This is a genomic window from Kitasatospora sp. NPDC058444 (assembly GCF_042721415.1).
Taxonomy (GTDB): domain Bacteria; phylum Actinomycetota; class Actinomycetes; order Streptomycetales; family Streptomycetaceae; genus Kitasatospora.
This window is the reverse complement of sequence record NZ_JBHXLL010000001.1, coordinates 111,356-168,592: the sequence shown is the minus strand read 5'-3', so window position 1 is coordinate 168,592 and position 57,237 is coordinate 111,356. Positions and strand designations below refer to the sequence as shown.

Annotated in this window: 48 protein-coding genes and 1 tRNA gene (2 of these 49 only partly in view); 22 read left to right on the top strand and 27 right to left on the bottom strand. The window is 73.0% G+C overall.

Translation table 11 applies throughout. The annotated features are described in order from the left end of the window. The 7 genes from ACFWP2_RS00800 to ACFWP2_RS00770 all read right to left on the bottom strand — a co-directional run. On the bottom strand, positions 1–2,343 hold the 5' portion of the coding sequence (locus ACFWP2_RS00800; RefSeq protein ID WP_380446839.1) for an ABC transporter permease. Its footprint begins 231 nt before the window's first position; 2,343 of the gene's 2,574 nt are visible here — the first part of the coding sequence; it begins with the start codon at positions 2,341–2,343; its stop codon lies off the left edge, out of view. Further along, positions 2,340–3,095, bottom strand: coding sequence for an ABC transporter ATP-binding protein (locus ACFWP2_RS00795; RefSeq protein WP_380446837.1), 756 nt, complete (start codon positions 3,093–3,095; stop codon positions 2,340–2,342). Before ACFWP2_RS00795 ends, ACFWP2_RS00800 begins: the two co-directional genes overlap by 4 nt. Continuing rightward, on the bottom strand, positions 3,092–3,367 hold the full coding sequence (locus tag ACFWP2_RS00790) for an SHOCT domain-containing protein (RefSeq protein ID WP_380446835.1): 276 nt from the start codon (positions 3,365–3,367) through the stop codon (positions 3,092–3,094). The genes ACFWP2_RS00795 and ACFWP2_RS00790 overlap by 4 nt, the downstream gene beginning before the upstream one ends. 281 nt (positions 3,368–3,648) lie before the next feature. Then, the gene (locus tag ACFWP2_RS00785) at positions 3,649–4,326 is read right to left on the bottom strand and encodes a response regulator (protein WP_380446833.1); all 678 of its coding nucleotides are present in this window, start codon (positions 4,324–4,326) and stop codon (positions 3,649–3,651) included. Continuing rightward, on the bottom strand, positions 4,323–5,591 hold the full coding sequence (locus ACFWP2_RS00780) for a sensor histidine kinase (RefSeq protein ID WP_380446831.1): 1,269 nt from the start codon (positions 5,589–5,591) through the stop codon (positions 4,323–4,325). The genes ACFWP2_RS00785 and ACFWP2_RS00780 overlap by 4 nt, the downstream gene beginning before the upstream one ends. Before the next feature lie 171 nt (positions 5,592–5,762). Continuing rightward, entirely contained in the window at positions 5,763–8,309 is a 2,547-nt protein-coding gene (locus tag ACFWP2_RS00775) for an ATP-dependent Clp protease ATP-binding subunit (protein WP_380446829.1), read from the bottom strand. A 195-nt stretch (positions 8,310–8,504) separates the two neighbouring features. Continuing rightward, complete coding sequence (locus ACFWP2_RS00770; RefSeq protein ID WP_380446827.1) at positions 8,505–9,209, bottom strand: VIT family protein; 705 nt, start codon at positions 9,207–9,209, stop codon at positions 8,505–8,507. 153 nt (positions 9,210–9,362) lie between these two features. Here ACFWP2_RS00770 and ACFWP2_RS00765 point away from each other — a divergent pair, with 153 nt between their 5' ends. Then, positions 9,363–11,063 carry an HNH endonuclease gene (locus tag ACFWP2_RS00765; protein ID WP_380446825.1) on the top strand — a complete coding sequence of 567 codons (1,701 nt, stop codon included), beginning with the start codon at positions 9,363–9,365 and terminating at the stop codon, positions 11,061–11,063. Positions 11,064–11,182: 119 nt separating this feature from the next. Here the strand turns inward: ACFWP2_RS00765 and ACFWP2_RS00760 are convergent, their stop codons facing one another. The 3 genes from ACFWP2_RS00760 to ACFWP2_RS00750 all read right to left on the bottom strand — a co-directional run bounded on the left by ACFWP2_RS00760 (position 11,183) and on the right by ACFWP2_RS00750 (position 13,981). Next, the gene (locus tag ACFWP2_RS00760; protein ID WP_380446822.1) at positions 11,183–12,919 is read right to left on the bottom strand and encodes a DUF262 domain-containing protein; all 1,737 of its coding nucleotides are present in this window, start codon (positions 12,917–12,919) and stop codon (positions 11,183–11,185) included. Positions 12,920–12,936: 17 nt separating this feature from the next. Then, complete coding sequence (locus tag ACFWP2_RS00755; protein ID WP_380446820.1) at positions 12,937–13,695, bottom strand: serine/threonine-protein kinase; 759 nt, start codon at positions 13,693–13,695, stop codon at positions 12,937–12,939. A gap of 211 nt (positions 13,696–13,906) precedes the next feature. Then, a tRNA-Val gene (locus tag ACFWP2_RS00750) sits at positions 13,907–13,981 on the bottom strand. 315 nt (positions 13,982–14,296) lie between these two features. Between ACFWP2_RS00750 and ACFWP2_RS00745 the strand changes: the two genes are divergently transcribed. Continuing rightward, entirely contained in the window at positions 14,297–15,706 is a 1,410-nt protein-coding gene (locus tag ACFWP2_RS00745; RefSeq protein WP_380446818.1) for a hypothetical protein, read from the top strand. 121 nt (positions 15,707–15,827) lie between these two features. Then, positions 15,828–16,046 (top strand): zinc ribbon domain-containing protein, encoded by a 219-nt coding sequence (locus ACFWP2_RS00740; RefSeq protein WP_360340670.1) that lies wholly within the window; start codon positions 15,828–15,830, stop codon positions 16,044–16,046. Between the two features lie 76 nt (positions 16,047–16,122). Here the strand turns inward: ACFWP2_RS00740 and ACFWP2_RS00735 are convergent, their stop codons facing one another. The 3 genes from ACFWP2_RS00735 to ACFWP2_RS00725 form a co-directional block, all read right to left on the bottom strand. Further along, on the bottom strand, positions 16,123–16,956 hold the full coding sequence (locus ACFWP2_RS00735) for an HAD family hydrolase (protein ID WP_380446816.1): 834 nt from the start codon (positions 16,954–16,956) through the stop codon (positions 16,123–16,125). Then, a complete protein-coding gene (locus ACFWP2_RS00730; protein WP_380446814.1) occupies positions 16,956–19,589 on the bottom strand; it encodes a phosphoribosyltransferase in 2,634 nt (877 codons plus the stop codon). The genes ACFWP2_RS00735 and ACFWP2_RS00730 overlap by 1 nt, the downstream gene beginning before the upstream one ends. A 238-nt stretch (positions 19,590–19,827) precedes the next feature. Continuing rightward, on the bottom strand, positions 19,828–21,036 hold the full coding sequence (locus tag ACFWP2_RS00725; protein WP_380446812.1) for an HpcH/HpaI aldolase/citrate lyase family protein: 1,209 nt from the start codon (positions 21,034–21,036) through the stop codon (positions 19,828–19,830). 358 nt (positions 21,037–21,394) lie between these two features. On the opposite strand from ACFWP2_RS00725, the gene ACFWP2_RS00720 reads away from it, so the two are divergent. Then, complete coding sequence (locus tag ACFWP2_RS00720) at positions 21,395–22,591, top strand: TerD family protein (protein WP_380446810.1); 1,197 nt, start codon at positions 21,395–21,397, stop codon at positions 22,589–22,591. Between the two features lie 99 nt (positions 22,592–22,690). Here ACFWP2_RS00720 and ACFWP2_RS00715 read toward each other — a convergent pair whose 3' ends face one another. Further along, complete coding sequence (locus ACFWP2_RS00715; protein WP_380446807.1) at positions 22,691–23,431, bottom strand: Tellurium resistance; 741 nt, start codon at positions 23,429–23,431, stop codon at positions 22,691–22,693. A gap of 341 nt (positions 23,432–23,772) precedes the next feature. Between ACFWP2_RS00715 and ACFWP2_RS00710 the strand changes: the two genes are divergently transcribed. Next, complete coding sequence (locus ACFWP2_RS00710) at positions 23,773–24,960, top strand: DUF2637 domain-containing protein (RefSeq protein ID WP_380446805.1); 1,188 nt, start codon at positions 23,773–23,775, stop codon at positions 24,958–24,960. Between the two features lie 101 nt (positions 24,961–25,061). Here the strand turns inward: ACFWP2_RS00710 and ACFWP2_RS00705 are convergent, their stop codons facing one another. The 5 genes from ACFWP2_RS00705 to ACFWP2_RS00685 form a co-directional block, all read right to left on the bottom strand. Then, positions 25,062–26,156: a DUF475 domain-containing protein gene (locus tag ACFWP2_RS00705; protein ID WP_380446803.1), complete on the bottom strand. Its 1,095-nt coding sequence runs from the start codon at positions 26,154–26,156 to the stop codon at positions 25,062–25,064. Positions 26,157–26,304: 148 nt separating this feature from the next. Continuing rightward, positions 26,305–26,883, bottom strand: coding sequence for a TerD family protein (locus tag ACFWP2_RS00700; protein ID WP_380446801.1), 579 nt, complete (start codon positions 26,881–26,883; stop codon positions 26,305–26,307). 227 nt (positions 26,884–27,110) lie between these two features. After that, a complete protein-coding gene (locus tag ACFWP2_RS00695; protein ID WP_380446799.1) occupies positions 27,111–27,686 on the bottom strand; it encodes a TerD family protein in 576 nt (191 codons plus the stop codon). A gap of 241 nt (positions 27,687–27,927) precedes the next feature. Continuing rightward, a complete protein-coding gene (locus ACFWP2_RS00690; protein ID WP_380446797.1) occupies positions 27,928–28,386 on the bottom strand; it encodes a peroxiredoxin in 459 nt (152 codons plus the stop codon). A 293-nt stretch (positions 28,387–28,679) separates the two neighbouring features. Then, the gene (locus ACFWP2_RS00685) at positions 28,680–29,117 is read right to left on the bottom strand and encodes a DUF3052 domain-containing protein (protein WP_380446794.1); all 438 of its coding nucleotides are present in this window, start codon (positions 29,115–29,117) and stop codon (positions 28,680–28,682) included. A 516-nt stretch (positions 29,118–29,633) separates the two neighbouring features. On the opposite strand from ACFWP2_RS00685, the gene aceE reads away from it, so the two are divergent. After that, positions 29,634–32,384 carry a pyruvate dehydrogenase (acetyl-transferring), homodimeric type gene (gene aceE / locus ACFWP2_RS00680; protein ID WP_380446791.1) on the top strand — a complete coding sequence of 917 codons (2,751 nt, stop codon included), beginning with the start codon at positions 29,634–29,636 and terminating at the stop codon, positions 32,382–32,384. 169 nt (positions 32,385–32,553) lie between these two features. Here aceE and ACFWP2_RS00675 read toward each other — a convergent pair whose 3' ends face one another. Next, on the bottom strand, positions 32,554–34,152 hold the full coding sequence (locus ACFWP2_RS00675) for an MFS transporter (protein ID WP_380446788.1): 1,599 nt from the start codon (positions 34,150–34,152) through the stop codon (positions 32,554–32,556). A gap of 217 nt (positions 34,153–34,369) precedes the next feature. Here ACFWP2_RS00675 and ACFWP2_RS00670 point away from each other — a divergent pair, with 217 nt between their 5' ends. The 7 genes from ACFWP2_RS00670 to ACFWP2_RS00640 all read left to right on the top strand — a co-directional run bounded on the left by ACFWP2_RS00670 (position 34,370) and on the right by ACFWP2_RS00640 (position 41,698). Then, positions 34,370–35,056, top strand: coding sequence for a TetR/AcrR family transcriptional regulator (locus ACFWP2_RS00670; RefSeq protein ID WP_380446786.1), 687 nt, complete (start codon positions 34,370–34,372; stop codon positions 35,054–35,056). Between the two features lie 115 nt (positions 35,057–35,171). Beyond that, positions 35,172–36,485, top strand: coding sequence for a sensor histidine kinase (locus ACFWP2_RS00665; RefSeq protein ID WP_380446784.1), 1,314 nt, complete (start codon positions 35,172–35,174; stop codon positions 36,483–36,485). After that, positions 36,482–37,171, top strand: a complete 690-nt coding sequence (locus ACFWP2_RS00660; RefSeq protein ID WP_380446781.1) for a response regulator — start codon at positions 36,482–36,484, stop codon at positions 37,169–37,171. Before ACFWP2_RS00665 ends, ACFWP2_RS00660 begins: the two co-directional genes overlap by 4 nt. A 180-nt stretch (positions 37,172–37,351) precedes the next feature. Further along, positions 37,352–38,476, top strand: coding sequence for an alpha/beta hydrolase (locus tag ACFWP2_RS00655; RefSeq protein ID WP_380446779.1), 1,125 nt, complete (start codon positions 37,352–37,354; stop codon positions 38,474–38,476). Positions 38,477–38,502: 26 nt separating this feature from the next. Beyond that, positions 38,503–39,825 carry an acyltransferase gene (locus ACFWP2_RS00650; protein ID WP_380446778.1) on the top strand — a complete coding sequence of 441 codons (1,323 nt, stop codon included), beginning with the start codon at positions 38,503–38,505 and terminating at the stop codon, positions 39,823–39,825. 111 nt (positions 39,826–39,936) lie between these two features. Continuing rightward, a complete protein-coding gene (locus ACFWP2_RS00645; RefSeq protein ID WP_380446776.1) occupies positions 39,937–40,272 on the top strand; it encodes an MmcQ/YjbR family DNA-binding protein in 336 nt (111 codons plus the stop codon). Between the two features lie 211 nt (positions 40,273–40,483). Next, positions 40,484–41,698: an alpha/beta hydrolase gene (locus ACFWP2_RS00640; protein ID WP_380446773.1), complete on the top strand. Its 1,215-nt coding sequence runs from the start codon at positions 40,484–40,486 to the stop codon at positions 41,696–41,698. Between the two features lie 33 nt (positions 41,699–41,731). Here the strand turns inward: ACFWP2_RS00640 and ACFWP2_RS00635 are convergent, their stop codons facing one another. Further along, complete coding sequence (locus ACFWP2_RS00635; protein WP_380446771.1) at positions 41,732–42,724, bottom strand: helix-turn-helix transcriptional regulator; 993 nt, start codon at positions 42,722–42,724, stop codon at positions 41,732–41,734. A 101-nt stretch (positions 42,725–42,825) separates the two neighbouring features. Here ACFWP2_RS00635 and ACFWP2_RS00630 point away from each other — a divergent pair, with 101 nt between their 5' ends. After that, positions 42,826–43,401, top strand: a complete 576-nt coding sequence (locus ACFWP2_RS00630) for a TIGR03086 family metal-binding protein (RefSeq protein WP_380446769.1) — start codon at positions 42,826–42,828, stop codon at positions 43,399–43,401. A 98-nt stretch (positions 43,402–43,499) separates the two neighbouring features. Here ACFWP2_RS00630 and ACFWP2_RS00625 read toward each other — a convergent pair whose 3' ends face one another. Beyond that, positions 43,500–44,513 (bottom strand): aldo/keto reductase, encoded by a 1,014-nt coding sequence (locus ACFWP2_RS00625; protein WP_380446766.1) that lies wholly within the window; start codon positions 44,511–44,513, stop codon positions 43,500–43,502. Then, on the bottom strand, positions 44,510–45,013 hold the full coding sequence (locus ACFWP2_RS00620) for a MerR family transcriptional regulator (protein ID WP_380446763.1): 504 nt from the start codon (positions 45,011–45,013) through the stop codon (positions 44,510–44,512). The genes ACFWP2_RS00625 and ACFWP2_RS00620 overlap by 4 nt, the downstream gene beginning before the upstream one ends. Positions 45,014–45,145: 132 nt before the next feature. Here ACFWP2_RS00620 and ACFWP2_RS00615 point away from each other — a divergent pair, with 132 nt between their 5' ends. Continuing rightward, the gene (locus tag ACFWP2_RS00615; protein ID WP_380446760.1) at positions 45,146–45,979 is read left to right on the top strand and encodes a serine hydrolase domain-containing protein; all 834 of its coding nucleotides are present in this window, start codon (positions 45,146–45,148) and stop codon (positions 45,977–45,979) included. Here ACFWP2_RS00615 and ACFWP2_RS00610 read toward each other — a convergent pair. Next, positions 45,976–46,752, bottom strand: a complete 777-nt coding sequence (locus tag ACFWP2_RS00610) for a pirin family protein (protein ID WP_380446758.1) — start codon at positions 46,750–46,752, stop codon at positions 45,976–45,978. The genes ACFWP2_RS00615 and ACFWP2_RS00610 overlap by 4 nt on opposite strands. Before the next feature lie 223 nt (positions 46,753–46,975). Between ACFWP2_RS00610 and ACFWP2_RS00605 the strand changes: the two genes are divergently transcribed. The 5 genes from ACFWP2_RS00605 to fabF all read left to right on the top strand — a co-directional run bounded on the left by ACFWP2_RS00605 (position 46,976) and on the right by fabF (position 52,010). Beyond that, positions 46,976–48,172, top strand: a complete 1,197-nt coding sequence (locus ACFWP2_RS00605; RefSeq protein WP_360340793.1) for a helix-turn-helix domain-containing protein — start codon at positions 46,976–46,978, stop codon at positions 48,170–48,172. A gap of 91 nt (positions 48,173–48,263) precedes the next feature. After that, positions 48,264–49,214 carry an ACP S-malonyltransferase gene (locus ACFWP2_RS00600; protein WP_380446755.1) on the top strand — a complete coding sequence of 317 codons (951 nt, stop codon included), beginning with the start codon at positions 48,264–48,266 and terminating at the stop codon, positions 49,212–49,214. Continuing rightward, positions 49,211–50,242, top strand: coding sequence for a beta-ketoacyl-ACP synthase III (locus ACFWP2_RS00595; RefSeq protein WP_380446752.1), 1,032 nt, complete (start codon positions 49,211–49,213; stop codon positions 50,240–50,242). The genes ACFWP2_RS00600 and ACFWP2_RS00595 overlap by 4 nt, the downstream gene beginning before the upstream one ends. A gap of 75 nt (positions 50,243–50,317) precedes the next feature. Then, positions 50,318–50,557, top strand: coding sequence for an acyl carrier protein (locus tag ACFWP2_RS00590; protein ID WP_224283099.1), 240 nt, complete (start codon positions 50,318–50,320; stop codon positions 50,555–50,557). 187 nt (positions 50,558–50,744) lie between these two features. Further along, the gene (gene fabF / locus ACFWP2_RS00585) at positions 50,745–52,010 is read left to right on the top strand and encodes a beta-ketoacyl-ACP synthase II (RefSeq protein WP_380446750.1); all 1,266 of its coding nucleotides are present in this window, start codon (positions 50,745–50,747) and stop codon (positions 52,008–52,010) included. Between the two features lie 126 nt (positions 52,011–52,136). Here fabF and ACFWP2_RS00580 read toward each other — a convergent pair whose 3' ends face one another. Both ACFWP2_RS00580 and ACFWP2_RS00575 read right to left on the bottom strand, forming a co-directional pair. Next, positions 52,137–52,631: a DUF3145 domain-containing protein gene (locus ACFWP2_RS00580; RefSeq protein WP_380446747.1), complete on the bottom strand. Its 495-nt coding sequence runs from the start codon at positions 52,629–52,631 to the stop codon at positions 52,137–52,139. Between the two features lie 385 nt (positions 52,632–53,016). After that, positions 53,017–54,045: an NADP-dependent oxidoreductase gene (locus ACFWP2_RS00575; RefSeq protein ID WP_380446745.1), complete on the bottom strand. Its 1,029-nt coding sequence runs from the start codon at positions 54,043–54,045 to the stop codon at positions 53,017–53,019. A gap of 156 nt (positions 54,046–54,201) precedes the next feature. On the opposite strand from ACFWP2_RS00575, the gene ACFWP2_RS00570 reads away from it, so the two are divergent. Further along, complete coding sequence (locus tag ACFWP2_RS00570; RefSeq protein ID WP_380446743.1) at positions 54,202–54,666, top strand: MarR family winged helix-turn-helix transcriptional regulator; 465 nt, start codon at positions 54,202–54,204, stop codon at positions 54,664–54,666. 119 nt (positions 54,667–54,785) lie between these two features. Beyond that, a complete protein-coding gene (locus ACFWP2_RS00565) occupies positions 54,786–56,405 on the top strand; it encodes an LCP family protein (RefSeq protein ID WP_380446740.1) in 1,620 nt (539 codons plus the stop codon). 69 nt (positions 56,406–56,474) lie between these two features. On the opposite strand, the gene ACFWP2_RS00560 is transcribed toward ACFWP2_RS00565, so the two are convergent. After that, positions 56,475–57,237, bottom strand: the 3' portion of a protein-coding gene (locus tag ACFWP2_RS00560; protein WP_380446737.1) for a 1-aminocyclopropane-1-carboxylate deaminase/D-cysteine desulfhydrase. The gene runs 149 nt beyond the window's last position; 763 of the gene's 912 nt are visible here — the last part of the coding sequence; the start codon falls outside the window, past its right edge — the gene reads right to left on this strand; it ends in the stop codon at positions 56,475–56,477.

The following is a 57,237-nucleotide window of genomic DNA, read 5'->3' as shown; positions in this document are numbered from 1 at the left end:
CTCCCAGCGCACCATGCCGCGCAGCTGGGCACGGCTTTGACCGACCGCCCGCAGCAGCCCCAGCTCCCTGGTCCGCTCGTGCACCGCCAACGTCAGGGTGTTGGCGATGCCCAGCAGGGCGATCAGCACGGCCAGCGCCAGCAGCGCGTAGACCACCGAGAGCATCGTGTCGACGCCGGAGGCCGCGCTCTTCGCGTACTCGGCGCGGTCCTGCACCTGCGGACTGCCGTACGGGACCAGCGCCCGTTCCACCGCCGCCTTGCCCGCGGCGGCCGGGACGCCGTCGCGCAGCCCGACCGCGACCATGGTGTCCGCGTCCTGCCCCCGGTGCGGGGCCCAGGCCTGCCGGGTCATCAGGTAGTCGCCGGCCAGACTGCCGCCCTCGTACAGGGCCCGGATGGTGAACGGGCCGCTCGCACCGTCGGTGAAGCCCGCGGTGACGGACTGTCCGAGCCGCCAGCCGTGCTGCCGCGCCTCACTGCGGGAGACCGCCAGCCCGTCCGTGCCGAGCGCGGCCAGCGAGCCGTCGACCCGGCCGAGGTCGACGATCCCGGACAGCCGGGCCGGGTCGGTCACGTCCAGCGTCCGGCCGTGCCCGTCGATCCGGGCCACGCCCCGGCCGAGCCCGACGGTCTGCCGCACCTCGGGCAGGCCGGCCAGGGCGTCCGCCACCTTGGGGCTGATCCCACTGCCACCGGCCCCGAACGAGGCGGTGGTGACGGCGAGATCGCCCGCGAAGGACCTGCTCACCGTGGAGTCCAGGGTGGCCTTGATCGAGGCGCCGAAGACGGTGAACAGCGTGACCACCGCGACCCCGATCATCAGGGCGCTCGCGGTGGCCGCCGTCCGGCGCGGGTTGCGGGCCGCGTTGCGCCGGGCGAGCACCCCGGAGACCCCGCGCAGCCTGGGCAGTGGCGCGCCCAGCGTCCGCACCGCGAAGGCCGCGGCGACCGGGCCGAGCACCACCGTGCCGGCCAGTACCGCCACGGCCCCGAGCGCCGTCAGCAGCACGGACGGACCGTCCGTCGCCCCGAGCACGGCCACCGGCACTCCCCCGGCCAGCAGCAGACTGCCGAGCGCCACCCGGACGGCGCCCGAGCGCCCCTGCGCCGCCCCGTCGACCGCGGCCTCCCGCAGGGCCGCGAGCGGGGCCGTCCGCCCGGCCCGGACGGCCGGCAGCAGTGCTGAGCCCACCGCGACCAGCGTGCCGGTCAGCAGCGGCAGCAGGACGGCGGCCGTGCCGATCACCATCCCGCCGGTCGGCAGGGCGAAGCCGAGTGCGGAGAAGAGCGCCTTGAGCCCGGCGGCCACCCCGATCCCGCCCAGCAGCCCGCCCAGCGAGGCCAGCAGGCCGACCGCCAGCGCCTCCGCCAGCGTCGCCCCGAGCACCTGGCCGCGCACCGCGCCGAGCGCCCGCAGCAGCGCGTTCTCCCTGGTCCGCTGGGCCACCACGATGGCGAAGGTGTTGTGGATGGTGAACGTCGCCACCAGCAGCGCGATCCCGGCGAAGACCAGCAGCAGCGTGGTGAACATGGTCAGGAACCGCCCGGACAGCAGCTGGGTGGACTCCTGGGTGGCCGCCGCGCCGGTGATCGCCTGGACACCGGCCGGAAGCTGCGGGGTGATCCGGTCGACCAGCTCCCGCTGGGAGACCCCGCCCGCCCCGCGGACCTGGATCGAGCCGGCCTGCCCCTCGCCCTTGGGCGTGAGGTACCGCTCGGCGTCCGCGAAGGTCATCGCGGTGAAGGTGCTCGGGCCCATGCCGTCCGCGTCCGCCCCGAAGGTGGCGATGCCGACGACGGTGACCGGCACCGGATCGGGGGTGCGCAGCACGGTGGTCGAGCCGATGTGCAGCCCGCCCGCCTTCGCCGCGCCCCGGTTCACCACGACCTCGCCCGGGGCGGCCGGCGCCCGGCCCTCGGCCAGCCGGTACGGATTGAGCCGACCGTCGGTCAGCCAGTTGCCCGCCAGGGTGGGCGGGCCCTGACCGCCGATCGGTCTGCCGTCGTTCCCGATGAGCTGGCCCGCGCCCTGGACGGACGGCTCGGCGGCCGCCACCCCCGGCACGGCGCGCAGCCGGTCGGCGAGCGTCACCGCCACCGGCGCCCGCACCCCGCCGACCGTGCCCGCCGAGTCCAGCACGTCGGCACTGCGGACCACGACGTCGGTGCCGGCGTTGGCGTCGGCGAAGAGGGTGTCGAAGTTGGCCCGCAGGGTGTCGCCGAGCACCATCGTGCCGGTCAGGAAGCTCACCCCGAGCAGGACGGACAGGAGGGTGCCGGCCAGCCGCCGCTTGTGGGCGCGCAGCGAGCGCAGGCTGAGTCGAAGGGGAACGGCGTTCACGACCGCCCCCGTTCGAAGGCCTTCATCCGGTCCAGCACCAGGGCGGAGGTGGGCCGCCGCATCCGGTCCACCAGCCGTCCGTCGGCGAGGAAGAGCGCCTCGTCGGCCCAGCCGGCGGCCGTCGGGTCGTGGGTGACCATGACCACGGCCCGGCCCATCTCGTCCACCGCCCGGCGCAGCAGGCCGAGCACGTCGGCGCCGCTGCGGGAGTCGAGGTTGCCCGTCGGCTCGTCGGCGAAGACCACTCGGGGCCGGCCGGCCAGCGCCCGGGCCACCGCGACCCGCTGCTGCTGGCCGCCGGAGAGCTCGCTCGGCCGGTGCCGCAGCCGGTCGCCGAGACCGACCACGTCGACCAGCGTCTCCAGCCAGGCCTGGTCGGGGGCGGTTCCGGCCAGGTCGAGCGGGAGGGTGATGTTCTCCAGGACGGTGAGCGTGGGCACCAGGTTGAAGGCCTGGAACACGAAGCCGATCCGCTCCCGGCGCAGCAGGGTGAGCCGCCGGTCGTCGAGCGGGCCGAGCTCGGTGCCGCCGATCCAGGCGCTGCCGGCGGTGAGCCTGTCCAGCCCGGCCGCGCAGTGCATCAGGGTGGACTTGCCCGAGCCGGACGGGCCCATGATCGCGGTGAACCGCCCGGCCGGGAACTCCACCGTCACGTGGTCCAGCGCGCGGACCTCGGTGCCGCCGACGCCGTGGATCTTCACGGCGTCGGCGACCCTGGCGGCGGAGCCCCGTACGACGTCCAGGGTGGTCACCTGGCGCCACCTCCCCGGGCGTCGTCCCGCGGCGGCTCGCTGAGCACGGACCGCTTGGCGCGGTACTCCTCGGCGTCGATGTCGCCCTCGGCGTAGCGCCGGCCCAGGACGGCCAGCGGATGCTCGGCCCCGGCCCCGAACCCGCAGCCGTGCCGCCGCCAGACCGTGCGGCGGAGCACCGCGATCACCAGGACCACCACGGCGATCCAGACCAGGGGGATCAGCAGGATCCACGGGCCGGGGCCGTGCCAGTCGGCCAGCTGGGTGTACATGGTGGTTCAACTCCTCGGTGGTGGGCCTCCAGGACCTCGGGTGGTTCCCGAGGTGCCTAGAGCGTCCCGCCGCGAGGTCTCATCACGCGTCCTACCAGCAGCGGCAGTTGGGATACTCCAGGGAGAGTACGGGCCGTCCGCGACACGCCGGACCGGGAGCAGGCCCGCCCGGCGACGGCCCAACCGCGCAGACTGCGCGCCCGTTCAGGGGCCGCACCCGATCTGGAGCCGCGCCGTTCAGGGGACGCACCCGCCCGTCGGTCGCACCCGCCGGGAGCCGGTCAGCCCAGCCAGCCCGGCCGCACCAGCCCCGACTCGTAGGCCAGCACCACCAGTTGCGCCCGGTCCCGCGCGCCGAGCTTCAGCATCGCCCGGCTGACGTGCGTCTTCGCCGTCAGCGGGCTGACCACCAGCCGCCGGGCGATCTCCTCGTTGGACAGCCCCATCCCGACCAGGGCCAACACCTCACGCTCCCGCTCGGTCAGCGTCGAGATGTCCGAGAGCCCCTCCGGCACGGCCTCGGGCGCCTTCGACCGGGCGGCGAACTCGCTGATCAGCCGCCTGGTGACACCCGGCGAGAGCAGCGCGTCCCCCGCGACCGCGACCCGGATCGCCCGCAGCAGGTCGGCCGGCTCGGTGTCCTTGACCAGGAAGCCCGCGGCCCCCGAGCGCAGTGCCTCGAAGACGTACTCGTCCAGCTCGAAGGTGGTCAGCACGACCACCCGCACGGAGGACAGCGCAGGGTCCCCGGCGATCCTCCTGGTCGCCTCCAGCCCGTCCATCCGCGGCATCCGGATGTCCATCAGGACGACGTCCGGCACGAGTTCGCGGGCGAGCCGCAGCGCGGCCTCGCCGTCGTCCGCCTCGCCGACCACCGTGAGGTCGTCCTGGAGGTCCAGCAGGGCCCGGAAGCCCGCCCTGACCAGCAGTTGGTCATCCGCCAGCAGTACCCGAATCAATCGCTCTCCACCTTCGGTGTCGGCAGCTCCGCCCGGACCCGGAAGCCGCCGCCGGGCAGCGGCCCCGCGGCGATGGTGCCACCGAACGCCGCCGCGCGTTCCCGCATCCCGGCCAGCCCGCTGCCCGACCCGCCCGCGTCGCCCAGCACCGCGGGCCCCGGGTCCTCCACCCGGACCACCAGCGCGGCCGGGTCCCTCCAGTCCAGCACCACGACCGCCTGCCGGGCCGCCGAGTGCCGGACCACGTTGGTGAGCGCCTCCTGGACGATCCGGAAGGCGGTGAGGTCGACGGCGGCGGACAGCGCGCGCCGCTCGCCGCGCTCCTGCACCTCCGCCTCCAGGCCCACCCGCCCGGCCTGCTCGGTGAGTTCGTCCAGCCGGTCCAGCCCCGGGGCCGGCCCGCGCGGCGCCGCCCCGGGCCCGCGCAGCGTCGCGAGCACCTGGCGGACCTCGCCGAGCGCCTCCTTGCTGGTCGACTTGATGGTGACCAGCGCGCTGCGGGCCTCCTCCGGCCGACGGTCGAGCAGCGCCAGCGCGACCCCGGCCTGGATGTTGATCAGCGACAGGCTGTGCGCCAGGATGTCGTGCAACTCCCGGGCCATCCTGAGCCGTTCCTCGTTGGCCCGGCGCTCCTCCAGCTGCTGCCGGTAGGCCCGGTGGGCGGCGATCCGCTCGCGCCGGAACCGGACCAGTTCGCCGCCCGCCATCACCAGCAGCAGCCAGGCCAGCAGCCCGAGCTCCTGCAGCCAGACGCTGCCGGACGGAGGTGCCACCCGCTGCCAGCTCTCCGGCAGGACGAAGGTGCCGAGCAGGTGCACCAGGTAGACGCCCCCCACACCGGCCCAGGCCGCCCGGCGGTGCCCGGAGCCGATCGCCACGCAGCAGGCGATCAGCCAGCTCACGAAGGCCGGCCCGTACGGGTAACCGGCGGCCAGGTACCCGGCGGTGACCACCGAGGTACCGGCCACCACCGCGACCGGCCGGCGGTCGCGCAGCACCAGCAGGGCCGGTCCGAGCAGCAGCAGGAGGTAGCCGAAGGCGTCCAGCGGGGCCCGTCCGTGCTGGTTGTGCCCGGCGACCGTCGAACCGACCACCTGGAGCACCGCGACCGCCGCCGCCAGCCCGAGCGGGTAGCCCGCCTTGGCCGCGCGCACCCACGGCGGGCGCCAGGGCGCGGGCGGCTCCTCCGGCGGCTGCTCAGGCGGCTGCTCCGGTGGCCGCTCCGCCGAGGGCGGCCCGGTCGGCGGGGACGTGGGCGGCATCATGCCCACAAGCTAGACCCGAGCCCCGTCCCCACGCGTCCTCCACCAGTGGCGTTCGGGCGTACTCCCGCTGGAGTACGCCCGAACGCGAATGCGCCGAACCCGTATGCGCCGAGCCCGAGCAGGCCCGCACCCGAACAGGCTCAGGCCCGAGCCCACCGGCCCCGGTCGCCGTCAGCCCTCCCCCGCCGCCGCCTCGGCCCGGGCCTTCGCCTCCGCCCCCTCGAAGGTCGCCGACGCCGCCGGCCGCGCCAGCGTGACCACCAGTTCCCCGTCGCTCACGTCCGCGATCAGCGTGTCCCCCTCCCGCACCGAACCGTCCAACAGCAGGTTGGAGATCCGGTTGTCCAGCTCCGACTGGATCGTCCGGCGCAGCGGCCGGGCCCCGAACTCCGGCTGGTAGCCCCGGTTGACCAGGTACTCCTTGGCCGCCTCGGTGACCTCCAGCTCGACGTCCTGGGCCCGCAGCCGGCGCCGGCTGCGCTCCAGCAGCAGGTCCACCACCGAGAGCAGGTCCTTCCGGGTGAGCGCGTGGAAGACGATCACCTCGTCGATCCGGTTGAGGAACTCCGGCCGGAACTGCTGCCGCAGGTCGCGCATCAGGTCGTCACGGATCTCGTCCACGTTTCCCGCGTGGTCGAGGATCCGCTGGGAGCCGATGTTGCTGGTCATGATCACCACGGTGTTGCGGAAGTCGACCGTACGCCCCTGGGAGTCGGTCAGCCGCCCGTCGTCCAGCACCTGGAGCAGCAGGTTGAAGACGTCCGGGTGCGCCTTCTCCACCTCGTCGAAGAGCAGCACGCTGTACGGCTTGCGGCGCACCGCCTCGGTCAGCTGCCCGGCCTCCTCGTAACCGACGTAGCCGGGCGGGGAGCCGACCAGCCGGGAGACGGTGTGCTTCTCCTGGAACTCGCTCATGTCGAAGCGGATCATCCGGTCCGGGTCCCCGAACAGCAGCGCCGCCAGCGCCTTCGCCAGCTCGGTCTTGCCGACTCCGGTCGGCCCGAGGAACAGGAAGGAGCCGGTCGGGCGGTCCGGATCGCCCATCCCGGCCCGGCCGCGGCGCACCGCCTGGGCGACGGCGGTGACCGCCTCGTCCTGGCCGATCACCTTCTCGTGCAGGTGCTCCTCCAGCTTGAGCAGCCTCTCCCTCTCGGTCGCGTTCAGCTCCGCGACCGGGATGCCGGTCCGGGAGGAGAGCACCTGCGCGATGTCGTCGGCCGTCACGTCGACGACCTCCTCGCGGGACTCGGCGATCGCCGCCAGCTCGTCCTCGGTCTGCCGCAGCTCGGTCTTGAGGTTGGCGGCCCGGACGAACTCCTCGTCCGCGACGGCCTCGTCCAGCTCCCGCTTCAGCTTGGTGATCCGGTCCTGCACCCCGGTCGCCGCGGTGGACCCGCTCAGACTGCGCAGCCTGACCCGGGCGCCGGCCTGGTCCAGCAGGTCGATCGCCTTGTCGGGCAGGAAGCGGTCGCTGACGTACCGGTCGGAGAGCGTCGCCGCCGCGTCCAGCGCCTCGTCGGTGAACCGCACCTGGTGGTGCGCCTCGTACGCGTCGCGCAGCCCCTCCAGGATCTCGATCGTCTCGTCGACGCTCGGCTCGGGCACCAGTACCGGCTGGAAGCGGCGCTCCAGCGCGGCGTCCTTCTCCACGTGCTTGCGGTACTCGTCCAGCGTGGTCGCGCCGACCACGCTCAACTCGCCGCGCGCGAGCGCCGGTTTGAGGATGTTGCCGGCGTCCATCGAGCCCTCGCCGCCACCGCCCGCGCCGACCACGGTGTGCAGCTCGTCCAGGAACAGGATCACGCTCTTCTCGGCCGCGGTGACCTCGTCGATCACGTTCTTCAGCCGCTCCTCGAACTCGCCCCGGTACTTGGAACCGGCCACCAGCGCGGTCAGGTCGAGGGTGACCACCCGCTTGTCCTTGAGGCTCTGCGGCACGTCCCCGGAGACGATCCGCTGGGCCAGCCCCTCGACGATCGCGGTCTTGCCGACGCCCGGCTCACCGATCAGCACCGGGTTGTTCTTGGTCCGCCGGGAGAGGATCTCGACGGTCTGCTCGATCTCCTCGGCCCGCCCCACCACCGGGTCCAACCGGCCCGACCGCGCCTCCTCGGTGAGGTCGCGCCCGTACTCGTCCAGCGTCGGCGTCTCGCTCGGACGGGCACCCGTGCTGCTGCGCTCGCCGCCGGTGCCGCGCCCCTCCAGCACCGACTTCAGCGCCTCCTGCGAGGGCGCCGCGTTGCGCAGCGCCACGCCGGCACCCGAGCGCTCCTGGTCGAGCAGCGCGCCGAGGATGTGCTCCGGACCGATGTACGAAGCGCCCACCGCCTGCGAGTGGGCGTGCGCGGCGAGCAGCGCGCGCTTGGCCGAGGGGGTGAGCGCCGGCCGGCCGTCCACGGCGTCGGGTTCGCCCGCGGGCAGGGCCTGCTCCAGGTCCCCGGAGAGCCGGTCCGGGTCGATGCCCGCGCGCTCCAGCATCCGGCGCGAGGGCTCCACCCGGGTGGCCGCCCAGGCCAGGTGCGCGGTGTCGAGGTCGCTGGAGCCGTCCTCGGACGCCCGCTGCGCGGCCATCGCGAGCAGCTCCTGCGAGGACTCGCTGAGCAGCCGCCCGATCGGCACGCGCTGCACGGCGGGCGGGGAGGCCATCGGGCTCATCCCGAAGAACCGGCTGAGCAGGTCGGAGAACGGGTCGTTCGATCCGAACGGGGGCATGGTCACGGCGTTTCACCTCTCCCAAGCGGTTTGCAGCCACACAAACACAGGCCGCAGCACCTCGCCTGTCGAGCCGGCGGGGCCGTCACGCGGAGCGCCAGCGCCTCGCCGCCGCCCGGTCGACCGGCGGCTCGTAGGGCGGCTCGTACGACGCCTCGTACGACCGGGGGTGGAGCCGGCCGTACGACCTGACGTGCACGTTCACCCGGTGACCTGCTCCAGCAGCACACCACCGCTGTACGTCACCGCCATCGCCAGCAGCCCGCCCACGACGTTGCGCATGATCGCCCGACCCGGTCCGGCCCCACCCAGCCGGGCGCTCGTCCAGCCCGACAGGGTCAGCGCGGCCACCACCGCCACCACCGTCACCAGCAGCCGCGACGACTCCGGCGGCAGCAGCACCGCCAGCAGCGGCACCAGCGCGCCCAGCGTGAACGCCGCCGCGCTCGCCAGGGCCGCCTCCCAGGGATTGGTCAACACGTCCGGGTCGATGCCGAGTTCGGTCTGCGCGTGAGCGGCCAGCGCGTCCCGCTCGGTCAGCGCCGTCGCCACCTCCCGGGCCAGGTCGTCCTCCAACCCGCTGCCCCGGTAGTAGTCGGTCAGCTCGTCCAGCTCCCCCTCCGGGTCCTCCGCGAGCTCCCGCCGCTCTTGCGCCAACGCGGCCCGCTCGGTGTCCCGTTGGGTACTGACCGAGACGTACTCGCCGGCCGCCATCGACATCGCCCCCGCCAGCAGCCCGGCCACCCCGGCCGCGAGCAGCGCCGTCCGGGACCCTTCCGCACCCGCCACACCGGTCACGATCCCGGCCGTCGACACCACGCCGTCATTGGCCCCCAGCACGGCCGCGCGCAGCCAGTTCAGGCGCGAGGACAGCTCCGCCCGCGACTCCCCGACCTGCTCAGCCATCCGCCCACCACTCTCAGTGGTCCGCCCGGTCCCCCCGATCCTCGCCCGCCACCCCCGCCCCCGCCACCCGCGGTTCCCCGGGCGGGGTCAACGAGGGGCGGGGGCACCCGATCGATTCGGGGCGGTGTCACCGGGGTGCTCTACCGTTCCCTCATGGAGATCGGTGGCATCACGCGCTCAGGCATCCTGCAAGCGATCGCAGAACACGACCGGCTCGGGGAGGAACTCTTCCGCACCACCTACGGGTACCGCGCCGTTTCCCCTCATCTACTTGTCCACGAGGGCCGCCACTACGACTCCAAGGCCATCGCCGGAGTGGCCCACCTCTTCGACTGCGGCGAGGCGCTCAAGCAGGGCCAGTTCAGTGGCGGTCGGGCGCAGGCGCTGAACTGGCTGGAGCGCGAAGGCTTCGCCCTGTCCGAACCGCCCAAGACCTTCCTCCGGCGCGTCGGGAGCCTCCGACCGACCACGCGCAAGAACGAGCCGGCTTCGCACCGCCCGCTCCTGGTCCTGTGGGCCATCGGTCAAGCACTGGCCGGCGCCCCCCGTGAGCAGCCGTGGAGGGAGACGCGCACCGCGCTCGCCCCGCTCCTGGAGAAGTACGGCAAGGTTCAGGACGGCGCACAGGCCGCCCACGTCCCGTTCGCCGCACTCGTCGGCAATGACCTGTGGGAGATCGAACCGACCGGACTTCACGCCGAGCCTCACGAGGCAGCCGGCCAGCCCAAGCCCCGTCGCCCGACCCTTGACGTGCTCGACCGGCTCAACCCCAAGGCGGGCCTCCCCGAGGCGGACCATCAGCTGATCCTGGCCCAGCCCGAGGTGGCTGCGGAAGCCGCAGCAGGGCTCATCCTGCGGTACTTCTACCCGCTGCCGGAGGGATTCCTGGAAAACCTCGGCCTGAACGGACTCCTCACCAACCGGTGGGCGGACTCCCTCCGGCCACTCATCGGGGAGAAGTTCGAGAAGCGCGAAGCCATCTGGCACTCCTACGGCGGGGAGCGGATGGCCGGCATCGGGAGCCTCGGTGACGGGATCCTCAGCACCTTCTCCAAGGACAAGGGTCCCTACGACGACGGCCGCCTCGTCGACTCCGACTGGATCGCCTACGTCGGCGACGGCCTGAAGGGCGATCAACGACTCGTCGACGGGAACAAGGCCCTGGCGGAGCACCAGACCGCTCAGCGCCCGCTCCGCTACTGGCACAAGCCCGTCGAAGGAGACTTCAGCTTCGAGACCTGGGTCGTGGTCGTCCAGCGTCGACTCCGCTGGGGACAGGGAACAGACAAGGAATGGCGCCGCGAATTCGTCTGGATCCTCGCGCCCGTGCCCTCCCCCCTGCGCGCAACGTGGCCGCACGAGGTCGAGGAAGCGCTGGCCAACGACACCGGGGAGCTCTACGACGAGACGACGGAGTACCGGCCAGGAGACGTCGACCCACATGCTCGGCGCACCGACGAGAGCGCTGCGGAGGCGTACCATCGCCTGACCGCTGCCGCGGAGTCCCACAGCGCCCGGCGGAGAGGGGCCAAGCGCCCGTCCAAGGTCGATCGCCACGTGCGCAACGCGAGTGCCCGGTACGCGGTGATACGCCGCAGCGGCGGCCGCTGCGAGAATCCCCGCTGCGCCGGCCACCCGACGGAGCTCACCACGGCCGGCGAACCGATCCTGCAGGTCGACCACGTCCACGACCTGAGCAAGGGCGGCCCGGACGTACCGTCGAACATGATCGCACTGTGCCCCAACTGCCACGCGCTCAAGACCTACGGGCAGCACCAGGAAAGGCTGCGCCGGGAGCTCAAGAAGACGGCCCGGGACCTCCACAACAAGGCGCTCAAGAACTCGGCCTCCTGAGGACGGCCGACCAACCTCGCCAGGTACAAGGGGCGGTTCGCGAGGATCACCTCGCGAACCGCCCACATCCGGCGGGACGCCGCAGCTTCAGCCGCGGCTGGCACGGCCGTGCCTCGGCCTCAGGGTTCGCCGACGTCCGAATCCATCACGACCGCCTGTCCGGTCACTCCTTCGATCGCCTCCAGCACGAGAGTGAGTCGCTCCTGCAGGAAGTCCGCGTAGTCCGCGCTGCGGAACCCGTACCCCTCCTCCACGTTCACGAGATGCGATTCCAGCGTCTCCAGGAGTCTCCTCTGCGCGGCGGCGTCCTGGGTCTCCACGAATTCGTGGATCGGACGGCTCTTGATGGACCGGCGAGTCTCGCCGTCCACCATGATCCTGTTGAGGATGAGATCCGCACTGAGCTCGCTGGAGTTGTGTTGCAGCCACACCTTCGGGAACGCCTGAACGGTTTCCAACTTCACCGCGGCGGGAGGGAGCTTGGAAACTGCCTGGGCCGACTGGAAGTCCTTGGCCCCGGCCTGGATGAGGAGGGACATCACACCACGGTAGAGCGCCTTTCGATTCGCCCGGGCACTCAGAAGATCGGAGTCGGTGAGGCCGAAGTCCTGCACGGCCTCTGGCTCCTGGGCATCCGGGTTGACCACCCAACCCTTGAGCAGCTTGTAGTCCGCACCGACCTGACTGTTGGCGCCCTGGTCGAAGTTCTCCGTGAAGACAGAACACCAGTAGTACTGGAGCAGTCTCTCCCGCGCCTCAACCTGTTGCTGAGGGCTCAGGGTACGCAGCTCTGACCAGATGGCCGCCATCGGTACGAGCAGCATCCCGTACGGCAACCACTGGAGCGATATCACACCGCACTCGCGCTTGAGCATGTCCAGCACCTCAGCGCTTGCGGCGACGGAATCGTCCCAGAACCGCTTCAGCTCGTCGGACGTCAACTTGCCGAGGATGTCGGCACGCTGAGCCGACCCGCGGGCCCGCAGCGAGATCGATTGGAGGAGGTTGTAGGGATCGATGTCGAATTCGACCAGGATCGGGTAGTCCTCCTGTCCGCGCTCCCACCACTCTCGCAAGCGAGCACCCGACGGATAGAACTTGGCAGTGAGGAGTTCGAACGCCCCGAGCGGTTTCGCCGTCTTGTTGAGGGTCTCGAAGATGTTGCAGACCGCGAGCAGGGACGTGCTCTCCGGGAGGTCAACAACGGGAAATGAATAGGACTCGAGGGGCTGCAGGTATCCCTCGCGTAGCTGATGCAGGGCATCTTCCAAGCGGTCTCGCTGCTCCCCGTCCTCAACCACGGCGCGGGAGAGGGCCCTGAAGGACTTCCTGAGCTCCTGGAAACTCGCGAGGGGAAAGGCCCCGTTCGCCAGCTGCCATTCCTCGTCCAGCGGGTCGAACCTCAACCTGCCGCGGGTGTCGTACGCCACGATAGCGGTTTCGAGTTCCACTTCCTCGAGCGGCCGCAAGGTGTAGTCACTCTCGTCGATGAACGGCCACACCTTGATGAAGAACTGGTACTCGCCCTTCCCGGAGAGCGCGTGGTAGAGCGAGGTCAACCGCTGCTGCCCATCGAGCACGAGCCGGCGTGGATCGACTCCGCTGCTCTCCGGGGCTTCCTCGAAGGGCCTCGAGTCGAACCTGTGGGAGGAACTCTGTTCCCAGGTGAGCAGCGTTCCGGCCGGGTAGCGCAGGATGATGGACTTGATGAGCTCGACGGTCCGCTTCGGCTCCCAGACGAAGCTGCGCTGGAAATTGGGAAGCGCGAGCGTTCCGTCGTGGATCGCGCGGATCAGCGACCCGACAGTCTCGGGATTCGTCTTGAAGACCGGGTCTTCCGTGAACATTGAGGTCATGCCTTCTCCTTGCCTCGTCAGTTGGTGAGCAGTTCAGCCAGGCCGGATCGAAACTCCGCCACGGTCTGCGGGCGGTGCTTCGGGTCCTCCGCAAGGCCCCGATTCAGGAATCCGTGCAGATTCTCCGGGGTCTCATCGATCCGCGCATACGGATAGGGGAGCTTCCAGACGAGGAGGTGAATGAGGATCTTTGTCAAGGAGAATATGTCAGCAGCGAACGTTGCCTCATGCGCATCGTCGTACTGCTCCAGCGCCGCGTAAGCATATGACCCGACGAGATGGTTCTTCTCGGTGATGACCGCACTCTTCGAGTCAATCCGGCGACAAAACCCGAAATCGGACACCACCCATTTTCCGTCGAGTGACAGAATGTTGTTGGGCTTCAGGTCCCTGTGAACCACGCCGTTCTCGTGCGCGTACTCAACCGCGGCCAGCACCTCGTCCATCACCGACGCGACCCAGGACATGGGCTGCCGCGGACCCTCCAGGCACTTCTGCAAGGTCCCGTCGGCCAACGGCATAGCGTACCAGGGCGGAGCCGCATTGGCCGCAGAGGCCAGCACGGGCATGATTCCCGGGTGGCTCAGTCCGCTCTGACTGTCCACTTCACGCAGGAAACGTTTCTTCTGCTTCGCGCGCTCCTCGCGGGTCGAACCCGGCTCGTAGACCAAGTACTTCAGGGCAACGAGGCCCTCACTGCCGCCGACGGCCTCCGCCTTCCAGACCACAGCCTGAGCGCCCTTGTCCAGCGGTGACAGCTTCTTGAACCGTGCCATGCTCGTTCGAAAGCCCCCCATGATCAGCCCTGCCTCAACGACGATCGGGATGGCTCACCCGAAGATCGTCCACCCACCTTGGACCATGCGGAGTGCCGTTGGATAGGCCGATCGGCGCGCTACCCAGCCGAGTCCGACGACGGCAAACGCACATCGATGTCGGCCGGGCATGCCAGAGGCCCCCAGCCGAAATGGCTGGGGGCCTCTGTACTGGTGGGCGCGGACGGTTTCGAACCGCCGACATCTGCTTTGTAAGAGCAGCGCTCTACCACTGAGCTACGCGCCCCCTGTCGTGGCCCGGCGGGCACACGACGAGTGCCTAGGGTACCTGGTCCGGGGGGTGCTGTGGGCCAGGTGCCCGGCGGGGCGCCGGTGAGGGGGTGCGGGTGGCCTGGCGGGCGGCCGGGTGCGGAGGGGGCGGCGGGCGGGCCGCTGGATGGGCGGACGGGGTTCGCGACGACCAGGGGCCGCCGACCGCACGCCGGGTGGGCAGGGGGCTGCCGGGTGGGCGGCGGTGAGGTGGGTGGGGTGGGTGGGGGTGCCGGGTGGGCGGGGGTGCCGGGTGGGTGGGGGTGCCGGGTGGGTGGGGGGATCGGGGAGAATGGGGGCCGGATCAGCGGGTCGGAGCAGGGAGCGCGCAGTGACGGTGGCCGGCGGGAGCGGGCGGGGGCGGCGTCGGGCGGGGAGTGCGCTGGCCGACGCGTTGGTGTTGCCGGTGGTGCTGGCGGGTGCGTTGGGGGCGGTCGGGCTGGCCTCGGCCGGGAGCAGCGGCTGGTGGGGCCGGCGTGGCGGCGGTGAGGGCGGACGGGCCCAGGCCCGGGAGGCCCGGGCGGCGGCCCAGGAGGCGTTCTACGAGCTGGAGGAGACCCAGCGCGAGGTGCAGCTCGCGGTGGAGACGGTCCGCGCGGCCGAGGAGGGCCAGACGGCGCAGCGCGCGCTGGCCGACCTGGCGGCGATCTCCGGCCGGGTCGACCAGGTCACCGTGAACTACCTCGCCGCGCTCGACGCCCACAACCTGGACGGCGAGACCCTGGACGCGGGCACGGCCGCGCAGGCCAAGCGCCAGTTGGAGGACGTGAAGGGCCAGCTGGGCTCCGCCCGGGCGGAGCTGAACGACTTCCTGCGCCGCCTGCAGCCGACCGTCCACCACGCCGAGCAGCAGCTGATGCGGGTCACCCCGGCGGTCGAGCAGGCCAAGCGCGCGCTGCTCGCGGCCACCACCGCGCTGGACGAGGCGCGTGGCGCCGGCCTGCGGGCGGACGACCTGGCGGCCCGGCTGGCCGAACTGGCGCCCGAGCTGGGCCGACTGAACGAGGGCCCGGCCCGGCACGGGGTCGCGGACACCCTGCGGCGCGCGGACGACGTGAAGCACCGCGCCGAGGCGATCGCCGCCGACGCCGGGCAGCTGCCGGAGCGGGCGCGGGAGATCGACCGGCGGGTGGCGAGCCTGCGGACCCGCATCCAGGCACTGGAGACCAAGGCCGCGACGGTCGAGCCCGCCCTGAGCGAGCTGCGCCGCCGGTTCAGCACCGCCTGCTGGCAGGACCTCCAGCGGGTCCCGGACCAGGTCGCGGAGACGGGGCGCGCCGCCGAACGCAAGCTCGCCGAGGCCGCCCGGGCCCGGGACGAGCAGCGCTGGGCGGACGCCACCGCCGCGATCGGGACGGTCCGCGCGCTGCTGGAGACCGCCGACGGCTCGGTGTCCGCGGTGAACGACCGGCTGCGGCAGCTGAACGAGGTGCAGCACGACCCGAACCGGGAGATCGAGCGCGCCCGCTTCGCGATCCGGGACGCGCAGCGGCTGGCGATGGCCGGGCGCAGCGCGCCGGACCCGCGGCACGCCGCCCCGCTGGACGAGGCGGTGGCCCGGCTGGACCGCGCGGTGGCCACGCTGGAGGCGGCCGGCCGGCACCCCGACTACTGGCACTTCCTGACCGAGCTCGCGGCCGTGCGGGACACGGCGGCGCGGGTGATCGAGCTGATCAGGGGGGACCTCGGCGGTCACCGGTGAGGCCGGAGTGCCGGGAGTCAGGGGAACCCTGGTAGCTCCGGGAGCAGCAGTAGCCCCGGGAGCGGCCCGGTAACGCCGGAACCGGCACCCGGCGGCCACCGCCGCTGGGTACCCTGCCGGTATGCCTCGCTACGACTTCCGCTGCCGCTCCTGCGGCGCCACCTTCGAGCTCCGCCGCCCGATGGCCCAGGCCAACGACCCCGCCGTCTGCCCGCAGGGCCACGACGACACCGTGAAGCTGCTGTCCACCGTCGCCGTCACGGGCGGCGCGGCCGCCGCCCAGCAGGCCCCCGCCGCCGGGGGCGGGGGCGGTTGCTGCGGCGGCGGTTGCTGCGGCTGATCAGCGGATGCCGCGGCTGAGCGGCGGTTGCCGCGGTTGATCACCGGCTGCCGCGGCTGATCGGGGCCCGCCCCGGTCAGACCCCGACCGGCAGGGCCGACGCCCCCGCGAGGAACCGCCGGACGATCTCCTCCCCCGCCGTCACCCCCGTCTCCGCCAGGGCGGTGACGCCGGGGGCCGTCCAGCCGCTGTCCGCGAGTTCACCGTGTCCCGGGCGCCAGCCCGCGTCCGCCGCGAGCAGCAGGTCCGCGTCGAGCAGCGAGTCCCCGGCCGCCAGCACCGTGTCGGCGCCGGTGCGCCGGACGACCTCGGCCAGCGCGGCGCTCTTGGTGAGCGGCGCGGGCACGGCGTACACCTTGCGCCCCTGTAGGGAGACCGACCAGCCGCGCTCGGCGCACCAGCCGGTCAGCTCCTCGATCCAGCCCTGCGGCAGCGCGGCGCGTTCGACGACCAGGTAGGCGAACAGCCCGTCGGCGACCTGCCGCTTGTGCGTCCACTCCGGGTCGGCGCACAGGGCGAGCCGCCGGGTCACCTCTTCCAGCGGGGCGGAGCCGGCCGCTATCCGCGCGGTGATCTCGGCCCGCCAGTCGCCGTCCGGCACGCCGTCCACCAGCAGCTGCCCGCCGTTGGCGCAGATCGCGTACGCGGGGACCCAGTCCGGCGTCGGGCCGGGCAGGTTGACCCGCCCGTACTGCTCCGGCGTCCGGGTGGTGGCCGGGACGAAGCAGACCTGCCGCGCGAGTTCGGCGAGCAGCCCGGCGGCCCGCTCGGTCATGAAGGACAGCGGCCGCCCCTGGTACACCTCGACGCAGAGCAGCCGCGGCGCGAGCCGGTCGGGCTCGGCCAGGGCCATCGCCCGTTCGGAGTAGATCAGCGTGCGGTCGAGGTCGCTGGCCACCAGAACATCCATCAGGAATCCCTCCCCGTAGTCACAGTCGCGGCGGGCCCGTCAGCCACGGCACGCCCTTCAGCCCCAGCGGGCCCGTCCATCACGGCATGCCCTTCTGCCCCAGCCGGCCCGTCGGCCACGGCGCCCGCGTCGGCCACGGCGCGCCCGTCGCCCCCGGTCGCCCCGCGGCTGTAGCGGGGGTGGATCAGTCCGACGCAGGTGTACGGCAGGCCGTCCACCTCCTCGACCTCGACCCCGCGCTGGGCGGCGAGCAGCCGGACGTGGTCGAGGTCCGCGCCGGCGCCGCGCCGGGCGAGGATCCGCCAGGGGACGCGCCGCAGCAGCACCCGGGTCGTCTCGCCGACGCCGGGCTTGACCAGGTTGACGTTGTCGATGCCGTACTCGGCGCTGATCCGCTCGACCGCGGCCCAGCCGGCCCAGTCGGGCGTCCGCCGCGGGTCGTCGGCGAGCCGGTCGGCGCCCTCGACCGCCGTGGCGCGGACCTCGCCGAAGCGGGCGGCCACCGCGTCCAGGAAGGCCGCCGAGACGTCGCTCCCGGCCAGTTCGGCGTAGTGCTTGGCGCCGTGGAAGTCGTCCGGTCCGATCAGCCCGGCCCGCAGCACGGTGCGCGAAACCAGCCCGGAGACGGTGGAGTTGAGGCAGGCGGACGGGATCAGGAAGTCGTCCCGGGTGCCGTACGTCCGCACGCAGCGGCCCGGGTCGGCGAGCACCGCGAGGTCCGGGTCGAAGTCGGTGCCGGCCAGCGCGTCGGCCAGTTCGCGGGTGATCGCGCCCTTGCCGGTCCAGCCGTCCACGAACACCACGTCCTGCGCGCGGTGGTGGGCCGCCAGGTACCGCAGCGCGACCGGGTCGATGCCGCGGCCGCGCACGATCGAGACCGCGTAGTGCGGGACGGACAGGCCGTGCGCGAAGGCCAGCCAGCGGCGGATCAGGATGCCGACGGGTGTGCCGGCGCGGGCCAGCGAGGCGAGCACCAGGCCGGGGCCGCGCTCGCGCAGCAGCGTCTCGGCGACGGTGCCGACCGCGAGCGCGATCCGGCCGGCGGAGCCGCGCAGTGCCTGCTGGAACAGCTCCTGGTACTCGGGGCTGGGCTGGTACTCGACCGGCAGCGACTCGGCGTAATGCGCGCCGCCGTTCTGGACGGCCTCCTCGCGCTCCTCGGTGGGGGCTTCGAGTACGACCCCGGAAAGGTCCTTGAGCAGCCAGGCCACCTCCTCGGCCGGGTACGAGGAGAACGCCGGCCCGTACAGCGGCGCGGGCAGCGCACCGGTCCCGGGCAACACAGCACCCGCGGACGACGAAGCAGCCCCGGGCAGCAGCGCAGCACTCCCGGACGACGAAGCAGCCCCGGGCACCGGCCGGTGCGAGGGCAGCACCGCGAGCACCACCCGGTCGGTCACCCCCCGCAGCTGCCCCAGCAGCGCCCGCTCGCCCTCGTGCAGCGCCGGGGTGTCGGCCACGTCGTCGACCACCAGCACCACCGCGTCGAAGCGCCGCGCCGGGTCGCTGCCGGGGGCGACGTTGTACGCGTAGCGCTCGGACGAGCCGCCGTCCCGCGGGTCGTCGTGGGCGGGGAAGGCGAGCCGGGTGCGGATGGCGTAGCCGGGGTCGTCGACCGCCAGGACGGGCGAGCGGGTGGTGGTGGAGAACCGGACGCGGTCGCCGCCGAGCCGCTCGGCGAGGGCGTCGGCCAGGCGCAGCGGCACGTACATCAGCTCCTCGAAGCCGAGCACCAGCACCCGCCGCGCCCCTTCGGGCAGGGCCTCGGCGAGCTGTCCGGCGAGTCGGGGCAGCGCGGCGTCCAGCCGGGCGCGGTCGCGGGCGGTGAAGCCGTGCCGGCCGCCGTCCGGGAGCCCGGCGGGCCAGTCCAGCTCGACCCGGGCCAGCGGCGCGGCGGGGGCCGGCGGTGGCACGTTCCCCGGCGCCGCCTCGGCGATCAGCCGCTCGGCCCGCGCCACGACGTCCTCGGGGAGTTCGACGGCCCCGCTCGCGGTGGCCACCAGGTCCAGCCGGGCGCCGAGTTCGGCGGCGGCCTCGTCGAGCCGGCGGCGGTCGGCGGCGGAGCGCAGGTCCACCAGGGCGACCACCACGTAGTGGCTGCGCGGGTGGCGGGCGTGCAGGTCGCGGATGGTGTTGAGCACCGTCCGGCCGGTGGAGAACTCGTCGTCCACCAGCACCAGCGGTCCGTCCCCGGCGAGGAGTCCGGGGTCGGCCGGGAGCAGCAGGTGCGAGGTGGCGTGCGAGTGCTCCTCCTCGAAGCCGCCGACGGGGGCGAGGCCGGGCACGGGTCGGCGGGTGGAGTGGAGGTAGGGGGCGTCCAGGCCGTCGGCGACGCTGTGGCCGAGGCCGGTGGCCGTCTCCGCGTAACCGAGCACGACGGCACGCGCGGTGGCCTCGGCGCCGAGCAGTTCGCGGACCCGGCGGCCGAGTTCGAGCCCGGTGCCGTGGACCACCGAGGGCCGCTGCGGCACGTGCTTGCCGAGCACGTTGGAGACCAGCAGGTGGGCGCGCTTGGGGTTCCCCGCGCGCAGCGCCAGGCCGACGAGTTCGGGGAGGCGGTCGGAGCCGGTCAGCGCGATCCCGGCCCGGTCGGCGACCCAACGGCCGGTCCACGTCTGCGGTGTTGCTGTCACTGCTGGTCCTGCCTTCGATGGTGCGTTGGTGCGGAGGTGCGTTGGTGCGTTGCTGCAGAGGTGCGTTGGTGCGGAGGTGCGTTGCTGCGGAGGCGCTTCGGTACGGCGCTCGGTGTGCGTTCGGTGCCGGGTACGTCGCCGCTCCGGTCGTGTCCGCGCTCACGGCTCCGTCATATCCGTGTCGGGGGAACCTCCGGGGGAACCGGAGGGAACGGCTCGGGCTCGGCCACGGAAACAGTCAGCCGCACAGGCAGGCCGACAGCAGTTCCGCGAAGCTCACGTCCTCCCGGGCCACCCCGAACACCTCCGCCCGCAGCAGCACCCGCTCCGCCCAGGCCCGGTGCGGCCGGGCCTCGTTCATCTTGTTGGTGTACGCCGAGCGCAGTACCCCGCCGCCGTCCTGCTCCTGCCGGAGGATGTCGCGGGCGTCGCAGTACTCCTCGTGCGTGACCACGGAGAGGGCGTGGACGGCCGGCACATGGCTGGGGTGGATGCAGGTCTTGCCGAGCAGGCCGTTGGCCCGGTCGAGTTCGACCTCCCGGATCAGCCCGTCCAGGTCGTGTTCGATGATCCGCCGGCGGACCTCCTCCCCGGACGCCGTCGGCGCCCCGGCCGCGGCGGAGACGGACGCCCCGGCGAACGGGGTCCGGCGCAGCTGCGGCTTGAACATCCGCTCCTGTACCGGGAAGTACTCCCAGACGGGCCCGGTGACGGTGTACCCGGTGCCGTCCGCCCGGCCGAGCACGTTGACCACGTCCCCGATCACCGCCGCGACCAGCGCCACGTCGTACGCGGTGAGGTCGGGCGAGCGCCGCAGGCCGTACCCGGAGCAGAGGTCGGTGACGCCGAGCCGGACGGCGAGCACCCGCTCGCGGTGGCCGGCGAGCAGTTCGGCGAGGCCGAAGAGCTGGTCCCGCCTGGTCTCCAGGTGGGCGAGTTCGGGCGACTCCAGGACGGGCATGGCGAACAGCCGCCGCCCGGTCGCGGCCTCGGCGGCGGCCAGCGCGGCCAGGTATTCGCCGCCGTTCGCGGGGGTGAACTTCGGCAGCACGAAACCGCTGAGCAGTTCGACGGCCGGTCCGAGCCGCTCGGCCAGGTCGAGGATCTGGGCGGCGGCACGGACCCTGATGAAGAGCAGGGGATGGGACTGTGCACAGGAGGTGAAATCCTTGACCAGGTCGTTCAGCTGCTCGACCAGGTTCCGCTCGCCCGCGTCCACCTCGTGGTCGGCGATCGCGTCCTCCAGGCAGAGCACCATCGACACCACGCCCCGACCAGCGAGTTTGCGGATGTCGGCGGCCAGGGCGGGCCTGGTGGCCGGGCTGTAGAGGGTGCCGCCGAGGGCGGTGGCGAGCACCGTCGGCGCGCTGTCCGCGCTGAACGGGCGCGGCTGCTCCAGGAAGAGCCGGCCGCGTACGTCCTCGGCGAGGTGGCCGAAATGGCGCAAGGTGCTCTCCTCCAGGATGTGGACGGGCCTGCGGCCCGTTGCCGACGACACCCTGGTCAACCGGCCGACCGGGCGCCATGGTTCCCGGGCGCGCCTCCGCCGGGCGCCCCTCCACCGAAACCCCCGGGGACCTTTCGCCCGCCCATCGTACGGACGGGATCCGGCCGGTCCCGGTTCCCCGGCACTGAACTCCCGGAACATCCCGGTCCACTTGGACGATCACGGGCGTGGCACCGGCGAACCCGGGAAACGACGGCGGCAAACCTCGGAAAGCGCAAGTCTTGGCAAAGTCCGAACCGGCACGGACCGGTCCGGTCACGTTGTCCGAAGGGGTGGCGAACAGGCAGGATGGTCGGCTATGACGCACGTGATGGCCAAGGGCGCCAACATCGCACTGCCGGCGGCGGCGGTCCGCGCCGTGCTGCGCTGGAGCGCCACGCCCGGTGCGCCGGACGTGGACGCGTCCGCGCTGCTGCTCGGCGCCACCGGCAAGGTCCGCTCGGACGCCGACTTCGTCTTCTACAACCAGCCCCGCCACCCCTCCGGCCTGGTCCGCCACCTGCCCAAGCAGCAGACCTCCGGCGGCGCCGAGATCATCGACACGGTCGAGGTCGAGCTGGGCAAGCTGCCCGCCGAGGTGGACCGCGTGGTGCTGGCCGGCTCCTCCGAGGGCGGACCGTTCCGCGCGGTGCCGGGGCTTCGCCTGCTGCTCTTCGACGCCACGGCCGGCGAGGGCGCGCCCGCACTCGCCCAGTTCGATATCGACGACGCCGAGAACGTCACCGCGCTGGTCGCGGGCGAGCTGTACCGCCGGTCCGGGACCTGGAAGTTCCGGGCGATCGGCCAGGGCTACACCTCCGGGCTGATCGGCCTCGCCACCGACTTCGGCATCATGGTGGACGACGAGGCGGAGGCCGACCCGGCGCCGGCCCAGGCGCCCGTGTCCACCGCCACCCCGTCCGGCGCGCTCGACCCGCGCGGCCCCGCGATGCCGGACCCGCGCTCGACCACCCCCGAGCCGGGCACCTTCACCCTGGCCCCGGCCGTCCCGCAGTCCCCGCCGGCCCAGCCGCCCACCCAGCCGCCCACCCAGCCGCCCACCCAGCCGCCCACCCAGGCCCCGGCCCAGCCGCCGGCCGCCGGCCCGGCCACCGCACCGGCCCCGGCCGCCACCGCCGCGAGCGCCTCGCCCGCACCGGTGACCCCGCCGCCGCCCACGGCCCCGCCGACCATGCCCCCGCCGCCCACCGCGCCCCCCGGCCACCAGCCCGGGACCGGCTACGGCTACCCCCAGCAGCCCGGCACGGGGTACGGCTACCCCCAGCAGCAGCCCGCGCCCGGCTACGGCCGGCAGCAGCCGGGCGGCTACGGCTACCCCCAGCCGAACCAGCCCGTCCCGCCGCAGCAGCAGCGCCCCGCCGGCTACGGCTACCCGCAGCCCGGCACCGGCCAGCAGCCGCCCGTCCCGCCGCAGCCGCCGACGGCCCAGCCCCCGGCGCCCACCGGCGAGGAGTTCGCGCTGCCCCCGCAGGGCCCGCAGTTCCAGCCCCGCTGACGCCCCCGGCGGGACCGGGAGCACCCGACGGCCCCGGTCCAGGTCCAGGTCCAGGTCCCGGCCCCAGGCCCGTTCCCGCCGCCGACCCGCGGATCGCGGTCAGTCGCTCTTGTACCCGCGCTGCCACTGCATCCCGAAGCCGTACAGCCGGTCGAGGTCCGCCTGGAACCCGTTGACGTACCGCACCTCGCGGCGCACCGTCAGCTGGTTGTCCCCCGCGTTCTCGACCAGCACCACCGCGCAGGAGCGCGCCGCCCGGGCCCGTTCCTCCAGCTTGATCTCGATCCGCGGCCCGGTCTGCGGCACGATCGTGAGCACCGCGTTCGCCTGTTCGAAGGCCGGCGTGCCGTCGTAGATGTAGACGAAGATCAGCAGCCGCTTGAACTTGTCCTTCTTCTCCAGGTTGACGTACATCGTCTCGCCGGACGGCGCCCCGTACTGGTCGTCGCCGCTGAGCTTGATGTACGGCGCGTTCTGGAGGTCGCCGAAGAGCCCGCCGAGCGGCTGCACCACTCCGGTGCTCCCGTCGGAGAGCTCGTACATGCAGGCGAGGTCGAGGTCGACGTTGGTCGGCTCGGTGCCCTGCGGCGAGTCCGGTTCCTGCGGCCGCAGGATGCGCGGGCTGAAGAACCGCTTGACGGAGTCCCGGGCGCTCGGCCGGGGGCCGGCTCCGGCGCTCATCGTCCAGTGCAGGTTGACGTAGAGGTAGCCGGTGGTGGCGGCCGACCCGGTGATCGCGTGCTGCGGGGCCGACTTGGTGAGTATGACCTTGTGCTGACCGCCGGGGTTGTCGAAGGTGTAGCTCTTGTCTCCGCGCAGGTACTCCCAGATCGAGACCATCCAGTCCTCTCCCCCTGCTCCCGCCAGGCGTTCTGACGGTCCGCCGACCAATGATCGGGCATCGGCCCGGCCGTCGGATACCCCGTCCGCCCCCTCCCCTACCCAAATCGGTTCCGACCGGCGGGTCGATTGGCCGGAGGAAGCCGCCCTCCCGTAACATGCCGCCCCTTCGGACGCGATATCGTCTAGCCGCACAGGTGTCCCGTCCGCCCCTGCGCGGGTGCGGCGGACATGCCGTGCGGCGACGAACGAATCGTCAGGCAGTGCCCGCACGGCGGGTCCTGACCGCCTGTGTCGCGCTGTGATCCTGTCCCCTGCGGAAACCCGAGGCCCGACCCGCAATGAACCTGACCTCCATACAGCTGGTCTGGACCGTCGTCGGCGGTGCAGCCCTGCTGTTCGTCGCCGTCCTGATGGCGACGCTGCGTTTCAAGAGCTCGAAGAAGGACGAGTCCGGCGACTCCTGGGAGCGCAGCGAGGAGCGCCGCCGGCGCAAGGAGATGATCTACGGCATCTCCTCGTACACGCTGCTGTTCTGCTGCGCCGGTGTCGCGGCCGCCCTCTCCTTCCACGGCCTGGTCGGCTTCGGCAAGGAGAACCTGGGCCTGTCCGGCGGCTGGGAGTACCTCGTCCCGTTCGGGCTGGACGGCGCCGCGATGTTCTGCTCGGTGCTCGCCGTCCGCGAGGCCAGCCACGGCGACGCCGCGCTCGGCTCGCGCCTGCTGGTCTGGGTGTTCGCGATCGCCTCGGCCTGGTTCAACTGGGTGCACGCCCCGCGCGGCGTGTCCCACGACGGTGCCCCGCAGTTCTTCTCCGGCATGTCGATCTCGGCGGCGATCCTCTTCGACCGGGCGCTGAAGCAGACCCGCAAGGCCGCGCTGCGCGAGCAGGGCCTGGTGCCGCGCCCGCTGCCGCAGATCCGCATCGTCCGCTGGCTGCGCGCCCCGCGCGAGACGTACGCGGCCTGGTCGCTGATGCTGCTGGAGAACGTCCGCAGCCTGGACGAGGCGGTCGAGGAGGTGCGCGAGGAGCGCCAGGCGAAGCTGGACGCCAAGGCCCGCGCCCGTACGGCCGACCGCCGCGAGCGGGCCGAGCTGAAGGCCATCTCCCGCCAGGGCGGCATGCTCGCCCGGACCCGCGGCGGCCGCCAGGTTCCCGCCCTCACGGCTGCCGGAGACGGCCCGAGCGCTACGGAGCCTGCCCTAGCCGCGGGATCCGACGCCACCACCCCGACCTCGCGCCCGTCCGCCGACTCGTTCGAGCCGGCCGCCCTGGACGCCGGCCGCCGCCCCCGCGCCGCCGTCGGCTCCGCGTCCGCGTCCTCCTCGTACGCGTCCTCCTCGTCCTCCTCGTACTCGTCCTCCGCCTACTCGTCCTCGTCCTTCTCGTCGTCCTCCTCCGCGTCCGACACCGGGTCGTCCCGCAGCGGCTCGAGCATCGACCTGACGGCCGACGACGACACGCTGTCGATGCCGAAGCTGGACTCGCTGGAGCGCAAGCTGCGCGCGATCGAGCAGCAGCTCGGCTGACCCCGGCACCCCACGGGTACCACCAGGGACCACATGGAACGGCCGCCCCCGGGATCTCCCGGAGGCGGCCGTTCCGCTGTCCCTGTGGCGCTGTGGCAGGACTACTTGCCGCTGCCGACCAGCTCCGGCTCCTCGTCCGCGCCCTCGCGCCGGTTGCGCAGGATCGACGAGCCGAGCGCCAGCCCGATGAACGCGACGCCGATCAGGCCGGTGACGATCTCCGGGATGTGGTACTTGATCCCGACCAGCAGGATCGCCGCCAGCGCGCCGATCGCGTAGTGCGCGCCGTGCTCCAGGTAGACGTAGTCGTCCAGGGTGCCCTTGCGGACCAGGAAGACGGTCAGCGAGCGGATGTACATCGCGCCGATGCCGAGGCCCAGGGTGATCTGGAAGATGTCGCTGGAGATGGCGAACGCGCCGACCACGCCGTCGAAGGAGAACGAGGCGTCCAGGACCTCCAGGTAGAGGAAGAGGAAGAACGCGGCCTTGCCGCCGACCTGGACGATCGACTTGCCGGCCTTCTCCGCCGCCTCCTCGCGCTCCTCCTCGGCCTCCAGCCCCGACTCGAAGATCGAGGAGAGGCCGTTGACGGCGAGGTAGGTGACCAGGCCGAGGACACCGGCGAGCAGAACGGTTTCCGCGTGCTCCCCGGCGAAGAAGTTGGAGGCGAGCAGCAGGGCGACCAGGGCGACGACGGTGGAGAAGGCCTCCAGCTTGCCGACCTTCTCCAGCGGGCGCTCGATCCAGGCCAGCCAGTTGTGCTCCTTCTCCTCGAGGATGAAGTCGAGGAAGATCATCAGCAGGAAGACGCCGCCGAAGGCCGCGATGGCCGGGTTGGCCGCCTCCAGGTACTGGGCGTAGGTGAGGCCCTCGTAGGTCTTGTCGGAGTGCAGAGCGAGGTCGATGACCGTCGCGGGGCTGAGCTTCGCGGTGAGGCCGACGACCAGCAGCGGGAAGACCAGGCGCATGCCGAAGACCGCGATGAGCACACCGACGGTCAGGAAGATCTTCTGCCAGTACGGGTTCATCCGCTTCAACACCGTGGCGTTGACCACCGCGTTGTCGAACGACAGGGAGATCTCCAGGATGGAGAGGATCAGCACGATGCCGAAGCCTTGGGCTCCCCAGAGCAGTCCGGCCGCGATCAGGCCGATGGCGGTGATCGCGAACGACCAGCCGAATGTGCGGAGGAACACGGGAGTTGGCTACCTTTCGGGTTCTGGCCGTGCCGGGGGCGGCCTCGTCCCCGAGACGTCCTGACCGGGCCTCGGCCCGGTCAGGTCACCCCCGCACTGCCCTCTGTTCTCATGATCGGGTCGGGTGCGACAAGTCCGATTTCCGCCCTTACTGTACGTTCACGCCGAAGTCGAGCGCGATGCCACGCAGGCCGGAGGCGTACCCCTGGCCCACTGCGCGGAACTTCCACTCGCCCGCGTAGCGGTACAGCTCACCGAAGATCATCGCAGTCTCGCTGGACGCGTCCTCGGACAGGTCGTAGCGGGCGATCTCCTGGCCGTCGACCGAGTTGACGACCCGGATGTAGGCGTTGCGGACCTGACCGAAGTTCTGGAGCCGCGCCTCGGCCTCGTAGATCGAGACCGCGAAGATCACCTTGTCGGCCTGCGCCGGGACGAGGTCCAGGTTGACCAGGACCACCTCGTCGTCACCCGATTCGTCGCCGCCGGTGAGGTTGTCGCCCTGGTGCTCCACGGAGCCCTCGGGGCTCTTGAGGTTGTTGTAGAAGACGAAGTACTCGTCACCGAGCACCCGGCCGCCACCACAGATCAGGGCGCTCGCGTCGAGGTCGAACGGGGCGCCCGTGGTCGAGCGGGCGGACCAGCCGAGGCCGATCTGGACCTGCGTCAGGTTCGGCGCGGCCTTGGTGAGCGAGACGTTGCCACCCTTGGCGAGCGTGACCACCATGACGTTCTTCCTCCCTTGCTTCTCCCGGGGCGCCATCCAGGTGTAATCCCCCGCGGCCCCGGCCGACCGGTTCCGGTCGGCTGAACTTCCTGAACTCACATCCTCGCAGCGCGGGGAACCGCCTCGGCACCGGGTCGGACGAAGCCGGGGCGGCCCCGGACCGCGGAGGTCCGGGGCCGCCCCGGGAGAACGGCGCGCAGCCCGCGCCGCAGGGCGCCGGCGGCGGATCAGACGTTGACGCCGAAGTCCTGCGCGATGCCCCGCAGGCCGGAGGCGTAGCCCTGGCCGATGGCGCGGAACTTCCACTCCGCGCCGTTGCGGTAGAGCTCGCCGAAGACCATCGCGGTCTCGGTGGAGGCGTCCTCGGAGAGGTCGTAGCGGGCCAGCTCCGTGTTGTCGGCCTGGTTCACCACGCGGATGAACGCGTTGCGGACCTGGCCGAAGTTCTGGCCGCGGGTCTCGGCGTCGTAGATCGACACCGGGAAGACGATCTTCTCGACGTCCATCGGCACGCCGGCCAGGTTGACCTTGATCGCCTCGTCGTCGCCCTCGCCCTCACCGGTCAGGTTGTCGCCGGTGTGCTCGACCGAGCCGTCCGGGCTCTTCAGGTTGTTGAAGAACACGAAGTTGCCGTCCGAGGCGACCTTGCCCTGGGCGTTGCACAGCAGGGCGCTGGCGTCCAGGTCGAAGTCCGCGCCGGTGGTGGTCCGGACATCCCAGCCCAGGCCGACGAGCACGGCGGTGAGGCCCGGTGCCTCCTTGGTGAGCGAGACGTTGCCGCCCTTGCTGAGGCTGACTCCCACTGGTCCTCCAAGAATCGGGAGGCACGTCCGCGGTGCCCCCGGTGGTGCGGTCCGGGGCGGCGGGAGGCCCATCGGCTCCCGCATCCCACCCCGCCAACGGCCCGAGCGTAGTACGGGGTTCCCGTCCGCACCCCTGATCAGGCCGGACACGGCCCCACGGCACCCGGCCGGCGGGCGCCCGGAGGCCGCCCCGGCACCCTCCGGGGGCGGCCGGGGGCGGCCGGGGGCCCGAGCGGGGTCCTCAGAGCGCCGCGAGGACCTTCAGGTACTCCTGCTCGTCCCGGGCGTCCGGGAGGCCGTTGACGACGCTCCAGCGCACCGTGCCGGCGGTGTCGATCACGAAGGTGCCGCGCAGCGGGCAGCCCCGCTCCTCGTCGAGGACGCCGTAGGCCCGGGTGACCTCGCCGTGCGGCCAGAAGTCGGCCAGCAGCGGGAACTCCAGGCCCTCCCGGTCGGCGAAGACCCGCTGGGAGAACTGCGAGTCGCAGGAGAGGCCGAGCACCTGCACGGTGTCGTTCTGCAGGCCCGCCAGCTCCCGCTGGATCGCGCCCAGCTCGCCGGTGCACACGCCGGTGAAGGCGAACGGGTAGAAGACCAGGACGACGTTCTTCCGGCCCCGGAAGTCGGAGAGCCGGACGGCCTCGCCGTGCTGGTTGTTGAGCTCGAAGTCCGGAGCCGGGGTGCCGACCTCGATGGCCATGGGCGGGACCTTTCTGACGCGACCGCGCCGCGCGGCGGGCGCGGCAGGCCACATCCTCGCATTCGTTTACGGCCGTTCGGCCGAACGGATGAGGAGGGCCGTCACGGTCCCGCCGCGTTCGCCGTCCGCGAACGCCCCGCCGCGACGGCGGACGTGCGACAGACGGGCGGCGGACGTGCGACGGGCGGGCGACAGACGGGCGCCGGACGTGCGGCGAACGGGCGCCGGACGTGCGACGGGCCCCGCCGGAGGGATTCCTCCGACGGGGCCCGGCGCGGGGCTTCAGCGCCCGCTCAGCGCTTGGCGCCCTTCGCCGTGGACTTGGTCGCGAGCCTGGTGGCCGCCCAGTCCTTGACGATGTTGATCGAGCTGGTCTGGGAGAGGCCCGCGGTCTTGGCCGCGTCGTTGATGTCGGAGGCCTCGATGTGGCCGTCCCGCCCGGTCTTGGGCGTCATCAGCCAGATCAGGCCGCCCTCAGCGAGGTACTCCAGCGCGTCGACGAGGGCGTCGGTGAGGTCCCCGTCGTCGTCGCGGTGCCACAGCAGGACGGCGTCGGCGACGTCGTCGTAGTCCTCGTCGACGAGATCCGTCCCGATGATCTCCTCGATGCCCTCGCGGAGGTCCTGGTCAGTGTCTTCGTCGTACCCCAGCTCCTGGACGATCTGGCCCTCTTCGAAGCCGAGACGGGTCGCCGGGTTGGACTTGTCCGCGGGGTCCGCGGTCGCGCTCACGGGAATAACCTCCAGTATTCGGCTCGGCATCCATGCCGAGGCTGTGGCCGTAGTCCACACGGGCGCGGCGGTTCGCGCAAGTACCCGACCCCCGATCCCCTCCAAAGGTTGACGTGTCGCAGCGGGACACGCCGCGCGAGGTGTCGGGAATCACACCGATTTGCCCTTCTCTGCGTGGGACAAGGATGCTTCGGGTGGTCCCGGCCCACAGGCCGTACGCATGCCCGAGATGCGAACGGCATTCGGGTCCGCGCATGCGCGGGCGTAGAGTCTCCTGTTGGCCCTCACCCCGGCCGCCCGCCATCGGGCGGACGGGACACCAGGTCGGACCACCTCTTTTCGTAACACCCGGGGGTGTGCGGAGCGGACGAAGACGCCCGCACCGCACGCCACCAGACCGGACCGTCCACCAGGCGGAACGGTTACCGATCGGTAGAGATGACGGATCTCCGAGCGCGGTAGCACGATGGAGGCGGCGCGACACACCTCAGTTTCGACCGACAGTGAAGGAACAGCGTGGCTTCCGGATCCGATCGCAACCCGATCATCATTGGCGGCCTTCCGAGTCAGGTCCCGGACTTCGATCCCGAGGAGACCGCGGAATGGCTGGAGTCGCTCGATGCGGCCATCGACGAGCGGGGGCGTGAGCGTGCCCGTTACCTGATGCTGCGGCTGATCGAGCGCGCCCGCGAGAAGCGTGTCGCGGTGCCCGAGATGCGCAGCACGGACTACGTCAACACCATCGCGACCAAGGACGAACCGTTCTTCCCCGGCAACGAGGAGATCGAGCGGAAGATCCTCAACGCGACCCGGTGGAACGCGGCCGTCATGGTCTCCCGGGCGCAGCGTCCCGGCATCGGCGTCGGTGGGCACATCGCCACCTTCGCCTCCTCCGCGTCTCTCTACGACGTCGGCTTCAACTACTTCTTCCGCGGCAAGGACGCCGAGGGCGAGTCCGGCGACCAGGTCTTCTTCCAGGGCCACGCCTCCCCCGGCATCTACGCCCGCGCCTTCCTGCTGGACCGACTCACCGAGCAGCAGCTCGACGCGTTCCGCCAAGAGAAGTCGAAGGCCCCGTACGGCCTCTCCAGCTACCCGCACCCGCGGCTGATGCCGGACTTCTGGGAGTTCCCGACCGTCTCGATGGGCCTCGGCCCGCTCGGCGCGATCTACCAGGCCCGGATGAACCGCTACCTGGAGCACCGCGGCATCAAGGACACCTCCGACTCGCAGGTCTACGCCTTCCTCGGCGACGGCGAGATGGACGAGCCCGAGTCGCTCGGCCAGCTGTCCCTGGCCGCCCGCGAGGGCCTGGACAACCTGACCTTCGTGGTCAACTGCAACCTGCAGCGCCTGGACGGCCCGGTCCGCGGCAACGGCAAGATCATCCAGGAGCTGGAGTCCCAGTTCCGGGGCGCCGGCTGGAACGTGATCAAGCTCATCTGGGACCGCAGCTGGGACCCGCTGCTCGCGCAGGACCGCGACGGCGTCCTGGTCAACAAGCTGAACACCACGGTGGACGGCCAGTTCCAGACCTACGCCACCGAGTCCGGCGAGTACATCCGCGAGCACTTCTTCGGCGGCGACCTGCGCCTGCGCGCCATGGTCGAGAACATGTCCGACCAGCAGATCCAGCACCTGGGTCGCGGCGGCCACGACCACAAGAAGATCTACGCGGCGTTCAAGGCGGCCCGCGAGCACAAGGGCCAGCCGACGGTCATCCTCGCCCAGACGGTCAAGGGCTGGACGCTGGGCCCCAACTTCGAGGGCCGCAACGCCACCCACCAGATGAAGAAGCTGACGGTCGAGGACCTGAAGCGCTTCCGCGACCGGCTGCACCTGCCGATCACCGACAAGCAGCTCGAGGACGGCCTCCCGCCGTACTACCACCCGGGCCGCGACTCGGAGGAGATCCAGTACATGCACGACCGCCGGGAGGAGCTGGGCGGCTACGTGCCGACCCGCAAGGTCCGCCCGCGGAAGCTGGAGCTGCCCGGCGACGACGCGTACAAGGCGGTCAAGAAGGGTTCCGGCAACCAGACCATCGCCACCACCATGGCGTTCGTCCGGCTGCTCAAGGACCTCATGCGGGACAAGGGCATCGGCAACCGCTTCGTGCCGATCGCGCCGGACGAGTACCGCACCTTCGGCATGGACTCGCTGTTCCCGTCGGCGAAGATCTACAACCCGCTGGGCCAGACCTACGAGTCGGTCGACCGGGACCTCCTGCTCGCCTACAAGGAGTCGCCGACCGGCCAGATGCTGCACGACGGCATCTCCGAGGCCGGCTGCACCGCCTCGCTGATCGCCGCCGGCTCCTCCTACGCCACCCACGGCGAGCCGCTGATCCCGGTGTACGTCTTCTACTCGATGTTCGGGTTCCAGCGCACCGGCGACCAGTTCTGGCAGATGGCCGACCAGCTGGCCCGCGGCTTCGTGCTGGGCGCCACCGCCGGCCGCACCACGCTGACCGGTGAGGGCCTGCAGCACGCCGACGGCCACTCGCACCTGCTGGCCTCGACCAACCCGGGTGTCGTGGCCTACGACCCGGCGTACGGCTTCGAGATCGCGCACATCGTCCAGGACGGTCTGCGCCGGATGTACGGCTCCAGCGCCGAGCACCCGCACGGCGAGGACGTGTTCTACTACCTCACCGTCTACAACGAGCCGATCAAGATGCCGGCCGAGCCCGAGAACGTGGACGTCGAGGGCATCCTCAAGGGTCTGCACAAGTACGCGCCGGGCACCGCCGGCCAGGTCCCGGCCCAGATCCTCGCCTCCGGCGTGGCCGTGCCGTGGGCCCTGGAGGCCCAGCGCATCCTCGCCGAGGAGTGGAACGTCAAGGCCGACGTCTGGTCCGCGACCTCCTGGAACGAGCTGCGCCGCGACGCGGTGGAGGCCGAGGAGTTCAACCTGCTGCACCCCGAGGAGCAGCAGCGCGTGCCGTACGTCACCCAGAAGCTCCAGGGCTCCGAGGGCCCGGTCGTCGCGGTGTCCGACTGGATGCGCGCCGTTCCGGACCAGATCGCCCGCTGGGTGCCGGGTCAGTACCAGTCGCTGGGTGCCGACGGCTTCGGCTTCGCCGACACCCGTGGCGCGGCCCGTCGCTTCTTCCACATCGACGCGCAGTCGGTCGTCCTGGCGGTGCTCACCGAGCTCGCCAAGCAGGGCAAGATCGACCGCTCGGCGCTGAAGGACGCGATCGACCGCTACCAGCTGCTGGACGTGGCCGCGGCCGACCCGGGCGCCGCCGGCGGCGAGGCCTGATCCGCCCGTAGGCACCGAGGGCCGGACTCCCGTCGGGGGTCCGGCCCTTCGGCGTCCGCGGGAGCCCGCGAGGACGCCGGCGCCGACGCCGGCGGGCACGACGCCCGCCGGGGACAGCACGACGGCCCCGGACTCCGAGGAGTCCGGGGCCGTGGCGTTGCGCGGTCCGTCAGATGTGCACGGCCGGGCCCGCGTCGGTGGTGCCGCGGCGGGTGAGCAGGCCGAGCACGGCGGCGGCGAAGGCCACCACGGCGGCCACCACGAAGGCCAGCGACATGCCGCTCACGAAGGACTCGTGGACGGCGCCGGCCATCGCCTCCACCGCCTGCTGCGGGGTGCCGGCCGGGGCCGGCGGGGCGATGCCGAGCTGGGCGGCCTGCTTGAGGCCCTCGCCCGCCGCGCCCTCGACCGGCGGCAGGCCGGCCCGGGCCCAGTTGCCCGGCAGCGCGTCGCCGACCTTGGCGGCCATCAGCGCGCCCAGCACGGCGGTGCCGAGGCTGCCGCCGACCTGCATCGCGGCCTGCTGGAGGCCGCCGGCCACGCCGGACAGCTCCAGCGGGGCGTTGCCGACGACCACCTCGGTGGCGCCGACCATGACCGGGCTGAGGCCGAGGCCGAGCATGACGAACCAGAGCGACATCACGCCGTTGCCGGAGCCGGTCTCCAGGGTGGACATGCCGAACATCGCGGCGGTGGTGATCAGCATGCCGGCCACGATCGGGACGCGCGGGCCCAGCTTGCCGATCGCGAGGCCGGCCAGCGGCGAGCCGATGATCATCATGCCGGTCATCGGCAGCAGGTGGACACCGGCCTCGACCGGCGTCATCCCGTGCACGTTCTGGAGATAGAAGGTCACGAAGAAGAGCGCGCCGAAGAACGCGAAGGCCATCAGCACCATCAGCAGCACGCCCGCCGACAGCGGCACCGAGCGGAACAGGCTCAGCGGGATCAGCGGCTCGCGGGCCTTGACCTGCCAGAGCGCGAACAGCACCATCAGGACCACCGCGCCGCCCAGGAACAGCAGCGTCCGCCCGTTGCCCCAGCCCCACTCCGGGGCCTTGATGATGCCGAAGACCAGCGCGAACATCCCCACCGAGAGCAGCGCGATGCCGGGCAGGTCGAAGGACTTGGCGGCCTTCTCGGCCCGGACGTCCCTGAGGATCCACACGCCCAGCACCAGCGCGATCAGGCCGACCGGGATGTTGATGAAGAACACCGACTCCCAGTTGACGTGCTCGACCAGCAGGCCGCCGACGATCGGGCCGGCCGCGGTGGAGGCGCCGATCACTCCGCCCCAGATGCCGATCGCCATGTTGAGCTTCTCGGCCGGGAAGGCCCCGCGCAGCAGGCCCAGCGCGGCGGGCTGGAGCAGCGCGCCGAACAGGCCCTGGAGCACCCGGAAGGCGATCACGGTCTGGATGTTGCTGGCGAAGCCGATCGCGGCCGAGGTGGCGGCGAAGCCCGTCGCGCCGACCAGGAAGGTGGTCTTGTGGCCGAAGCGGTCACCGATCTTGCCGGCGGTGATCAGGAAGACCGCCAGGGCCAGCAGGTAGCCGCTGGTGACCCACTGGATCTCGGAGGGCGCCGCGTTCAGCTTCTCCTGGATCACCGGGTTGGCGATGGCGACGATCGTGCCGTCCAGCGCGACCATCATGACGCCGACCGCGACGGTCAGCAGGGTCAGCCAGGGGTGCCCCTTGAGACCGCCCCCCGACGGTGGATTCGGCGGCGCGTCCGCCTCGGAGTTCTTCACGACGGACTGACTCATCTGGGCCCTCCGGGGGCGTGGCTGGGGTGCAGGACTGGGCGTGGCGCCCCGGCCCACCCGTCCCCACAGGTGCCCCGGCCCGACGGGCGCCACCTCGGCAGATTATGTCAGCTGCTGACATTCGGCAAACAGTGACTTCTGGCCATTGCTGACATTTGTCAGAGCGCTAAAATCGTGCTCCCACCAGCCACACCCAGCGCTCCGGAAGGCCCTCGCCATGGCCGCTCACACCCCCCGCACCACCGGCACCCCGGCGGGCCCCGACCGCACGCCCGGACTGCGCGAGCGCAAGAAGCAGCAGACCCGCTACGCCCTGATCCAGGCCGCCCACGTGCTCTTCCTCCGGCAGGGCTTCGCCCACACGACCGTCGACGAGATCGCCTCCGCCGTCGACGTCTCCCAGCGCACCTTCTTCCGCTACTTCGCCAACAAGGACGAGGTCGCGCTCGCCGTGATGGCCGTGGCCGAGGACTACTTCATCGAGTGCCTGCGCCACCGCCCGGCCGAGGAGGCCCCGCTCCAGGCCCTGCGCGCCTCGATCGTCAAGGCCTGGCGCGACCTCGGCAACGAGGAGTGCGGCGGCCCCGGATCGATCCACAGCGCCCTCGAACTCATGCGGATGATCGAGGAGACGCCCCCGCTGCTCGCCGCCCACCTGCGCCGGGTCACCGAACAGGAGCGCCTGGTCGTCCAGGTGCTCGCCGAACGCGAGGGCCTGGACCCGGCCGAGGACCTGCGCCCGGCCGTGCTCGCCGCCGTCTTCGGCAGCCTGCTGCGCTCGGCCCACCTCTCCTGGAGCGCCGAGAACGCGCCGGCCGGCCCCGAGGGCATGGTCGCGGTGATCGAGCGCTACTTCGACCAGCTCGGCCCGGCCCTGGCCGGCCACTGGAGCGGCCCCGCATAGGACCCGGCGGCACGCCCGTGTCATACCGGGGTATCACCCGCTACCCCGGTACCACCCGGAAGTTCGGGCTCCAGTGCGACGCCCCGCGGGCCCCGCCCTCCTAGGCTGACCCGCGATGAACACGCCCGCCAAAGCCGACGCCCCCGGGTTCGCACTGCGCCAACTGCGCGCCCTGCGACACCACCTGACCAGCCCGAGCGAGGACGACACCCCGCTGCTCGGCGACTCCCGCCGGCGCTGGGTGCGCCGGCTCCCGTACGTCGTCGTGATCGCCCTCCAGGCCTCGCTGATCCCCACCGGGATCGCCAACCTGGTCGGCTTCTACGACCTGGTGCTGCCGGTGGCCGCCGCGCTCACCGTCGCCCAGACCACGCCGCTGTTCCTCGCCCTCACCCGGCCGCTGGCCGCCTGGTGGATCAGCGCCGCCGCCCTGGTCACCACCGCCGCCGTCACCGCCCGCCACACGCAGGTGGCGGGCAGTTGGCCGTGGACCGCTCCGATGATCATCGCGTACGTCTTCCTGCTGCTCGCCCTCGCGCTGCGGGAGAGCCGGCCCACCCTGGTCTCGGTCTGGGTCGCCACCGTCCTGCTCACCGCGCTCACCACCACCCTCGGCCTGCCCCGCTCCGGCGACGGCACCACCGTGCTGCTGATCGCGCTCAGCGGCGCCGCGCTGCTGCTCGGCTGGGCCGTCCGGGACCGCGCCGTGGCCCGCCGGCTGCTCACCGAGCAAGAGCAGATCAACGAGGTGGAACGGGAGCGGCGCACCCTGCTGGAGGAACGCGCCCGGATCGCACGGGAGTTGCACGACGTGGTGGCCCACCACATGTCGGTCGTCGCGGTCCAGGCGGCCAGCGCGCCGTACCGGATCGCCGGGGTGCCGGAGGAGGCCGCCGAGGAGTTCACCGCGATCGCCGGCACCGCCCGCGAATCGCTGGCCGAGATGCGCCGGCTGCTCGGCGTGCTGCGCAGCGAGGAGTCCGGTGGGGAGCGGGCGCCCCAGCCCGGGGTGGGCCAACTCGCCCAGCTGGTCGAGACGGTGGGCCGGGCCGGGGTACCGGCCGAGCTGACGGTGGAGCCGGGCCTGGCGGACGGGGTGCCGCAGGCCGTCGGCCTGGTCGCGTACCGGATCGTGCAGGAGGCGCTGGCCAACGTGGTGCGGCACGCCCCCGGTGCGCGGGCCTGGGTGTCGCTGACCGCGGACGGCCCGGAGCTGCTGGTGACGGTGGTCAACGCGCCCCCGCCGGAGCGCGCCGAGTCGCTGGAGGCCTCGGTCGAGGGCACCGGACAGGGGCTGGTCGGAATGCGCGAACGCGTCCGGCTGGTCGATGGCAGGCTGGACACCGGCCCGCTGCCGGACGGCGGCTTCAAGGTGACCGCCGTCCTGCCCCTCGACCGCCCAGACACCCCCCGGGAGACCACCGCATGACCATCCGCGTGATCATCGTCGACGACCAGGCCATGGTGCGCGCGGGCTTCGCGGCCCTGCTCAACGCCCAGAGCGACATCGACGTGGTGGGGGACGCGGCGGACGGCGCCCAGGCCCTGGAGGTCAACGGCCGCACCCACCCGGACCTGGTACTGATGGACGTCCGGATGCCCGTCATGGACGGCCTGGAGGCGGCCCGGCGGCTGCTCGACCCCACCGCCGGCGGCCGGGGAGGGGGCGGCGCCCACCGGCCCAAGGTGCTGATGCTGACCACCTTCGACGTGGACGACTACGTCTACGAGGCGCTGCGCGCCGGGGCCAGCGGCTTCCTGCTCAAGGACGCCCCGCCGGCCGACCTGATCGCCGCGGTCCGGGTGGTCGCGGCCGGCGAGGCGCTGCTCGCCCCCTCGGTGACCCGCCGGCTGATCGAGGACTTCGCCCGCACCCGCCCGGCCAGGCGCCGCGACCCCAAGGTGCGGCTCAACGGCCTGACCCCGCGCGAGACCGAGGTGCTGGAGCTGATCGCCCGCGGCCTGTCCAACCAGGAGATAGCCGCCGGTCTGGTGCTCGCCGAGCAGACCGTCAAGACCCACATCGGGCGCATCCTCGCCAAGCTCGGCCTGCGCGACCGCGCCCAGGCCGTGGTCCTGGCCTACGAGTCGGGCCTGGTGACCCCCGGACAGTAGGGGGGCCTCCCCCACCCCGGCACCACCCGCCCAGGAGGGGGGAAATCCTCCTGATACCCCGGTAGCACCCGGGAGTTGGCCCCGCGGTGTGACGTCCGCGGGGCCTTCGCGTTCCTACCTTCCTCTCCACCGGCAGCCGAACCCGATCGGCGGCCGAACGGACGAGGGGGGAACAGGGACATGCGCAGGTTCCGGGCCAGGCGGGCGATCGCCGCCACCGCGGTGGCGCTGGCGGTCGTACTCGGCGCGGGCGGCTGGGCCGCCGACACCCAGACCCCCGTCACCGGCCCGCCGCCCGGCAGCGCCGCCTGGACGGCCGACACCTCGCTCGGCCTGCGGCCGCCCGACCCGGCCACCACCACCCCGGCCCACGTCGCCGCGTTCTTCGCCGGGTTGAGCCCCGCCCGACAGGACGCCCTGGCCGTACGGCACCCGCTGGTGGTCGGCAACCTGGACGGCGCCCCCGTCGCCCTGCGCTACCGGGCCAACGCCCTGGCCCTCGCCGCCGAGCGCACCCGCGAACTCGCCCGGGCCACCGACCCCGCCCTCACCCCGCAGGACCACCAGGCCGCCCGCACCCGCGCCGAGCGCTACCGCGCCCTGCTGGACGGGGACCGGCGGATCCTCGCCTTCGACCCGCGCGGCCGCGGCCAGGTCGCCGAGGTGTACGGCGACCTCGCCACCACCCGCCGCACCGCCGTGGTCGTCCCCGGCTCGGACATCGACCTGCTCCGCTTCGACCGCACGTCCGACCCGTACGGCACCCCCGCCGGCATGGCCCGCGCGCTCCTGGACGCCACCGACGGGCGGACCGCCGTGATCGCCTGGGCCGGCTACACCACCCCGCTCGGCCTCGGCCCGGACGCCGCCACCGAGGACCTGGCCCGGGCCGGCGCGCCCCGCCTCACCCGGCTGCTCGACGGACTCGCCGTCACCACCCGCCCGCAGGCCCCGCCCACCGTGTTCTGCCACAGCTACGGCTCGGTGGTCTGCGGCCTGGCCCGCCCCACCCCCGCCCAGGCCTCCGCCCTGGTGGTCCTCGGCTCGCCCGGCATGGGCATCGACTCGGCCACCGACCTCGACCCGGGCGTCCCGCTCTGGGCCACCGACCGCAACGGCTCCGACTGGATCGGCGACGTGCCCAAGGTCCGGCTGTTCGGCCTCGGCCACGGCGCCGACCCGACCGACCCCGGCTTCGGCGCCCGCCCGCTGCCCGCCACCGGATCCCACGGCCACACCGGCTACTTCGCCCCCGGCACCGCCTCCCTCGCCGCCTACGCCGCCGTCGCGCTCGGCCGCGCCTGACCGCCCGCACCGGAAGGAGCACCACCATGGCCAGCACCCTCAGCACCCCCGGCACCCCCGGCACCCGGCCCGGCACCCCGGAGCCCCGCACGACCCGGCCCCGCACCGCCCGGCCCCGCACGACCCGGCCGCTCACCGCGCTGCGCCGCGCCGCCGCACGGGTCGACGCGAAGACCCCCGCCGGCCGCGACCGCGCCCTGGACGGGCTGCGCGCCCTCGCCCTGCTCGCCGTCCCGGTCGGCCACTGGATGCTCGGCGGCCTCACCCGCTCACCCGACGGCGCCCTGCACAACGCCAGCCCGCTCTCCACCCTCGGCTTCTTCGCCCCGCTCAGCTGGGTGCTCCAGATGCTCGGGGTGTTCTTCCTGGTCGGCGGCCACTCCTCGGTCCGCTCGCTGGAACGGGCCCGGGCCAGGGGCGTGACCTACGGTGGCTGGCTGCGGGCCCGTACCGTCCGGCTGCTGCGTCCGGTGCTCGGGGTGACGGCCGTCTGGGCGGCGCTGATCCCGCTGCTGCCCGCGCTCGGCGTCCCCTCGGACACCCTGCGCACCGGCGCCACCCTGGTGGTGCAGCCGCTCTGGTACATCGGGGTCTACCTGGGACTGACCGCGCTCACCCCGCTCTGCGTGGCCGCCGGGCGCCGGCTGGGCGGCTGGTCCGCGGGCCTGCTGGTGGCCGCGGTCGCCGCCGTCGACCTGCTGCGCTACGGGCCGTGGGCCGAGGCGGTGCCGTCCTGGGTCGCGCTGCTGAACATCCTGCCGGGCTGGCTGTTCGGCTACCAGCTGGGCGTGCTCTGGGCGCAGGGCCGGCTCGGCCGCCCGGCGGCCCGGGTGCTGCTGCTCGGCGGCGGCGCGCTGTTCGCCGCGCTGCTGCTGGTCTTCCACTACCCGGCCAGCATGGTCGGCGTGCCCGGGGCCGCGCGCACCAACTCGCACCCGCCGTCCCTGCTGGTGCTCGCCCTGGCGGCGTTCCAGTGCGGCGCCGCGGTGCTGCTGCGGGAGCGGCTGGGCCGGCTGCTGACCCGTCGTCCGCTGCTCTGGCTGCCGGTCGTGGTGGTCAACCTGTCGGCGATGACGATCTTCTGCTGGCACCAGAGCGCGATGCTCGCGGTCGCCGTGCCGGGCGCGGCCGGCCTGGGCGCCGTCCCGGGACTGACCACCGCGCCGGACTCGCTCGGCTGGGTGGCCGCCCGGCTGGCGCTGCTGCCGCTGTTCGCCGCCGCGCTGGTGGCGCTCGGCTGGTTCACCCGCCGGTTCGACGGCCCGTGGACGGCCTTCTCCCGGGGCGGCAAGGCGGTGGCCGGAGCCGCGGCGGCGCTGTTCGCGGCGTACGCCCTGGGTGTGGTGTGACGGTCCGCCGAGCGCGGGCCGCTTCGGGGCGCCGCACGGCCGGCAGGGGCGCGGACCGATCGGTTCGCGCCCCTGCGGCGCGCTGTCGGTGTCCTGCCCTACCCTGCCGCCATGGTGACGTTCGACGAGTTCCGCGCGATGGCCCTGGCCCTGCCGGAGGCCGCCCAGGAGCCGACCTGGGACATCGAGACGCTGCGGGTCCGCGGCCGGATCTTCGCGATGGGCGCACCCGACGGGGAGCAGGTCACCGTCAAGGCCTCCCCCGAGGACCAGGCCGAACTGCTCGCCGCCGAACCCGAGGTGTTCTCCTTCGCCCCGTACGTCGGACGGCACGGCTGGGTGAGCGTCCGGCTGGACCTCGTGGACCGGGACGAGCTGCACGACCTCGTCACCGAGGCCTGGCGGCGGACGGCGCCGAAGCGCCTGGTACGCGAGTTCGACGCCTGAGCGCGGCCCCGCCGAACGGCCGTACGGGCCGCCGTCCGAACCACTGGGAGACGCCGTACGGACACCCCCGGTTCATGTGATCCATCCCACAGTTTAGGCGTTCCCGCCACCCCTTCGGGCGCCCTAGGCTTGCGCAGGGAATTCAGCAGAGCTATCGCACCCTCCGGGCACCGCCCGCGAAACGGTGACGGGCCCCAAGGGAGTTGGTGCGGTGCGCAACCGTCGGCGCTGGAAGCGGGTACTGATCGGGGCGTTCGCCGGCTGCGCGGTGCTGGCCGACGCCGGAGGCGCCGCCGCCGCGGCCGCGGTCTCCTCCGAACAGCTGGCGATCTCCACCCCTCCGGCCGGCAGCGCCGCCTGGGTCCAGGACCACTCCTTCGACCGCTCCCTGCCCGACCCGGCCACCACCACCCCGGCCGCCGCCGCGGCGTTCTTCGCCTCGCTGGCGCCCACCGAACTGGACCGGCTGATCCAGGAGTACCCGCTGGTCGTCGGCAACTACGACGGCGCCCCGCTGGACCTGCGCTACCGCGCCAACCGGATCGCCCTGGCCGCCGAGCGCGACCAGGCCCGGGCCCGCGCCGCCGACCGCCGACTGGACTCCGACACCCGCGCGCTGGCCGTCTCCCGCGCCAACGACGTCGAGCACCTGCTCGCCCCCGGCCGGCAGATCCTGGCCTTCGACCCGCGCGGCCGCGGCCTGGTCAGCGAGGTGTGGGGCGACCTCGCCGACGCCGAGCGGATCTCCGTGCTCGTCCCCGGCTCGGACGCCGACCTCGGCCACCACGACCAGGCGGCCGATCCGCTGCGCTCCCCGGCCGGCATGGCCCGCGCCCTCCACGCCGAGGTGCGGCGCCAGGCGCCGGGCACCCGGACCGCCGTGATCTCCTGGACCGGCTACGTCACCCCCTCCGGCCTCGGCCCGGACGCCGCCACCTCCCGGCTCGCCGACGTCGCCGCCCCCCGGCTGGAGCGACTGCTCGCCGGGCTCAAGGAGACCACCCGGCCGGACGCGCCGCCGTCGCTGCTCTGCCACTCGTACGGCTCGGTGGTCTGCGGCACGGCCGCCCCGGAGATCCCGCGCGCGGCGGCCTCGCCGTCCGACACCTCCGGCATCACCGACCTGGTGGTCTTCGGCAGCCCGGGCATGGGCGTGCAGAGCACCACCGAGCTGGGCGCCGGCGTGCACGTCTGGGCCACCCGCAACCCCAGCGACTGGATCGGCAACGTGCCGTTCCTGGAGGTCGGCGGGCTCGGCCACGGCGCCGACCCGACGGCGAGCGGCTTCGGCTCCGAGCAGATCTCCTCGGCCCGCGCGGCGGGCCACAACGGCTACTTCGCCGAGGGCACCGACAGCCTGCGCAACTTCGCGGCGATCTCGCTCGGCCACTACCAGGACGTGGTCCGGGCCAACCCCGGCTCCTGACCCGCCGGCCGGCCCGGGCCCCCGACCCGGGCCCTACGCGGGCTGGTCCTGGTAGAGCCGCAGGGCGTCCGCCGCCGCCCGGGCCAGCTCGCGCCGGGCGGCCGGCGGGGCCAGCACCTCGACGTCCGCGCCGAAGGCCAGCAGCGACCGGACGGCCGCCGGGGCCGGGAAGGCCATCCCCACCTCGGTCCACTCCTCGGCCGGGCCGGCGCCCCCGTCCGGCGGCGGCGCGGTGACCCGGCCGCCGTGGATGCGCAGGAACATGTCCAGCCGTCCGCGCCGGACCCGCACCCGCACCGGCAGGTCCTTCGGCAGCCGCTCCACCTGGTCGCGCAGCACCGCCCAGACGTCGCCGAGCCCGACCCCGGCCCGGCGCCGCACCGCCTCGTCGGTGGTGTCGGCGGCCAGCACCCGGTCGGCCCGGAACAGCCGCGGCTCGCCGGCCAGATCGGCCACCAGGTACCAGACCGCGGCCTTGCTCACCAGCCCGTACGGGTCGACGGTGTACTCCACCGGCGCGGGCGTGCCGCCGTGCCGGTAGCGCAGCCGCAGCCGCCGGTCGGCGAAGACGGCGTACTGGAGCTCGCCCAGGTCCGTCCCCGCGGCGGGACCGGCCGCGCCGGGGGTCTGCATCCAGCGGGCCGGGTCGACCAGGATCCGCTCACTGATCCGCTCGGCGGCCGGCCGGTGCGGGGCCGGCAGCGCCGCCATCACCTTGCGCAGTGCCGAACCTAGCGCCCCGTCCAGCCCGAGGTCGCTGTGCGCGCCCTGGGCGGAGAGCACGAACAGGGCCCTGGCCTCGTCCGCGGTCAGGCCCGTGACGTCGGTCCGGTAGCCGGGCAGCAGGCCGATGCCGCCGTGCCGCCCGCGCTCGGTGAACACCGGCACCCCGGCGGCGGAGAGCGACTCGACGTCGCGGTAGATGGTGCGGACGGACACCTCCAGCCGCTCGGCGAGTTCGGTGGCGGACACCCGGCCGCGGGTCTGGAGCAGCAGGAGGATCGAGAGCAGGCGATCGGCCTTCATGACCCAAGAATCCCAGTAATCCTGACGGCAGTTGTCAGGTTTTACTGGGAAATTGCGTTCCGAGCCCGAAAGACCATCCGACACCAGGGAGTTCAGCGCCGATGACCGCCGTCCAGGATCCCCGCCCGCAGTACCTGACCGCCCTCGACCAGCTGGAGAAGCTGCTCGCCACGATCACCCCGGCCGACCTCGACCGGCCCACCCCCTGCACCGAGTTCACCCTGCGCCGGTTGCTGAGCCACGTGGTCGGCGGCATCCACCGGTTCGCGTACATGGGCGAGGGCGGCCGCGCCGAGGACGTCGTGGCGGCCGTCGAGGGCTCGGACGAGGGCTGGCCGGCCGCGCTGGACCGGGCCCGCACCCGGGTCACCGCCGCCTGGGCGGACGACGCCAAGCTCGGCCGCCCGACCGCCGCCCCCTGGGGCGAGGTGCCCGGTGCGGCGGCGGTCTGCGGCTACCTGATGGAGCTGGTGACCCACTCCGGGGACATCGCCAGGAGCCTCGACAACGGCTTCGCCCTGGACGACGACCTGGCGCGGACCGCGCTGGCCGTCGCCGAGTCGGTGCTGGCGGCCGGACCGCGGGCGCCGGGCGCCCCGTTCGCCGCCGCCCGGCCGGTCGCCGAGGACGCCGACGTGCACACCCGGCTGGCCGCCTTCACGGGCCGTACGGTCTGAACCCGGCAGCGGCCCCGGGGAGCGTCCGCCGACTCCCCGGGGCCGTGCGGCGGATCCGACGGCTCCCCGAGCCGTGCGGCGGATCCGAGGACCGCCCGCTACTCCCGCGCGTCCGAGGTGGCGCTCATGTCCGGGTAGCGGTTCCCCGCCACCCGGCCGGCCACCGGCTCCAGCAGCGCCAGTTCCTCGGCGGTCAGCCGCAGCGCCGCCGCCGCGGTGTTCTCGGCCAGCCGGCTGCGCTTGCGGGTGCCCGGGATCGGCACGACGGCCAGCCCGTGCACCTCGGCCCGCTGGTGCACCCAGGCCAGCGCGACCTGGGCGAGCGTCGCGCCGCGGGCCGCCGCGATCTTCCGCAGCGGGTCGAGCAGTTCGCCGTTGGCGGTCGCGTTGTCGCCGGTGAAGCGCGGGTGGGTACGGCGGTAGTCGCCCGCCGAGAGCTCGTTGGCGTCCTGGAAGGCGCCGGTCAGGAAGCCCCGCCCGAGCGGCGAGTACGGCACGAAGGCGACGCCCAGCTCCGCCGCGGCCGGCACCGCCGAGCGCTCGACCTCGCGGGCGAACACCGACCACTCGGACTGGAGCGCGGCGATCGGGTGGACCGCGTGCGCCTCGCGCAGCTCCGCCCCGGTCACCTCGGACAGCCCGAGGTGGCGCACCTTGCCGGCCCGCACCAGCTCGGCCATGGCACCGACCGAGTCGGCCAGCGGCACGGCCGGGTCCCGGCGGTGCATGTAGTACAGGTCGATCACGTCCACGCCGAGGCGGCGCAGCGAGGCGTCCACCGCGGTCCGGATGTACGCCGGGTCGTTGCTGATGCCGCGGACGGCGCCGTTCTCCGCGTCGCGCATGATGGAGAACTTGGTGGCGAGCACCACCGTGTCCCGGTTGGCCCGGACGAAGGGGCCGATCAGCTCCTCGTTGCGGCCGGAGCCGTACATGTCGGCGGTGTCGAAGAGGGTGACCCCGGCCTCCAGGGCGGCGTCCAGGGTGGCGAGCGCCTCGCCGGTGTCGGTGGGGCCGTAGAACTCGCTCATGCCCATGCAGCCGAGGCCCTGGACGCCCACCAGGGGGCCGCCGGTGCCGAGTTCGACGGTGGGAAGGACGGTCTGAGTCATGCGCTCTGCTCTTCCTCTGCGCGGATGTTCTGGCATTTGACCGGGACACCGGTGCCGTCGGCGACCTTCCCGGCATAGAGATCGATCTTGTAGTCGAGGACGGCGAGGGTGGCCTGGAGGTCGACGATCCGCTGCCGGACCTCCTCCCGCTGGGCCTCCAGGAGCAGCCGCCGCCCCTCGTAGGTCCGCTCGCCCTGGCGGGCCATGTCCACGTACCTGAGCATGTCGGCCACGGACATGCCGGTCAGCCGCAGCCGGCCCAGGAAGGCCAGCCGGTGCAGATCGGCGTCGCAGTAGCGGCGCTGGCCGCCCGCCACCCGGTCGACCGGGTCCAGCAGGCCGATCCGCTCGTACCAGCGCAGAGTGTGGGCGGTCAGCCCGCTCGCCGCGGCGACCTCGCTGATGGTGTGCCTCGGCGTCCGGTCCGGATCGCCGCTCGGGCGGCTGAACACCTCGGCGCAGCTGCGCAGGTCGATCTCGATCCGTGCGGGTGCGACCATCGCTCGTTCCCCCTGTCCTGTGCGACGTGGACGACGCTACCGAGTTGGAGTGCACTCCAAGCAAGCCCGGCTCCCGGGTGGCTCCGCCACCGCCTTCTCCGGGGGATTTCCCGGCGACTACAGTCGGATCCCATGGAGAGCTTGCGGATGATCGAGAACTGGCCGGTGCCCCATGCCGCGGCGGCGGTGGTCCGGGCGGCGGACGGCGCGGTGCTGGGCGCGCACGGGCCGCAGCAGCACCTGTTCCCGCTCGCCTCGGTGACCAAGCTGCTCACCTCGTACGCGGCACTGGTCGCCGTCGAGGAGGGCGTGTTCGAGCTGGACGACCCGGCCGGGCCGCCCGGGGCGACCGTCCGGCACCTGCTCGCCCACACCTCCGGCCTGGGCTTCGACGAGGACCGGGTGTACGCCGAGCCCGGCAACCGCCGGCTCTACTCCAACGCGGGCTTCGGCGCGCTGGCCCGGGCGCTGTCCGAGGCCGCCGGGATCGAGTTCTCCCGCTACGCCGCCGAGGCGGTGTTCGAGCCGCTGGGCATGACGGACACCCTGATCCACACGGCGCACAAGTCCCCGGCCGGCGCCGGCGGCCTGTCCACCGTCGCCGACCTCGCCCGGTTCGCCGCCGAACTGCAGGCCCCCAAGCTGCTCGACCCGTCCACCGTCCGGCAGGCCACCCGCGAGGTCGCCTTCCCCGGCACCAGCGGCGTGCTGCCCGGCTACGGCCACCAGCGCCCGAACGACTGGGGCCTCGGCTTCGAGATCCGCGGCGGCAAGAGCCCGCACTGGACCGGCGCCGCCAACTCCCCCGCGACCTTCGGGCACTTCGGCCAGTCCGGCACGTTCCTGTGGGTCGACCCGCAGGCCGGCGCGGCCTGCGTCGCGCTCACCGACCGGGACTTCGGGCCGTGGGCGGTCGAGGCCTGGCCGGCCTTCTCGGACGCGGTGCTGGCGGAACTGGCCGGCTAGCCGTACGAGACCGGCGAGTGCATCTCCCAGAGCAGGAGTTCGGCGCCGGTCTCGCCCGCCGCCGGGTCGGCGAAGGCCTCGCCGGTGATCCGCACGCTGTCGCCCGGGACCATCGAGCGGCCGCCGCCCTTGGGGCCGGGGACGGTCCGGTAGCCCAGCGAGCCCGCGGTCAGGTGGGCGTACCGCCAGGGCGCCTCGGGCAGTCGCGGCAGCGGCTGCCACGGCCCGGCGGTGGCCAGCCAGAGCGCGGCGTCGCCGCGGCGCAGCCGCAGGGCGTCCGTCCCGGCGTCGCGCTCCAGCCCGGAGGCGAGCAGCGTCAACCCGCCGTCCGCCGGTTCCACCCTGCGCAGGCCGTACGCGGGGGGCGCGTCGAACTCGTCCGGCTGGAGCCACATCTGGACGAAGCGGACCGGCCCGGTGGCGCCGCCGACGTTGCGCTCGGTGTGGGTGACACCGGAACCGGCGCTGAGGTGCTGGACCATCCCGGGGCGGACCACCCCGCTGTGGCCGTGCGAGTCCCGGTGGGCCAGCGCGCCCTCCAGCACCCAGGTGAGGATCTCGGTGTCCCGGTGCCGGTGCTCCTCGAACCCGGCGCCGGGTTCGAGGAGTTCCTCGTTGCACGCGAGCAGCGCGCCGAAGTGGGTGTTCTTCGGGTCGTAGTGGCCGGAGAAGGAGAACGCGTGCCTGGTCTCGACGCCCTCGGCCGGGGCGGAGCGGTAGCGCTCGGCGGTGCGGCGCAGGTCGGCACGGGGGCGGTCGGGCGCTTCGGTCACGCCCCCACCGTAGTGGCTGGGCCGGGAGTGTGACTCTTGCCACCGCGCCGCTGTGCCGGGGTGTGTGCACGAGCAGTCACTCACGTGAGGCAGTCTTGTCCTTGTGCCAGCCGCCTCCGCGAACTCCACCAGCGAACCCAGCCCCAGCCCCGTACCCGAACCCGCCGGGAAGGGCCCGGCCACCCGGTCGGCCCGTGACCGCCCCGGCCGTGCGGCGCCCCGTCTGACCGCCCAGGAGCGCAGAAACGCCGCCGAGCGCGCCGAGCGCCGGGCGGCGACGCTCAAGCGGCTGGAGAAGTCCTCCGGCAAGCTGGCCACCGCCGCGATCTCGCGGATGGACGACCAGCTCGGCTGGTACCGGCGGATGCCGCCGGAGCACCGGTCCTGGATCGGCCTGGTCGCCCAGGCCGGCATCGCCGCCTTCACGGAGTGGTACCGCCACCCCGACACCGCCCAGGCGATCTCCACCGACGTCTTCGGCACCGCTCCGCGCGAGCTGACCAGGGCGATCACCCTGCGCCAGACCGTCGAGCTGATCCGCACCACGATCGAGGTGATGGAGGAGGCCATCGAGGAGGTGGCCGCCCCCGGCGACGAGGCGGACATGCGCGAGTCGGTGCTGGTCTACGCCCGGGAGATCGCCTTCGCGACCGCCCAGGTGTACGCCCAGGCCGCCGAGGCGCGCGGCGCCTGGGACGCCCGGCTGGAGGCGCTGGTGGTCAACTCGCTGCTGTCCGGCGACGCCGACGAGGGCGTGCTCTCCCGGGCCGCCGCGCTCGGCTGGGGACAGCCCAGCCAGGTCCGGGTGGTGATGGGCAGCGCCCCGGACGGCGACAGCGAGCTGGTGGTCGAGGCGATCCGCCGGGCCGCCCGGTACGCCAAGCTGAACGTGCTGACCGGGGTGCTGGGCAAGCGCCTGGTGGTCGTGGTCGGCGGCGAGAAGGAGCCGGTGCACGCGGCCCGGGCGCTGATCGGCCAGTTCGCGCCGGGCCCGGTGGTGGTCGGGCCGACCGTGCCCGACCTGCTCTCCGCGACCCGCTCGGCCCACGCCGCCGCGGCCGGCCTGCGGGCCTGCGCCGCCTGGCCGGACGCCCCCCGCCCGGTGCTGGCCGACGACCTGCTGCCCGAGCGGGCACTGGCCGGCGACCAGGCCGCCCGCCGTCAGCTGGTGGAGGAGATCTACACACCGCTGGACGAGGCCGGCTCCGCCCTGCTGGAGACGCTGAGCGTCTACCTGGAGCAGGCCTCCTCGCTGGAGGGCGCGGCCCGGATGCTCTTCGTCCACCCCAACACGGTGCGCTACCGGCTGCGACGTGTGACTGACGTCACGGGGTACGCCCCGTCCGACGTGCGCTCCGCGTTCACGCTGCGGATCGCGCTGGCTCTCGGCCGGCTGGACGCCGTCGGAGAGCCCGGCTGAGCCGGAGTGTAGGAACCGCACAATCCAGGATGGTTTTCTTCGTTACCGTCGCCTACCCGCCCCTGGGCGCCTGGCGAGAGAGGGTTGAACCGTGCTCGTAATCGTCGCCCCTGGACAGGGTGCTCAGTCCCCCGGTTTCCTCAGCCCCTGGCTGGAGCTCGACGGCGTCGCCGACCGCCTGCGCGGCTGGTCGGAGGTCGCCGGGCTCGACCTGGTGCACGCCGGCACCGAGGGGTCCGCCGAGGAGATCAAGGACACCGCCGTCGCCCAGCCGCTGCTGGTCGCGGCCGGTCTGATGACCGCCCGGGAGCTGTTCCCGGACGAGGACCTCGCCCGCAAGCTGGTCGGCGCCGTCGCCGGCCACAGCGTCGGTGAGATCACCGCCGCCGCCGGCGCCGGGGTGCTCAGCGCCCACGACGCGCTGACCTTCGTGCGCGAGCGCGGCCGGGCCATGGCCGAGGCCGCCGCCGTCACCGAGACCGGCATGCTCGCCGTGCTCGGCGGCGAGCCGGAGGAGGTCGCGGCGAAGCTGGCCGAGCACGGCCTGACCGCGGCCAACAACAACGGCGGCGGCCAGATCGTCGCCGCCGGCACGCTGGACCAGCTGGAGGCGCTGAAGGCGGACCCGCCGGAGCGCGCCAAGCTGGTCGCGCTCAAGGTGGCCGGCGCCTTCCACACCGACCACATGGCCCCGGGCGTCGAGCGGCTGGCCCAGCTGGCCCCGACGCTGACCGCGGCCGACCCGCGGGTGCGCTACGTCTCCAACAAGGACGGCGCGGTCGTGGACTCCGGCGCCGAGGTGCTCGCGCGCCTGGTGTCGCAGGTCTCCAACCCCGTCCGCTGGGACCTCTGCATGGAGACCCTCGGGCAGCTGGGCGCGACGGCCGTGATCGAGCTGTCGCCCGCGGGCACCCTCACCGGGCTGCTCAAGCGCAACCTCAAGGGCGTGGCCACGCTCGCCCTCAAGACGCCCGCCGATCTGGACAAGGCCCGCGCACTCGTCGCGGAGCACGGCGGGCAGGAGCAGGAGACCCAGGCATGACCAAGCCCCAGATCCGTCCGGTGAGCGGCGCGCAGTACTCGCGCATCCTCGGCGTCGGCGGCTACCGCCCGGTCCGGGTGATCCCCAACTCCGAGGTGCTGGAGTGGATCGACTCCTCGGACGAGTGGATCCGCACCCGCAGCGGGATCGCCGAGCGCCGCTGGGCCGGCCCGGAGGAGTCCGTCGCCGAGATGTCGGTCCAGGCGGCCGGCAAGGCCATCGCCCAGGCCGGGATCTCCGCCGAGCAGATCGGCGGCGTGATCGTCTCGACCGTCTCGCACTTCAAGCAGACCCCCGCGATCGCCACCGAGATCTCCGAGCGGCTCGGCTGCGGCAACGCCCCGGCCTTCGACATCTCGGCCGCCTGCGCCGGCTTCGGCTACGGCCTGGGCCTGGCCGACGGCATGATCCGCGGCGGCAACGCCGAGTACGTGCTGGTCATCGGCGTCGAGCGGCTCAGCGACCTGACCGACCAGTCGGACCGCTCCACCGCCTTCATCTTCGGCGACGGCGCCGGCGCCGCGATCGTCGGCCCGTCGGACACCCCCGGCATCGGCAAGCTGATCTGGGGCTCGGACGGCTCGCAGGCCGACCTCATCACCCAGACCCAGGCCTGGGACACCGCCTTCGCCAAGTCCGACGCGATCAACGGCGCGGGCGAGGAGACCAAGTGGCCGGCCCTGAAGATGGACGGCCAGCCGGTCTTCCGCTGGGCGGTGTGGGAGATGGCCAAGGTGGCCCAGCAGGCGCTGGACGCCGCCGGGATCACCGCCGACCAGCTCGGTGCGTTCATCCCCCACCAGGCCAACATGCGGATCACGGATGCCATGATCAAGGCGCTCAAGCTGCCGGAGTCGGTACCCGTCGCCCGCGACATCGCCGAGACCGGCAACACTTCCGCGGCCTCCATCCCGCTGGCGATGGAACGCATGCTGGAGAGCGGTGAGGCCCACAGCGGGGACCTGGCCCTGATCATCGGGTTCGGGGCGGGTCTCGTGTACGCCGCAGCAGTCGTTACTCTCCCCTAGGCGCATTCGCCCAATCCACAAGCCTGTGTCCGGCCGCCGGCCGGACACGCTCAACACCGAAGAGGAGCAGCCAGTATGGCTACCCAGGAAGAGGTCCTGGAAGGTCTCGCCGAGATCGTCAACGAGATCGCCGGCATCCCGACCGAGGACGTCCAGCTCGACAAGTCCTTCACCGACGACCTGGACGTCGACTCGCTGTCCATGGTCGAGGTCGTCGTGGCCGCCGAGGAGCGCTTCGACGTCAAGATCCCGGACGACGAGGTCAAGAACCTGAAGACCGTCGGCGACGCGGTGAACTACATCCTCAACGCCTGATCGATCGACTCGTTCGACTCGGCCAGCCCGTCCGGCGTCCCGTACGCCGGCGAAGGCTGACCGGTCGGCCGGGCTCGTCGAGCCTGGCCGACCCCCGCCGGCCGGGACGCCCACACCCGGGCGCCCGGCCGGGCCCATCCTCGGCACGCCGCCGACCCCCCGCAACACGTGAGAGAAGAAGAAACCAGTGACCGCTGAAAACCGCACCGTGGTCGTCACGGGTATCGGCGCCTTCACGCCGCTGGGCGCCGACGCCGCCAGCACCTGGGAGAACCTGGTCGCCGGCGAGTCCGGCGTGGCGGCCCTGACCGAGGAGTGGGCCGAGGACCTGCCGGTGAAGATCGCGGCGCGGGCCGCCGTCGAGCCGGGCGAGATCCTGCCCCGGCCGCTGGCCCGCAAGCTGGACCGCTCGGCCCAGTTCGCGCTGATCGCCGCCCGCGAGGCCTGGGCCGACGCCGGCTACGAGACCCCGGCCACCGACGAGTCCTCCAAGCTCGCCCCCGAGCGCCTGGGCACCGTGATCGCCTCCGGCATCGGCGGCGTGACGACCCTCCTCGACCAGTACGACGTGCTGAAGGAGAAGGGCGCCCGCAAGGTCTCCCCGCACACCGTCCCGATGCTGATGCCCAACTCCCCGGCGGCCAACGTCGGCCTGGAGGTCGGCGCCCGCGCGGGTGTGCACACCCCTGTCTCCGCCTGTGCCTCCGGCGCCGAGGCGATCGGCTACGCGATCGAGATGATCCGCTCCGGCCGCGCCGACGTCGTGGTGGCCGGCGGCACCGAGGCGGCGATCCACCCGCTGCCGATCGCCGCGTTCGCCAACATGATGGCGATGTCCAAGCGCAACGACGAGCCCGAGCGCGCCTCCCGCCCGTACGACAAGGCCCGTGACGGCTTCGTGCTGGGCGAGGGTGCCGGCGTGGTCGTGCTGGAGTCGGTCGAGCACGCCGAGGCGCGCGGCGCCCGGATCTACTGCGAGGCCGTGGGCCAGGGCCTGTCCTCGGACGCCCACCACATCGCCCAGCCCGAGCCGACCGGCGCCGGCGTGGCCCGCGCGCTGGCCGACCTGTTCGAGCGCAACGAGCTGGACAAGGCCGAGATCGTGCACGTCAACGCGCACGCCACCTCGACCCCGCAGGGCGACACCGCCGAGCTGAAGGCGCTGCGCAAGGAGCTGGGCGACGACCTCGACCACATCGCCGTCTCGGCCACCAAGTCGATGACCGGCCACCTGCTGGGCGGCGCCGGCGGCATCGAGACCGTCGCCACCGTGCTGGCCCTGCACCACCGGCTCGCCCCGCCGACCATCAACGTGGACGAGCTGGACGGCGACGTGGAGGCCGACATCGTCCGCGGTGAGGCCCGCAAGCTGCCCGAGGGCCGGATCGCCGCGCTGAACAACTCGTTCGGCTTCGGCGGCCACAACGTGGTGCTGGCCTTCCGCACCCGCTGACGCCCGTGACGAAGGGGCCGGCGCTCTCCGCGAGTGCCGGCCCCTTCGCCGTGCCTGTCCGGCTCCTTCGTCGTCCCTGTCCGGTCCCGGTGGCGCCCGGCCGGCCCGTCCGGGGCCCGGGCGGCCTCAGACCACCTGGTGCAGCCAGCGCACCGGCGCACCCTCGCCCGCGTACCGGAACGGCTCCAGCTCGTCGTCCCAGGGCTTGCCGAGCAGCCGGGCGAGCTCGGACTCCAGGTCGGCCCCTTCGCTGCGGGCGCGCAGCAGGACGGCGCGCAACCGGTCCTCGGGGATCAGGATGTCGCCGTGGATGCCCGTGACAGCGTGGAAGATGCCGAGCGAGGGCGTGCTGCTGTACCGCTCGCCCTCCGCCGTGGCGCAGGGCTCGCTGGTCACCTCGTACCGCATCAACTGCCAGCCGCGCAGCGCGGAGGCGAGTTTGGAAGCCGTGCCGGGCTCCCCCTGCCAGGACAGCTCGGCACGCCAATGCCCGGGTGCGGCCGGCTGGCGGATCCAGTCCAGGCTCACCCGCACACCGAGCACCCCCGCGACGGCCCACTCGACGTGCGGGCACAGCGCGCGGGGCGCGGTGTGGATGTACAGAACTCCACGTGTCGTCACCGGGACCTCCAGGCTGTGGACGAGGGTCGCCTTCCCCAGCTGCCTCGTGCCTGCAGTTGATCCGCAGTTACTCACGTTAGCCGACATTAAGCTACTAAATCGAGCAAAACGGACAGGCTTTCGCTCAATGCTAGTCGAATCCTCAACGAGGTCTACCCCCCGGCCGGATCTCTCCCCCGAACGGCCCCATCGCCGGCGGGACCACCGTACCGCGCTGCGCCACAGGATGGATGACGCACTTTCGGATCCGGCCGGAATGCGGTAGTGCGCCCGGAGCACCCGCGCCCGACCGCACACCGCACCGTCCACGGCGAACCGCCCCGCCGCCCGGTCGTGGGCGGCGGGGCGGCGGGGCACCGGGGTGCTCAGGTGATCTGACGGAGCGTCAGCCATCCAGGCGGACGACCATCTTGCCGGTGTTGACGCCGCGCAGCAGATCGAGGAAGGCCTCGGCGGCGTTCTCGAAACCGTCCACCACGGTTTCCTCGGTGCGCAGTTCACCGGACTTCAGCCAGCCGGCCATCTCCGCGACGAACTGCTGCTGGAGCCCGGCGTGGTCGCGCACCAGCATGCCCTCCAGGCGCAGCCGCTTGCCGATGGCGAGCGCGAGGTTGCGCGGGGCGGCGGGCGCGGAGGTGTCGTTGTACTGGGCGATCGCACCGCAGAGCACCGCGCGGCCGTGCACGTTCAGCGCGCCGATCGCGGCCTCCAGGTGGTCGCCGCCGACGTTGTCGAAGTAGAGGTCGATGCCCTCCGGGGCCGCCGCGGCGAGCTGCTCGGCGACCGGGGCGTCCTTGTAGTTGAAGGCGGCGTCGAAGCCGAACTCGTCCACCAGCGTGGCGACCTTCCGCTCCGAGCCGGCCGAACCGACCACCAGCGAGGCGCCCTTGATCCTGGCGATCTGGCCGACCAGCGAGCCGACCGCGCCGGCCGCGCCGGAGACGAAGACCTTGTCGCCCTCCTTGAAGCCGCCGACGGCGAGCAGGCCGGCGTAGGCGGTCAGGCCGGGCATGCCGAGCACGCCGAGGTAGGCGGAGAGCGGGGCGACCTCCGGGTCGACCTTGACCGCGTGGGCGGCGTCCAGGGTCGCGTACTCGCGCCAGCCGAGCCCGTGCAGCACCGCGTCGCCCGGGGCGAAGCCCTCGGCCCCGGAGGCGACGACGTAGCCGACCGCGCCGCCGTCCATGGCCTGGCCCAGCCGGAACGGCGGGACGTACGACTTCACGTCGTTCATCCGGCCCCTCATGTACGGGTCCACCGAGAGGTAGGCGTTGCGGACCAGGATCTCGCCCGGGCCGGGGGTGCGGACCGGGGCCTCGACCAGGGCGAAGTCGGCCGGCACCGGCCAGCCCTGCGGGCGGGCGGCGAGGTGCCATTCACGGGCGGTGGCGGGGACGGCGGCCTGCTCTGCCATCGGGGAGCTCCTTGCGGTTCGGGTGCGGGTCGGGTGTCGCTCGGTGTCGCTCGGATGTGGTTCAGGTGCGCTTCAGGCACATGAAAGGTTGAGCAACTGAAGTAACGATGGGCATGAAAGGTTCACCTTGTCAACTTTTCAGGTAGACTCTTGACCATGGACACCGAGTTGATCCAGGACGCCACGCCGCAGCCCGACGAGATCACCCGCGAGGTCGTCGACCTGATGGCCAACCTGGTCGCGCTGTTCCACCGCGAGTACGAGGAGGCCGCCGCCGCCCGCTCGCTCACCGGCGCCCAGGCCAAGGTGCTCGCCCTGCTGCGACGCGGCCCGATGCCGATGCGCCAGATCGCCCAGACGCTCAGCTGCGAGCCGTCCAACATCACCGGCATCGTCGACCGGCTCGAATCCCGCGGCTTCGTCACCCGCGAGGCCGACCGGCACGACCGCCGAGTCAAGCTGGTCGCCGCCACCGGCACCGGCTCGGCCGCCTCCGAGGAACTGCGGGAGTCGCTGAACTTCGCCCGCGAGCCGCTGGCCGCGCTCGGCCCGGACGAGCGCACGGCGCTGCGCGACCTGCTCCGCAGGATGCTCGCGGGCGCCTCCGGCCCCGGCGCGTGACCAGCATCACAGGACCCTGGGGCCTTCCGCAGGCCCCAGGGGGGTAACCGAACCGCCCTCCGGAACGTCTAACGTTCGAACATCGAACGCGAGAGACCTGAAGACGGGGGGCACGGAGGATGAGCAGCAGCACGCGTCGGCGCCGCTACCTGCGGACCGCCATCGGCCTGGCCGCCGTACTGGTGCTGTCGGTCGTGGGCGCCGGAGCCTGGTTCTACCACCGGCTGGACAACAACATCACCACCTTCGACTCCGGCGGCGTCGCCACCGAGCGCCCGCCGGCCCCCGTCCCGGCCAGCCCGGGCGCCTCCGTCCCGGTCAACGTGCTGCTGCTCGGCTCGGACACCCGCGACGGGGGCAACGACTCGCTGGGCGGCGGCGACGAGGGCGTCGGCCACTCGGACACCGCGATCCTGGTGCACATCTACGCCGACCACAAGCACGCCGTCGGCGTCTCGATCCCCCGCGACACCCTGGTCACCATCCCGTCCTGCAAGCTGCCGAACGGCACCTGGACGACGCCGAAGACCGACCAGATGTTCAACTCCGCCTTCACCGTGGGCCTGGCCGAGAAGGGCAACCCGGCCTGCACCCAGAACACCGTGGAGAAGCTCACCGGGCTGCGGATCGACCACACCGTCGTGGTCGACTTCAAGGGCGCGGCCGCGATGTCCGACGCCGTGGGCGGCGTGGAGGCCTGCGTGCCCAACGACGTCAACCAGTACGGCATCCACCTCAAGAAGGGCCTCCAGAAGCTCTCCGGGCAGTCCGCGGTGGACTACCTGCGCATCCGCCACGGCATAGGCGACAACTCCGACATCGGCCGGATGAAGCGCCAGCAGGCCTTCCTCTCCTCGATGATCAAGAAGGTGCAGGGCCAGGGCTTCTCGCTGCCCACCCTGCTGCCGCTGGCCGACGCCGCCACCAAGTCGCTCACCGTGGACGAGGGGCTGGGCACGGCGATGAAGCTGGTGGACTTCGCCGACTCGATCCAGGGCATCAAGCTCTCCGACGTCACCTTCGTCACCGCCCCCTGGCGCTTCGCCGGCGACCGAATACGGCTGGTGCAGCCGGACGCCGACGCCCTCTGGAAGCTGCTGCGCGAGGACCGCACCCTGGACGGACAGAGCACCTCCGGGACGGGCCAGGTGACCTCCTCCCCCACCGCCGACCCGGGCGCCGCCCCCGGCACCCCGCTCACCCCGGAGCAGAGCGCGGCGCCGATCACCGTGGTCAACGGGGTCGGCACGCCCGGCCTGGCCGGCTCCGGCGCCGAGGCGCTCAAGGCGCGCGGATTCCGGAACATCACGCTCGGCCACAACACCCCCGGGCAGCAGACCACCCGGGTCTCCTACGACCCCGCGCTGAAGGCCACCGCCGACCAGGTCGTGGCGCTCTTCCCCGGCGCCAAGGCGGTCGAGGAGCCCGGCTCGGAGGCGATCACCGTCACCCTCGGCGCCGACTTCCGCCCGGCCGGTACCCCGCTCGACGCGGTGGCCGCCCCGAGCCCGGAGACCGCCGCCGTGCCCGGCGCCCCGACCGCCGCCGTGCCCGCCGCGCCGACTACCGCCCCGACCGCCGGCGTGCCCGGCGCTCCGGCCGGTGCCACGGCGGGAGCCACCCCGGGCAGCACCCCCGGCGCCACCCCGAGCGGTGTCCCGAGCGGCATCCCCACGGGCATAGCGGAGAACACCCGCAACGCCGACACCGACCCCTGCGCCAACCTGACCTTCGGCTGACCGGCGGTCCACGGCCGGCCCGCGGCCGATCGCCCGTGGGCCGGCCGGCCGCTACTCCGGGTCCGGCAGCTACTCCGGGTCCGGCAGCCCGGTGACGACGGCGGTCAGCCGGGTGCCGCGCGGGAAGGCACCCGCCCGCGTCAGGTCCGTCAGCGCGGCGAGCAGCTTGGCGACGTAGCGGCGCTCCAGCCCGATCCCGTGGCGGCGCTCGAACCGCTCGGCGAAGCCGGCCAGCTCGGCCGGGACCTTTCCGTAGCCGCCGCCGTGGTGCCCGTGGTCGATCCGCCAGTTGTCGAACCCGCGCCCGAAGGCGTCCAGGTGCAACCGGGTGACCTCCGCCTCCAGGTAGCCCTCGCCGCCGCGCAGCACGGCCACCCCGAGCGCCCGCGCGCCCGTCGGCAGACCGGCCGCGATGCCGGCCAGGGTGCCGCCGGTGCCGACCGGGCAGCAGACCACGTCCCGCTCGCCGAGATCGGGCAGCTCGGCCGGGATCCCGGCCGCGCCGACGGCGGCCAGGGCGTTGGAGCCGCCCTCCGGGAGCACCAGGCAGCGGCCCCAGCGGTGCAGCGGCGCGTCCGCGCCGCCCTCCCCCTCGGCCCGGCCGGTGGCCTCCCGGTACTCGGCCCGGGTCAGGAACTCCAGCCGCATCCCGGCCGCCTCGGCGGCCCGCAGCGACCAGTTGCGCGGCCGGTCGGCCAGTTCCTCGCCACGGACCAGCCCGACGCTCTCCAGCCCGAGCGCCCCGGCGGCGGCCGCGACGGCCCGCAGGTGGGTCGAGTAGGCGCCGCCGAAGGTCAGCAGCCGGGTGTGGCCCTGCTCCACGGCGGCGGCC

Coding starts and splice junctions, on each gene's coding strand:
- ACFWP2_RS00760 (WP_380446822.1), bottom strand. CDS start 12,919: ATGACCTCAATGTTCACGGAAGACCCGGTCTTCAAGACGAATCCCGAG.
- ACFWP2_RS00780 (WP_380446831.1), bottom strand. CDS start 5,591: ATGATGCCGCCCACGTCCCCGCCGACCGGGCCGCCCTCGGCGGAGCGG.
- ACFWP2_RS00690 (WP_380446797.1), bottom strand. CDS start 28,386: ATGGCCATCGAGGTCGGCACCCCGGCTCCGGACTTCGAGCTCAACAAC.
- ACFWP2_RS00635 (WP_380446771.1), bottom strand. CDS start 42,724: ATGAAGGCCGATCGCCTGCTCTCGATCCTCCTGCTGCTCCAGACCCGC.
- ACFWP2_RS00665 (WP_380446784.1), top strand. CDS start 35,172: ATGAACACGCCCGCCAAAGCCGACGCCCCCGGGTTCGCACTGCGCCAA.
- ACFWP2_RS00790 (WP_380446835.1), bottom strand. CDS start 3,367: ATGTACACCCAGCTGGCCGACTGGCACGGCCCCGGCCCGTGGATCCTG.
- ACFWP2_RS00755 (WP_380446820.1), bottom strand. CDS start 13,695: ATGGCACGGTTCAAGAAGCTGTCACCGCTGGACAAGGGCGCTCAGGCT.
- ACFWP2_RS00615 (WP_380446760.1), top strand. CDS start 45,146: ATGGAGAGCTTGCGGATGATCGAGAACTGGCCGGTGCCCCATGCCGCG.
- ACFWP2_RS00590 (WP_224283099.1), top strand. CDS start 50,318: ATGGCTACCCAGGAAGAGGTCCTGGAAGGTCTCGCCGAGATCGTCAAC.
- ACFWP2_RS00770 (WP_380446827.1), bottom strand. CDS start 9,209: ATGGCTGAGCAGGTCGGGGAGTCGCGGGCGGAGCTGTCCTCGCGCCTG.
- ACFWP2_RS00675 (WP_380446788.1), bottom strand. CDS start 34,152: ATGAGTCAGTCCGTCGTGAAGAACTCCGAGGCGGACGCGCCGCCGAAT.
- ACFWP2_RS00565 (WP_380446740.1), top strand. CDS start 54,786: ATGAGCAGCAGCACGCGTCGGCGCCGCTACCTGCGGACCGCCATCGGC.
- ACFWP2_RS00645 (WP_380446776.1), top strand. CDS start 39,937: ATGGTGACGTTCGACGAGTTCCGCGCGATGGCCCTGGCCCTGCCGGAG.
- ACFWP2_RS00625 (WP_380446766.1), bottom strand. CDS start 44,513: ATGACTCAGACCGTCCTTCCCACCGTCGAACTCGGCACCGGCGGCCCC.
- ACFWP2_RS00650 (WP_380446778.1), top strand. CDS start 38,503: ATGGCCAGCACCCTCAGCACCCCCGGCACCCCCGGCACCCGGCCCGGC.
- ACFWP2_RS00630 (WP_380446769.1), top strand. CDS start 42,826: ATGACCGCCGTCCAGGATCCCCGCCCGCAGTACCTGACCGCCCTCGAC.
- ACFWP2_RS00575 (WP_380446745.1), bottom strand. CDS start 54,045: ATGGCAGAGCAGGCCGCCGTCCCCGCCACCGCCCGTGAATGGCACCTC.
- ACFWP2_RS00735 (WP_380446816.1), bottom strand. CDS start 16,956: ATGGATGTTCTGGTGGCCAGCGACCTCGACCGCACGCTGATCTACTCC.
- ACFWP2_RS00620 (WP_380446763.1), bottom strand. CDS start 45,013: ATGGTCGCACCCGCACGGATCGAGATCGACCTGCGCAGCTGCGCCGAG.
- ACFWP2_RS00570 (WP_380446743.1), top strand. CDS start 54,202: ATGGACACCGAGTTGATCCAGGACGCCACGCCGCAGCCCGACGAGATC.
- ACFWP2_RS00765 (WP_380446825.1), top strand. CDS start 9,363: ATGGAGATCGGTGGCATCACGCGCTCAGGCATCCTGCAAGCGATCGCA.
- ACFWP2_RS00745 (WP_380446818.1), top strand. CDS start 14,297: ATGGGGGCCGGATCAGCGGGTCGGAGCAGGGAGCGCGCAGTGACGGTG.
- ACFWP2_RS00655 (WP_380446779.1), top strand. CDS start 37,352: ATGCGCAGGTTCCGGGCCAGGCGGGCGATCGCCGCCACCGCGGTGGCG.
- ACFWP2_RS00720 (WP_380446810.1), top strand. CDS start 21,395: ATGACGCACGTGATGGCCAAGGGCGCCAACATCGCACTGCCGGCGGCG.
- ACFWP2_RS00595 (WP_380446752.1), top strand. CDS start 49,211: ATGACCAAGCCCCAGATCCGTCCGGTGAGCGGCGCGCAGTACTCGCGC.
- ACFWP2_RS00710 (WP_380446805.1), top strand. CDS start 23,773: ATGAACCTGACCTCCATACAGCTGGTCTGGACCGTCGTCGGCGGTGCA.
- ACFWP2_RS00700 (WP_380446801.1), bottom strand. CDS start 26,883: ATGGTGGTCACGCTCGCCAAGGGTGGCAACGTCTCGCTCACCAAGGCC.
- ACFWP2_RS00670 (WP_380446786.1), top strand. CDS start 34,370: ATGGCCGCTCACACCCCCCGCACCACCGGCACCCCGGCGGGCCCCGAC.
- ACFWP2_RS00660 (WP_380446781.1), top strand. CDS start 36,482: ATGACCATCCGCGTGATCATCGTCGACGACCAGGCCATGGTGCGCGCG.
- ACFWP2_RS00740 (WP_360340670.1), top strand. CDS start 15,828: ATGCCTCGCTACGACTTCCGCTGCCGCTCCTGCGGCGCCACCTTCGAG.
- ACFWP2_RS00715 (WP_380446807.1), bottom strand. CDS start 23,431: ATGGTCTCGATCTGGGAGTACCTGCGCGGAGACAAGAGCTACACCTTC.